Origin of the sequence: Brevibacterium renqingii, from assembly GCF_017808105.1 — a bacterium.
Taxonomy (GTDB): domain Bacteria; phylum Actinomycetota; class Actinomycetes; order Actinomycetales; family Brevibacteriaceae; genus Brevibacterium; species Brevibacterium renqingii.
This window is the reverse complement of the sequence record NZ_JADBHF010000010.1, coordinates 1-57247: the sequence shown is the minus strand read 5'-3', so window position 1 is coordinate 57247 and position 57247 is coordinate 1. Positions and strand designations below refer to the sequence as shown.

The window sequence follows — 57247 nt, the reverse complement described above, 5'->3', positions numbered from 1 at the left end:
CTATCTCAGCCTCAACCGGGCCGCCGGCACGCTCTCCGGCGGCGAGGCCCAGCGCATCCGCCTGGCCACCCAGATCGGTTCGGGACTCGTCGGGGTCCTCTACGTTCTCGACGAACCCTCGATCGGTCTGCACCAGCGCGACAACCGCCGGCTCATCGAGACCCTCAACAAGCTCAAGGACCTCGGCAACACCCTCATCGTCGTCGAACACGACGAAGACACCATCGAATCCGCCGACTGGATCGTCGACATCGGTCCGGGAGCCGGCGAACACGGGGGAGAGGTCGTCTACTCCGGTCCCGTGCCCGGACTCAAGGATGCCGAGGGGTCGATCACCGGCGACTACCTGTCCGGTCGTCGCGAGATCCAGATCCCCGCCGCCCGCCGACCCGTGGACAAGGACCGGATGGTCACCGTGGAGAAGGCGGTGGAGAACAACCTGCGCAACGTCACCGTGTCCTTCCCCCTCGGAGTGCTCACCGCCGTCACCGGGGTCTCCGGGTCGGGCAAGTCCACCCTGGTCAACGAGATCCTGTACACCCAGATGGCCAATGTCCTCAACGGGGCCTCACGGGTGCCGGGACGCCACAAGCGGGTGACCGGTCTGGAGAACCTCGACAAGGTCGTCCACGTCGATCAGTCGCCGATCGGTCGCACTCCCCGTTCGAATCCGGCCACGTATACGGGAGTCTTCGATCATGTGCGCCGGCTGTTCGCGGAGACCGAGTCGGCGAAGGTCCGCGGCTATCTGCCCGGACGGTTCTCCTTCAACGTCAAGGGCGGGCGCTGCGAGAACTGCAGCGGCGACGGCACGATCAAGATCGAGATGAACTTCCTGCCCGATGTCTACGTCCCCTGCGAGGTCTGCCAGGGAGCCCGGTACAACCGGGAGACCCTCGAAGTGACCTTCAAGGGAAAGAACATCGCCGAAGTCCTCGACATGCCCATCGAGGAGGCCAATGACTTCTTCGCCGCGATCCCCGCGATCTCGAGGCACCTGAAGACCCTCGTCGAAGTCGGGCTCGGCTACGTCCGCCTCGGCCAGCCGGCGACGACTCTCTCCGGCGGTGAGGCACAGCGGGTGAAACTCGCTGCCGAACTGCAGAAGCGCTCCCGTGGACGCACCGTCTACGTGCTCGACGAACCGACGACGGGTCTGCACTTCGAGGACATCTCGAAGCTGCTCATGGTCCTCCAGGGTCTCGTCGACAAGGGCAACACGGTCATCGTCATCGAGCACAACCTCGATGTCATCGGCAACGCCGATCACGTCATCGACCTCGGTCCCGAGGGCGGACGCGGCGGCGGGCAGGTCATCGCCCAAGGCACACCGGAGGAAGTCGCCGAGGTGTCTGCATCGCACACCGGTCGATTCCTCAAACCGATGCTCGACGCCTGATCCGAATGCCCGAACCCTCCAGCTACCGTCCGGCCACAGGGACGATCCCCACCTCGGCCGGGGTCTACAAGTTCCGCGACCCCGACCGACGGGTCATCTATGTCGGGAAGGCGAAGAACCTCCGGAATCGGCTGAACTCGTACTTCTCCAATCCCGCCCAGCTGCATCCGCGGACCTCGACGATGGTCCACACCGCGAATTCCGTGGAATGGACCGTCGTCGACACCGAGGTCGAAGCGCTCCAGCTCGAGTGGACGTGGATCAACGAATACAATCCGCGGTTCAACGTCATGTTCCGCGACGACAAGTCCTACCCCTACCTCGCGATCACCATGAATGAGGAGGTCCCGCGGGCCTACATCACCCGCGGGAAGCGTCGCAAGGGGATCAAGTACTTCGGTCCCTTCGCACAGGTATGGGCGATCAAGGACACGCTCGACCTGCTGCTCAGAGCCTTCCCGATGCGCACCTGTACTCCCGGCGTCTACCGTCGCGCCGAACGCAGCGGTCGGCCCTGCCTGCTCGGCTACATCGACAAATGCGCCGCGCCCTGCGTCGGACAGATCGGCAAGGACGAACACCGGGAGCTCGCCCGCAGCATCACCGACTTCATGTCCGGCAACACCGGTCGGTTCATCAGCTACCGCCAGAAGGAGATGGCGGCGGCCGCGGCCGAGCTCGACTATGAACGCGCTGCGCGGCTGCGCGATGAGATCACGGCCCTGCAGAAGGTCCTCGACAAATCCGCGGTCGTTCTGTCGGTGAGCGCTGACTGCGATGTCTTCGCCCTCGTGACCGAAGAGCTCGAAGCCTCCGTGCAGGTCTTCCACGTCCGGCAGGGACGCATCCGCGGCCAACGCGGATGGATCATCGAACGCTCCGACGACCACACCCCGGCCGAACTCACGACCGACTACCTGCGCCAGGCATACTCCGGCGTCGACGCCGAGGCGATCCCGAAGGAGATCCTCGTCGACACGCTTCCGGCCGATCTCGAGTCCCTGGAGAGCTGGCTGAGCGAACAGCGCGGTTCGCGAGTGACGGTGCGCGTACCCGAGCGGGGGGAGAAGAGAGCGGCCTTGGAGACCGTTGCGAAGAACGCCAAGGAAGCGCTCGTCCAGCACAAGCTCAAACGCTCCTCAGACCTGACCACCCGCAGCCAGGCGCTGAAGGAGATCCAGGAGCACCTCGGACTGCCCGAGGCCCCGCTGCGGATCGAATGCATCGACATCTCCCACACCCAGGGCTCGAACGTCGTCGCCTCCCTCGTCGTGTTCGAGGACGGAATGGCCAAGAAGCGCGACTACCGGCACTTCGCCATTCACGGGGAAGCGGCAGCCGACGACACGGCGTCGATGTACGACGTGGTGTCCCGCCGCTTCAGCCGCTACCTCGAACAGATGGGCGCCGACGAACCCGATGAGCGCTTCGGCTACCGGCCCAGCCTCCTCGTCGTCGACGGCGCCGGACCCCAGGTCTCTGCCGCCACCAAGGCCCTGCTCGACCTCGGGATCGTCGACATCTCCGTGGTCGGCTTGGCGAAGAGACTTGAGGAGATCTGGGTTCCCGAAGATCCCTTCCCGGTCATCCTGCCGCGCAACTCCGAGGGCCTCTTCCTCATGCAGCGGCTGCGAGATGAGGCCCACCGCTTCGCCATCACCTACCATCGCTCCAAACGGGCGAAGGCGATGACGAGTTCCGTCCTCGACGACATCTCCGGGCTGGGGGAGGCCAAGCGCACCGCTCTGCTGCGGCACTTCGGCTCCGTGAAGAAGGTCCGCGCCGCCACTGCCGAGGAGATCTGCGAGGTCAAGGGAATCGGTCCCTCCCTCGCTGCGAAGATCGTCGAGGCGATGGCCGACTGAGCGGTTCGGATCTGGCTTAGAGTAGTGCCCAGAGACGCAGTGCCACGCACCGATCGGGCACAGACAGAGGAGGACGTGTGAGTACACAGGCCATAGCGGACGGTTCCGACCACCCCATCGAGGTCGTGCTCGTCACCGGCATGTCCGGAGCTGGCCGGACAACCGTGGCCAATGTGCTCGAGGACATGGACTGGTACGTCGTGGACAACCTGCCGCCGCAGATGATGCGGCCGTTGGTCGAGCTCGTCGCCCGCGCCGACGGCGCCCTGCCGAAGATCGCCATCGTCATCGACGCGAAGGGGCGAACGAAGTACACGGAGCTGCAGGAGACGATCGGGGACTTCCTCGACCAGGGACTGTCTCTGCGCATCCTCTACCTCGAAGCCTCCGACGAGGTCCTCGTCCGCCGGTTCGAGTCGACCAGACGACCCCATCCGCTGCAGGGCGAGGGCACTCTCCTCGACGGCATCGAGGCAGAGAAGGCCCAACTCGAGACGCTCAAACACCGAGCCGATATGATCGTCGACACCTCGGATCTCAACGTCCACCAGCTCTCGGCCGAGATCCGCAAACGCTTCAGCGACGACGACACACCGCCCCTGCGGCTGACTGTGATGAGCTTCGGCTTCAAATACGGTCTGCCCAAGGACGCCGACCACATCGCCGATGTCCGCTTCCTGCCCAACCCGTACTGGATTCCGCACCTGCGCGGACACAACGGTCTCGACTCCGATGTCGCGAGCTTCGTCCTCGAACAGAACGGCGCCGAGGAATTCATCTCGCGTTATGCGGCGACGCTGTCGACCGTGGCCGAAGGGTATCTGCACGAGGGGCGCGGCTATGCGATGATCGGCATCGGCTGCACCGGCGGCAAACACCGTTCGGTGGCGATCAGCGAACGCGTGGGCAAGCTCCTGTCGGCGCAGACGGGCATCCCCGTGACCGTGCGCCACCGTGATCTGGGAAGAGAATGATATGGAGACCGAAGATCTTCCCGTCATCACACCGGGTGCCCAGAATGAGGGTCCGAACATCGTCTCCTTCGGCGGCGGACACGGCCTGTACGCCGCATTGCGGGCGTTCCGCCTGCTCACCGAGGAACTCACAGCCGTCGTCACCGTCGCCGATGACGGCGGATCCTCCGGCCGCCTGCGCGACGAGCTCGGCGGGCTGCCTCCCGGAGACCTGCGGATGGCGCTGGCCGCTCTGTGCGACGACGGGACCTGGGGACAGACCTGGCGAGATGTCATCCAGCACCGCTTCGAGTCCGAGGGCGAGCTCTCCGGACATGCGGTGGGCAATCTGCTCATTGCGGCCCTGTGGCAGATCCACGGTGACCATGTGGCCGGACTCGACTGGATGGCTCGGCTGCTGCGCGCCCACGGCCGCGTGCTGCCCATGTCCTCGGTGCCGCTGACGATCGAAGCCGATGTGAAGTTCCCCGGCTCGTTCCAGGTCGTGCGCGGACAGTCCGTGCTCGCCTCCACCCGCGGGCACGTCGAGACCGTGCGGCTCGATCCGGCCGATCCGCCCGCTCGCTTCGAAACCGTCGAGGCGGTGCAGGAGGCCGATGTCCTCAACCTCGGTCCCGGTTCCTGGTACACCTCGGTGATGCCGCATCTGCTCGTGCCCTCGCTCGCCGAGGCGATCGTCGCCTCGAAGGCGGTGAAATCACTCACGCTCAACCTCAGCTCGACCGACGGCGAGACCAGGGATCTCAGCCTCGGCGAGCACCTCGTCTCCCTGCACCGCCACGCCCCGTCCCTGACCTTGGACTACGTCCTCGTCGACGAGGCGGCCACGGAGCTCGAGCCGGATCTGGCACAGCGGGCGCGGGACATGTTCGATGCCAAACTCTGGCAGCGACCGCTGCGCTCCCGCAGGCAGGGTCAGCATGACAGCCTCAAACTCGCGGCATGCTACCGTGACATGTTGTTGGACGCCGGGATCGGTGTCGCCGAGCAGTGGTAGGACATCAGGTGCAGGAGGACGAGCAATGGCACTGACCGCTCAGGTCAAGGACGAGTTGGCGCGAGTGAAGATCACTCGCACCTCCGCGCGCAAGGCCGAAGTGTCGTCGATCTTCCGGTTCTCCTCGGCGCTGCATCTGGTCAACGGCTCGATCGTGCTCGAAGCCGAACTCGACACCGCGCAGGCGGCGAAGCGCCTCCGGGCCGAGATCAAGGACCTCTATGGCCAGCACGCCGATATCGTCGTCATCAATGCCGCCGGGATCCGCCGCTCCAACCGCTACCTGCTGCGCGTGACCCGCGACGGCGGCGCGCTGGCCCGGCAGACCGGCCTCGTCGACAACCGAGGACGGCCCGTGCGGGGTCTGCCCTCGGCCATCGTCAACGGCTCCGTGGCTGACGCCGAGGCCGCCTGGAGAGGTGCCTTCCTCGCTCACGGCTCCCTGACCGAACCCGGACGCTCCTCCGCCCTCGAAGTCACCTGCCCCGGCCCCGAGGCGGGCCTGGCCCTCGTCGGAGCCGCCCGTCGCCTGGGACTGAGTGCGAAGGCCCGCGAGGTCCGCGGGGTCGACCGCGTGGTCATCCGCGACGGCGATGACATCGCTGCACTGCTCACCCGGATGGGCTCCCACAGTGCGGTGCTGGTCTGGGAGGAGCGCCGGATGCGGCGCGAGGTCCGCGCCACGGCCAACCGGCTGGCGAACTTCGACGATGCGAACCTGCGCCGGTCGGCGCGTGCCGCTGTGGCCGCAGGTGCCCGCGTCGAACGGGCCCTGGAGATCCTCGGCGACGACGTCCCCGAACATCTGCGATATGCCGGTCAGCTGCGCGTCACCCACAAACAGGCCTCGCTCGAGGAGCTCGGCCAGCTCGCGGACCCGCCGATGACCAAGGACGCGGTGGCCGGGCGGATCCGCCGGTTGCTGTCGACGGCGGACAAACATGCTGAGGAACTGGGAATTCCCGGCACAGAAGCCAGCCTGACCCCGGAAATGCTCGAGGATCGCTAAGATCGAGGCATGAGACGAATCGCCATCAACGGCTTCGGCCGCATCGGCCGCGCCCTGTTCCGCCTGTCCCTCGAACCCGGCAGCGACTTCGACGTCGTCGCCATCAACGACCTCACTGACACCACCACTCTGGCCCATCTGCTCACGCACGACTCCGTGTGGCCGCGCTTCGACCACGAGGTCGAGACCACTGAGGACTCCCTGTCCGTCGACGGTCGTACGGTGACCGTATTCAGCCAGGCCGATCCCGGGAGCATCGACTGGTCCTCCCACGACGTAGAACTCGTCGTCGAGTCCACCGGCCGGTTCACCCGCCGCGATCAGGCCGAGGCCCACCTCGGCGGATCCGTGAAGACGGTCCTTCTCTCGGCCCCGGGCAAGGACGTCGACGCGACCTTCGTCATGGGCGTCAACGAAGCCGATTACGATCCGGACCGGCACACCGTGGTCTCGAACGCCTCGTGCACGACGAACTGCATGGCCACAATCGTCAAGGCCATGGACGACGGCCTCGGCGTCGAATCCGGGCTGCTCAACACCGTCCACGCCTATACCGGTGACCAGATGCTCGTCGACGGTCCGCACCGCGACCTGCGCCGTGCCCGTGCCGCGGCCGTCAACATCGTGCCGACCACGACCGGAGCCGCACGCACCGTCGGCAAGGTCATGCCGCACCTGGCCGGCAAGCTCGACGGGCTCGCCGTCCGCGTGCCCGTGCCGGCGGGCTCGATCATCGACTTCACGTTCACGCCCAGCCGTGAGACGAGCCTCGAGGAAGTCAACGACATCCTGGCCCGGGCTTCCGAGGACTCGCCGTATCTCGACTATTCCGACGATGAGCTCGTCTCGACCGACATCGTGGGCACAACGGCCTCGGCGATCGTCGATTCGAAGCTGACGATGGTCCTCGGCGATCAGGTCAAGGTCGTGGCCTGGTATGACAACGAATGGGGTTACACGAACCGCCTCAAAGACATGGTCAGCTTCATTCTCGGGGAAAGGAACTCATGAGGACATTCGACGACGCGGGGATCTTCGCCGGGCATACGGTGCTCGTCCGCAGCGATCTCAATGTGCCGATGGACGAGGGCACGATCACCGATCGCGGCCGCATCGACGCGTCGGCGCGAACGATCCGGCAGCTCGCGGAGGCGGGAGCCAAGGTCATCGTCATGTCTCACCTCGGGCGTCCGAAGGGGGAGCCGGATCCCCAGTTCTCCCTGCTGCCGATCGCGGCGGAACTCGGCGAGGCCATCGGCCGTGAGGTGTTCTTCGCCGCCGACACCGTCGGGGAGGAAGCGCAGTCCAAGGCCGCCGCGCTCGAGCCAGGCCAGGTGCTGCTGCTCGAGAACCTGCGCTTCAACCCCGGGGAGACGTCGAAAGACGAGGACGAACGTCGGGCCTTCGCCGAGCAGCTGGCCGCACTCGCCGACGATTTCGTCTCCGACGGCTTCGGCGTGGTCCATCGCAGGCAGGCCTCGGTGTATGAGATCGCCGGCCTTCTGCCGCACTTTGCCGGTTCGCTCGTGCGCTCCGAGGTCGAGGTCAGCGACCGACTGCTCAACGACCCCGCGTCGCCTTTCACTGTGGTTCTGGGCGGATCCAAGGTCTCGGACAAGCTCGGTGTCATCGACAACCTCATCGAGCGGGCGGACAATCTGCTCATCGGCGGCGGCATGGTATTCACCTTCCTCGCCGCACGCGGCCACAGCATCGGTGCGAGCCTCGTAGAGACCGAGCGGATCGACGACGTCAGGGGCTACCTCGAACGCGCGGAGGCCGGAGGAGCCAAGATCGTGCTGCCGACCGATATCGTCATGGCGGCCTCCTTCGCCGCCGATGCCGACAACTGGGTTCGCGAGGTCTCGGAACTCGAATCCACTCCCGCCGGCGCAGAAGGGATCGGCCTCGACATCGGGCCCGAGTCCGCGAGGGCCTACGCGAAGATCATCGAGGACTCGACGACCGTGTTCTGGAACGGCCCCATGGGCGTCTTCGAATTCCCGGCCTTCGCTTCCGGCACCAAGGCCGTCGCCGCGGCTCTGACGGACACGGCGGACACCACCGGGCGAGAGCGCCTGACCGTCGTCGGCGGCGGAGACTCGGCCGCGGCCGTGCGCAGCCTCGGCTTCTCCGACGACGACTTCGGCCATATCTCCACGGGCGGAGGCGCCAGCCTCGAATACCTCGAAGGCAAGACGCTGCCCGGACTCGAAGCACTCGCGTGAGGAAGAGGACAACCATGAGCGATCGCACCCTGCTGCTGGCAGGCAACTGGAAGATGAACCACGACCACCTCGAGGCGATCTCCAGCGTCCAGAAACTGGCCTGGGCACTGGAGGACGCGAAGCTCGACGAGAGCAGCTGCGAGGTCGTCGTCATCCCGCCGTTCACCGATATCCGCTCCGTGCAGACCCTCGTCCAGGGGGACAAACTGTGGCTGAAGTACGGCGCTCAGGACGTCTCGCAGCACGCGCCCGGCGCACACACCGGTGAGGTCGCCGCGCCTTTCCTGGCCCGACTCGGCTGCACCTATGTCGTCATCGGGCACAGCGAGCGGCGGGCCGACAACCACGAGACGAACGAGGTCGTGGCGGCGAAGATCCGTGCCGCGCTCTCAGCCGAGCTGACCCCGATCGTCTGTGTGGGAGAATCACTGCAGCAGCGGCAGGAGAAGACGCACATCGACTTCACTCTGCGCCAGCTCGAGGAGTCCCTGGCCGGATTCGCGGCGGACGAGCTCGAGGGCCTCGTCATCGCCTATGAACCCGTGTGGGCGATCGGCACCGGTGAGACCGCCACCGCGGCGGATGCGGCCGAGATGGCCACAGCCATCCGCGCGCGGATCGAGGAGACCTACGGAAGCGGATTGGCAGGGTCCACCCGCATCCTCTACGGAGGTTCGGTCAAAGCCGACAATGTGTCCGAGATCGTATCCTCCGCAGACGTCGACGGGGCTCTGGTCGGCGGTGCGAGCCTCAGCGGCCCGGACTTCGCCGCTTTGTGCAAGGCCGCGGTCGCCAAGTAGACTGACAGACGAATCACTCGACGAAACATAGGTTGAATCCGACGTGGAAATCCTCAACATCATCCTCATCGCTCTGCTCGTGATTACGAGCATCTTCCTCACCCTGCTGATCCTCATGCACAAGGGCAAGGGCGGTGGCATGTCCGACATGTTCGGCGGCGGAATGTCCTCTTCTCTGGGGTCGTCGGGAGTCGCCGAGCGCAACCTCAACCGTTTCACAACGCTGATGGCGATCGTGTGGGCGGCCTGCATCATCCTGCTCGGCATCCTCACTCGTTTCAACGCCTGACGCCGGGCGCCGAGGCGATTCCGCCTCGAGAGCACAAGGACCCCGACCGATAGGTCGGGGTCCTTCTCGTATGTGGGGTCGAGGCGCCTCGGCAGGGACAGTCAGTCGATGCCGAAATGGTGGCGGGGACTGACTGCAGCGATCGCTTCCCGCATCTGCTCGAGCCCGCGTGCGCGATCGAGCAGATGCACTCGCAGAACGGGTCGGCCCTTGGACTGCAGTGCGGCCGCGTCACCGGCAGCCTGCGCCCGCTGCAGCTGGGCGAAGCTGTAGCCGAGCCCGGGCACGAGGATGTCCGTGCGAGCTTCGCCCGTGATCTGGAGGAACACGCCGTTCGGGCGTCCCCCCTTGTGATACTGGCCGGTCGAGTGCAGATAGCGGGGCCCGAAGCCGAACGTGGTCTGGACACCCGCATGAGCGGACACCAGCGGACGCAGCCCGGCTGCATCGGCATCGGCGAGACGATCGAGATATGCCTGGACCGCGACGTACCCGTATTCGTCGACCTGCCCGAACAGCTCCTGCAGAGCGGCGACGAGATCCGTGGCCTCTCCGACGGTCTCGATGACGTCGATGGAACCTTCCCGGAAGACGGGTTCGGCCGACTGCGCCGTGACCGGCTGGTCGAGCAGCTGCCTCGCCTGCGCCTTCGCCTCTTCGACGTCCGGTTGGTCGAAGGGATTCACGCCGATGCTGTAGCCGGCGAACGCCGTCGCATGCTCCCAGAACAGGAACAGTTCGCCGAGGTCGCCCGTGACGGTGGCCTCGAAACCGGACGGGGCACCGAGCTCCGCGTCTTCATCGGCGGAGCCGAGCAGGCACAGAAGCGCATCGGCGCGCGCATCGGAGAAGCCGACGTCGGTGGGGGAGTCCACGACGACGGGGAGGATGCCCTGCTCGTCCTTGCCCAGGGATTCGGCGATGAGCTGTTCGATCCATGCCGCGAGTCCGCGCGGACTCGGATCGGCCTCGGCGAGGACGAGCTTCTCCGTCGCCCGCGCATGAGCGATGCTCAACCACGTGCCGAAGCGAAGCGCCGGATTGTCGAGGCTGTCCGCGGCGAAGAGTTCTGCCGCAGCGGCGGCGTCGGCGACGACTGCGCGGACATCGGCGCCGGCGAGACCAGCGGGGACGAGCCCGAAGGCCGACAGTGCGCTGTAGCGTCCGCCGACGGTCTCATCAGCGTGGAAGACAGCGAGGAACCCCTCATCGGCAGCCAGCCTGTCGAGTTCGGTGCCGGGATCGGTGATGGCGACCATCCGGGAGGCCGGATCGATTCCCACGGATTCGAATGCCGCGGCGAAGCTGCGACGGATCGCATCGGTTTCCACGGTCGTTCCCGACTTCGACGCGACGATGAGCACCGTGTTCGACAGATCGGTCCCGACCGCCTCGACGATCTGGTCCGGGTCCGTCGAATCGACGACTTCGAGCTGCACTCCGGCGGTCGCGGCCATCACCTCGGGTGCCAGCGAGGAACCGCCCATACCGGCGAGGCTGATGGTCCGCAGACCGCGTTCGACGAGTTCGACTCGCAGGGCTTCGATCCGGGTGAGCAGTTCCTCGGCCCGGTGCGGCAGCTCCACCCAGCCCATACGCTGGTGGGCACCTTCGGCACCGGAGAACAGTTCGGGGTCCTGCCGACTCAGGCGCGAGGCCAGACGAGAGTCGACGAGACGCGCTGCCTCGGCGTCGAACTCGGCGCTGACCGGAACTTCGAGTGAGAGTCTCATGATCGGTCCAGTGCCGTTCGGATCGTCTCCTGCAGTTCGGTCCAGCTGACGTCGAACTTCTCCAGACCCTGCTCTTCGAGCACAGTCATCACCTCCGCATAGTCGATGCCGAGTCGAGCCAGGGCGTCGAAGACCTCATCGGCGGCCCGGTAGTCCTCGGCAGTGATCTCCCGCGTGACCTCACCGTGGTCGGCGAAGGCCTGCAGGGTGGGTTCGGGCATCGTGTTCACGGTGTTCGGAGCCACGAGCTCCGAGACGTACATCGTGTCCGCGTAGTCGGGATTCTTCACCCCTGTCGAGGCCCACAGCAGACGCTGCGGGCGAGCTCCTGCGAGTTCGAGGACCTTGAACCGCTCCGAGGCGAACAGCTGGGAGTGGATCTCATGGGCGAGCACGCAGTTCGCGATCCCGGCACGCCCCTTGAGGTCGGCGGCCGCCGGGTCGTCGAGCGCATCGAGGCGCGCATCGATCTCGGTGTCGACACGGGAGACGAAGATCGAGGCCACCGACCGGATCGTCGCGAGGTCGTGACCGGCCGCTCGGGCCTTCTCCAGCCCCTGGAGGAACGCTTCGACCACGTGACGGTATCGGGTGAGGGAGAACACGAGGGTGACGTTGACGCTGATCCCGGCGGCGATGGTCTCCGCGATCGCCCGCAGTCCCGCCTCGGTGGCGGGGATCTTGATCATCGCATTCGGTTCGCCGACCCGCTCCCACAGGGCCTTCGCCGATTCCACGGTGGCTTCGGCGTCATGGGCCAGCGGGGGAGCGACCTCGATCGACACGCGCCCGTCGTCGCCGTCGGTGGCGTCGAAGACGGGACGGAAGACACGCGCGGCTTCGGCGACGTCGGCGGTGGTCAGAGCCTCGATGGCGGCGTCCACATCGGCGCCTTCGCGGCCGAGCTCAGCGACCGCGGAATCGTAGTCCGAGGCCGCGGAGATCGCATTCGCGAAGATCGTCGGATTCGTCGTCACACCGGTGACCGAGGACTCGTCGATGAGCCGGGCGAGATCCCCGGACTCGAGACGGGTCCGGGACAGGTCGTCGAGCCAGATGGAGACACCGGCGCGACTCAGCCGATTCAAACGCTCACTCATGCTTCCGCCTTCGCTGCCGTGATGGACTCTTCGGCGGCGTCGACGACGGCCGCCGGGGTGATGCCGAACTTCTCATACAGCGTCGCATAGTCCGCCGAGGCTCCGAAATGTTCGATGGACACGGCACGCCCGGCATCGCCGAGGTACCTGTGCCAGCTCATCGCCGAGGCCGCCTCGATGCTCACCCGCGCCTTGAGGGAGCGCGGCAGAACCGTGTTCCGGTATTCCTCGGGCTGAGCGTCGAACCATTCCTGGCAGGGCATGGAGATCACGCGTGCCGCGGTTCCCGACGCCTGCAGGGTGCGTGCGGCTTCGAGAGCGATGGCGACCTCGGACCCGCTGGCGATGATCGCGACTTCGGGGTGGTCGCCGGTGTCGGTGAGCACATAGCCGCCGCGGGCCGCCTCGGAGGCCGGCGCGTATTCGTCCCGGTCGAGGACGGGCACGGCCTGGCGAGTGAGGACGAGGCCGCTCGGGCCGTCCGTGCGGTCGAGGATCTTCCGCCACACGACCGCCGTCTCGTTCGCATCGGCCGGGCGGACGACGTCGAGTCCGGGGATAGCGCGCAGGGCGGAGAGGTGTTCGATCGGCTGGTGCGTCGGACCGTCCTCGCCGAGGCCGATGGAGTCGTGCGTCCAGACGAATACGTTCGGGATCTGCTGCAGGGCCGCCAGCCGGACGGCAGGACGCTGGTAGTCGCTGAAGACGAGGAACGTGCCGTTGTAGGGCCGTGTGCCTCCGTGGAGCGCGATGCCGTTGCCGATGAGTCCGGCGGAGAACTCGCGGACGCCGAAGTGGATGTTGCGACCGTACTCGTGGCCGGAGAAAGCCTCGGTCGAACGGTGCGCGGGCAGGAAGCTCGGCTCACCCTTGATCAGCGTGTTGTTCGAGCCGGCGAGATCGGCCGAACCTCCCCACAGCTCCGGCATCGTCTCCGCGATCGCGTTGAGCACCTGCCCGGAGGCCGCGCGCGTGGCGATGCCCTTCTCACTGGCGTCGAAGACCGGGAAGGCCGCATCGAGACCAGCCGGCAGCTCGCGCTTGGCCAGGCGATCGAAGAGCGCCGCGTTGTCCGGATTGGCGCTGCGCCAGGCGGCGAAGGAATCGTCCCACTTCAGGTGGGCCTCGCGGCCGCGGTCGAGGGCCTTGCGGGTGTGGGCGAGCACCTCGTCATCGACGGCGAAGCTCGCGTCCGGATCGAAGCCGAGGAGCTCCTTGGTCGCGCGGATCTCGTCGTCACCGAGTGCGGCACCGTGCGAGCCGCCGGTGTTCTGGGCGTTCGGAGCAGGCCAGGCGATGATCGTCGACAGGCGGATGAACGACGGCCGGGAATCCGCACGCGCCGCCTCGACAGCGGCGTGGAAGGCCTGGATGTCCTCGCTGTAGCCGTCTCCGGCGGTGAAGTCGACATGCTGAACGTGCCAGCCGTAGGCGGCGTAGCGGGCGGCGGTGTCCTCGCCGAAGGCGATGGCGGTGTCATCCTCGATGGAGATCCGGTTGTCGTCCCAGATCACCAGCAGGTTCGACAGCTCCTGGGTGCCGGCCAGCGATGAAGCCTCACCGGACACACCTTCCTCGAGGTCCCCATCGGAGGCGAGGACGATGACGGAGTGATCGAACGGGGAGGCCCCGGGAGCCGCCTCGGGATCGAAGAGACCGCGTTCACGGCGAGCCGCCATGGCCATGCCCACAGCTGAGGCGAGGCCGGAGCCCAACGGGCCGGTGGTGATCTCGACGCCGGCGGTGTGGCCGACTTCGGGATGGCCCGGAGTCAGGGATCCCCAGGTGCGCAGCGCCTTGAGATCATCGAGTTCGAGTCCGAATCCGGCCAGGTAGAGCTGGATGTACTGGGTGAGCGAACTGTGACCGCAGGAGAGGACGAAACGATCACGGCCGACCCAGGTCGGGTCGGCCGGGTCGTGGGTGAGTCCGTGCTGATAGAGGTAGTGGGCGATGGGAGCCAGGCTCATCGCGGTGCCCGGGTGACCGTTCCCCGTCTTCTGGACCGCATCGGCGGCGAGGAGGCGGGCGGTGTCGACTGCGCGGTTGTCGAGTTCAGTCCAGGACAGGGAATTCATGTCTTCGAGCGATCCTTCGTTCGGCTGAGAGCGTGCAATCAAACTCTACCGCGCCGGGCGCCTGATTCGCTGAGCGTCATCACAGGCTGATCAGAGCAGCTGCGGGACTTTCCGGCTACCGACGGGTAGAGTGTGGTCGCGCGCACAGTCTCGGACCGCGCAGGAGCGGGTCCTGATGCGAAGGCGACTTGCGCGAGACGACGACCGCGAGCGTGAAGGGAAAACGGTGAGCGAAGGAGCGAAACCGGTCAGCGATGCCGCTGCCGTCCGCGGCGCGGACGAGCAGCCGAAGTGGGGAGCGGCCAAGAGGCCGGACCTCGCCGAGGCGGCCGCTCTGACATTCGGCGCACGCCGATTCGTCTCCCGGATCGGTCTGGGCATCCCCTTCCTGTTCATCCTCACCACGATCGCGGTCTCCTCCTCGCTGGGGCAGCCTCTGCGCGGCGGCTGGGACACCGGCGAGCTGGTCCTCTGGGCACTGGGGACGCTGCTCCTGCTGACTCCCTTCATCGCTGCGTTCGTCGTCATGCTCACCGCCCGTCGCGGCGGATTGGTCTGGACGACGGCGCTGATCTATGCCGTGGTCACCGGTCTGCTCGGAGTCGGCGTCGACGTCACAGTCCTCGGCACAGATGCCTCGAGCGCCTCGCTGACACTCGTCTCCGCACTCATCGTGCAAGTCGTCCTCCTCGCCCCCGTCTGTGCCGCAGTGGCCTTCCTCGTCCACATCGTCCGCGAATCCGCTCGCCGTTGACTGCCGAGGGGAGACGCTCGGCGACGGCCTCATCGGCTTCGCAACATGAGCCCGCGCGACTGGCAAAAAATTCGACAGCAGGTAGAATCGGGGCCGTGAGCAAACTTCGTCAGCACCGGGAAGAGCAGAGCGAACGTCCTCTGCAGAGGGTCATCGACGAGCGGGATCTCTCCGCCCGACCGCGATCGATCATCAGCGCCTATATCGCGCTGACGAAGCCGCGCGTCATCGAGCTGCTCCTGGTCACCACCGCGCCCGTGATGTTCCTGGCCGCACACGGCATGCCGAACATCTGGCTTGTCATCAATACGCTCATCGGCGGTGCCGCCGCTGCGGCCTCGGCCTCTGTCTTCAACTGCTACGTCGATCGCGACATCGATGCGAAGATGGAGCGGACGAAGGACCGCCCTCTCGTCACGGGTGAGATCAGCCCTCGTGCCGCACTGATCTTCGCGATCGTGCTCGGCCTCGGCTCGATCTTCTGGCTCGGAGGATTCACGAACTGGGTCACGGCCGGTCTCACCGCCTGTGCGATCCTGCTCTACGCCGTCTTCTACACCCTCATCCTCAAGCGCCGCACCTCGCAGAACATCGTATGGGGCGGAGCGGCCGGCTGCATGCCGGTGCTCATCGGCTGGTCTGCTGTGACCGGGGGAGTGGCCTGGGAGCCGGTGCTGCTCTTCCTCGTCGTGTTCTTCTGGACACCCCCGCACTACTGGCCGCTGGCGATCAAGTACAAGGCCGACTACGACGCGGCCGACGTGCCCATGCTGCCTTCGAAGGTTCCGCCGACCTCCGTCGGTCGGCAGATGATCCTCTACACGTGGGCGATGATCGCCTGTTCTCTGGCGCTCATTCCCGTCGCCCCGATGGGTCCGGTCTACACGATCGTGGCCGTCGGCGCCGGAGCCTGGTTCCTGTTCTCGTGCTACTCACTGGTCTCAAGGGCCAAGAAGGGCAAGGACGGCACATCGCTGCGGGCCATGAAGGTCTTCCACGGTTCGATCACGTACCTCTCGCTGCTCTTCCTCGCCGTGGCCGTCGACCCCTTCGTCGAAACGCTCATCCCCGGCATCTGGTGACAACCCGGGGCTGCCCCTGAGCTGTCTGCGCACCTGCGTTCCCGCAGCGTGTGAATCGAGGCCGGTTCCGGTCGAACCGCACAGCGGTATCGACAGGAACCGGCCTCGACTCGTATCACCATCGCGAACCTGGGAACCTCCACTGCGGACTCAGGCTTCCCGCCGCTGATTCCGGCAGCTCGACCGCGAACTCAGACAGTTCCCCCGCGGACTCCTGAGGATCCAGGTCGTATCCCGCCGTTCCCACCGCGGGCGTCAGGGCCGGTCGAGGGCCGATGAAGTCCGTGCCGTTCGAGATCAGAAGGCCCCGACGTGTGCTCCCGGGTGCGATGAGGCAGCCCCGGTCCGTGGCATCAGGGCTGCTTCTCCGCGTGATGGAGACGTGGGTGTGATGATCAGGAGATGGACGTGACGCGAGCTCAGGCGACCGCAGTCAGGGAGCGTCCGCTCTCGGCGTCCGTGCTCCTCGGGTAGGCGCTGTCGAGGACGGCGACGCTTGCCGCGATGGTCGCGGAGAGGCCGACCATATGGAGGGCGACGAGCAGTTCGGGGACTCCGAGGAAGTACTGCACATATCCGATGAGTCCCTGCGCGATCTCCACGCCGAGGAGCACACCCAGCGGGGCGACCATCGCCGACTGGCCCTTGCGCTTCGCGATCACCAGGGAAGCGACGGTCGCGATGACGAGCAGCCAGACGGGGAAGGCGTGGGCACGGGTGATCCAGATGTTGTCGAGGCCGTTGCGGGTCGACATCGTCGAACCCGAGTGCGGGCCGGCGCCGGTGGTGAGCACGCCGAAGATGACGACGACGGCCGTCAGAGCGAGGATGATCCAGCCCAGCGCCGGCAGAGGGGCGGATGCCTTGGTCGTGAGTCTGACACCGCTGTCGTAAGTGCGGCGGACGAAGTACGTGGCGACGCCGACGGCGATCGCGGAGGGGACGAAGTGTCCGGCGACCACCCAGGGATTGAGCTTCGTCCACACGGTGATGCCGCCGACGACGGCCTGGACGGGCACGATGGCGAGCAGGCCGATGTTGAGCCAGAACAGATCGGGACGCTTCTTCCGATGCCTCCACAGCATGAGGGCGATGCCGACGCCGAGGATGGCCAGGACCACCGCGATGAGCCGGTTGCCGAACTCGATGTAGCTGTGGATGCCCATCTCACGAGTGGCCACGAGCGAATCCGGGGTGCATTTGGGCCAATCCGAGCAGCCCAGCCCGGAACCCGTGAGTCGGACGATGCCGCCGCTCAGGATGATTCCGCCCTGGGCGATGAGCATGGCCCAGGCGGCGATGCGGATCTTCTTCGTGACCACTTCACTCCTCATTCGAAACGGAACCACCTGCGCGCTGCAAGCGTTCCCACCAGCCCCCATACGAGGAGGACGATGACTGCCTTGATATCGATTCCGCCGTCTCCGATGGCGGCGCGCATGACGTCGCCGAGCGCTCCGGACGGCAGATAGCCCACGACCGTTCCCCATTCTCCCGGATGTGCGACGACGAGACCACCGACTCCGGCCATGAGAACCCAGATGAGGTTCGTCGCCGCCAGGGTCGCCTCGGCGCGGACCGTTCCGGCCATGAGCAGTCCGAGCGAGAGCAGGGACGCGGTGCCCAATACGGTGGCGAGGACGAGTCCGAGGACATCGATCGGACCGCGGAAGCCGAGCCCGAAGGCCACGGCGAAGACCAGTGCGAACTGGATGAGCACGACCATGATGACGGCCCCGAGCTTGCCGAGGATGAGCCCGTTCGTGCCCAACGGGGTCGTGGCCAGCTGCCGCAGCACCCCGTAGCGGCGGTCGAAGGCGGTGGCGATCGCCTGCCCGGTGAAGGCGCTCGAGGCCAGACTCAGGCTGAGCGCTCCCGGTACGGCGATGATCAGCGGATCGGTCGTGGAGTCGATGATGTCGAGACCCGCCAGCAGCGGAGTCTTCGCGAGGAAGACCAGCAGGCCGAGGGGGAAGACGAGGGAGAGCAGGAGCTGCTCGCCGTTGCGGAGCACGGAGACGGTCTCGAACTTCGTCTGGGAGGCGATTCGCCGCATTCTCATCGCAGCGGCCTCCCGGTCAGTTCGAAGAACACCCCGGCCAGGGACTGCGCGTGCATGTCCATGTCCGTGATCTGCAGTCCCGCCTCGGCGATCGCGGCACACACGGCCGCGATCTGGGCCGTGTTCGGTGCCTCCTCGACGACGACGGCCGATCCGCGCGCCGAGGCGGGGGCGATGTCGTTGATCCGCGAGACCAGTTCCGGCGGGGCCGGTCGGTCGAGCCTGATGTCGAGGGTGCGGGAATCCGCCGAGGCGTTGCGCAGCTCCTCGGGGGCGCCCTGGGCGATGATGCGGCCGCGGTCGATGACGACGACCTCATCGGAGAGCTCTTCGGCCTCGGCGAGGTCATGGGTGGTGAGGACGACCGCGACTCCGCGATCGGCGAGGTCGCGGACGAACGTGTGGACGACCTCCCGCGCCTGCGGGTCGAGGCCCGCGCTCGGCTCGTCGAGGAAGACCAGGCGCGGCCGGCCGATGAGTGCGGCGGCGAGGGCCACCCGCTGCTTCTGACCGCCGGAGAGCCGGCGCATGGTGCGGCCGGAGAATTCGTGGAGGCCCAGCGGTTCGGCCAGCTCTGCTATCGGCAGAGGATCCTCGTAGAGCGAGGAGAGGTGCCGCAACACCTGGAGAGGCTTCGCGCTCATCGGCAGCCCGCCGTCCTGAAGCATCACACCGGCCAGCTGTGAGGTCGTGGCATGCTCGCGGACCGGATCGTGTCCGAAGATCTCGACCGTGCCGGCGTCGGGGCGGCGCGTGCCCACAGCCAGGGAGATCGTCGTGGACTTGCCGGCTCCATTGGGCCCGAGGACGCCGAGGACGGAGCCGGAGCGCGCGGTGAGGTCGATTCCGTCGACGACGCGGTGGGCGCCGTAGGAGTACTGGAGACCGCGAATGGTCAGGGCCGAAGATGACACCCATCCATTCTACGACGCGTCGAAAGCACCGGTGGTTAGGCTCACCTAGTTTTACGAAACAAATTACGCAACAATAGTGTTGTGTTAGTCAAGGAGGTGGATTATGGCTGCAAACGACACGGAGGATCGCCGAACCCGGCAGAAGGTCTTCCAGTCGGTGCTCGACGAAGGTCCGATCACCGCTTCGTCATTGGCCAAAGCCCTCGACCTGACCCCGGCGGCGATCCGTCGTCACCTGGATGCGCTGGAGACCGAGGGCCTCATCGAGGTTCGAGAGCTCGCCGGCAAGCAGGCGGGCAGAGGACGACCGGCCAGACACTATGTGGTCACGGCGGCCGGACACGACTCGGTCAGCCATTCCTATGACGAGCTGGCCGTGAACATCCTCCGCTACATGGAGGACCGGCACGGCAAGTCAGCGGTCGAGGGATTCACCGAGGACCTCGTGGCTCGTCTGCGGGATCGACTCGGACCCGAACTCGACAAGCGCGGTGGAACCACCGTGGCATCGCGTTCCCGAGCGCTGGCGACCGCTCTGACACGGGAAGGGTACGCCGCCTCGGCGACACCTGTCGCGGCCGGGACCCCTCTCGAAGCGATGCAGCTGTGTCAGGGGCACTGTCCGATCCAGGCCGTGGCCGCGGAGTTCCCGGAGATCTGCGAAGCAGAGCTCGCGATGTTCTCCGACTACCTCCGCGTGGACGTCAGACGGCTGTCCTCGCTGGCACAGGGAGACCATGTGTGCACCACCCACATTCCGACATCGGAACTGACCAGACCACTCATCCACAGCAATGATCGACCTCAAGGAGGTTCACGATGACTGACACAGGCAATCGGATCATCGATGCGAATCCCGAGCTCAAAGACCTCGGGCAGTACGCATACGGTTGGCGTGACGAAGACGACAAGGGGCTGACCGCCGAGCGCGGCCTGAACGAGGACGTCGTCCGCAACATCTCGAAGCTCAAGGACGAACCGGAGTGGATGCTCAAGCGTCGGCTCAAGGCTCTGCGCCTCTACGACAAGAAGCCGCTGCCCAGCTGGGGCGCGGATCTGTCGACGCTGCCCTTCGACGACATCAAGTACTTCGTGCGCTCGACCGAGGGCCAGGCCCAGACATGGGAAGATCTGCCCGAGGACATCCGCAACACCTATGACCGTCTGGGCATCCCCGAGGCCGAGAAGCAGCGCCTCGTCGCCGGCGTCGCCGCCCAGTACGAGTCCGAGGTCGTCTACCACAAGATCAACGAGGAACTCGAGTCGCAGGGCGTCATCTTCCTCGACACGGATACCGGTCTGCGTGAGCACCCCGAGCTGTTCGAAGAGTACTTCGGTTCGGTCATCCCGGCCGGTGACAACAAGTTCGCTGCGCTCAACACCGCTGTGTGGTCCGGCGGATCCTTCATCTATGTGCCCAAGGGCGTTCATGTCGAGATCCCGCTGCAGGCCTACTTCCGCATCAACACGGAGAACATGGGCCAGTTCGAGCGCACGCTCATCATCGCCGACGAAGGCTCCCATGTGCACTACGTCGAGGGCTGCACCGCTCCGATCTACAACACCGACTCCCTGCACTCGGCCGTCGTCGAGATCATCGTGAAGAAGGACGCCCACGTCCGCTACACGACGATCCAGAACTGGTCGAACAACGTCTACAACCTCGTCACCCAGCGGGCCATCGCCGAGGAGGGCGCACAGATGGAGTGGGTCGATGGCAACATCGGCTCGAAGGTGACCATGAAGTACCCCGGCGTGTGGATGACCGGCGAGCACGCTCGCGGTGAGACCCTGGCCGTGGCCTTCGCGGGCGAGGGACAGCACCAGGACACCGGTGCGAAGATGGTCCACGCCGCACCGAACACGCATTCGTCGATCGTGTCGAAGTCCGTCGCCCGCAGCGGCGGCCGCGCCGGATACCGCGGTCTCGTGCACGTGCATCCGGGAGCCGAGGGCTCGTCGAACAACGTCCTCTGCGATGCTCTGCTCGTCGACAACATCTCCCGCTCGGACACATACCCCTACATCGACATCCGTGAAGACGATGTCACTCTCGGTCACGAGGCGACCGTATCGAAGGTCAGTGAGGACCAGCTGTTCTACCTCATGTCCCGCGGTATGGAGGAGACCGAGGCGATGGCGATGATCGTGCGCGGCTTCGTCGAGCCGATCGCGCGTGAGCTGCCGATGGAGTACGCGCTCGAACTCAACCGCCTCATCGAACTGCAGATGGAAGGTGCAGTGGGCTGATCCTCTCCGCCCACCACCGACCTGCCTGACAAGGAGTTTTCACGTGACAGATACCACCAACCCACTCGGAGTCTCGGAGCATTCGCACGGCGGGGACGTCCACGTTCCGCTGTCCAAGCGCGACGACCGCACCCGCAGCTTCGATCCTGCCGACTTCCCCGTTCCGACCGGACGCGAAGAGGAATGGCGCTTCTCGCCGGTGCGCAAGATCAGCGACTTCTTCGCCGATGAGGACACCGATGCACGACTGAAGATCGACTCCGATCTGCCCACAGGGCTCTCGGTCGAGGAGATCTCCCTCGAGGCCGCTCAGGAGCTCGGCATCCTCGAGCCGGAGGACCGGCCCTCGGTCGTGGCCGCCAAGCGCGCCCCCGTCGTCACCCACTACTCGGTGCCGGCGAACACGGAGCTGGAGAAGGCCGCGATCATCCATGCCGATGGTCAGGGCGACCAGATCACCCATGGCCACATCGTCGTCTCCGTCGGGGCCAACGCGAAGGCGACCATCGTCGTCGAGCATGAGGGACTGAGCCGCTATTCGGAGCTCGTCTCCCTCGTCGTCGGCGACGGCGCGGATGTCACCTTCGTGTCCCTGCAGCTGTGGGACGACGGTTCCCAGCACATGGGCCAGCACGACGCGATCGTGGGCAAGGATGCGAAGTTCAAGCACATCCACATCACCCTCGGCGGTGACATCGTGCGTCTGAACACGAATGTGCGCTATTCGGCGCCCGGCGGAGAGGCCGAACTGCTCGGTCTCTACTTCGCCGATGCCGGTCAGCACCTCGAGCACCGGACCTACATCGACCACAACTCTGCGAAGGCGACTTCGAACGTCCACTACAAGGGCGCTCTGCAGGGCAAGGACGCACGCAGCGTCTGGATCGGCGATGTGCTCATCCGTCCCGAGGCTCTGGGCATCGACACCTACGAACTCAACCGCAACCTCATCCTCACCGACGGGGCGCGGGCGGACTCGGTGCCGAACCTCGAGATCGAGACCGGCGACATCGAAGGCGCCGGGCATGCCTCCTCGACGGGACGCTTCGACGAGGAGCACCTGTTCTATCTCATGAGCCGCGGCATTCCCGAAGAGGTCGCCCGTCAGCTCGTGGTGCGCGGGTTCTTCAACGAGGTGATCCAGAAGATCCAGGTGCCCGAGATCGAGGATGTGCTCAACGAGCGCATCGAGGACGAACTGTCCCGGAGCGTTCTGTGACCATGATCGACGTGGCCGCCACCGATGAGGTGGGCCCCGGCGGAACCATGCGCATCGAAGTCGGCGAGTTCGAGATCTGCATCGCCCGCGACTCCGATGGCACGATCCATGCGATCGACGACCTGTGCACCCATGGTGAGGTGTCGCTGGCCGAAGGCGATGTCGAAGACTGCACGATCGAGTGCTGGCTGCATGGATCGCAGTTCGACCTCAACTCGGGCAAGCCGGTGAACCCGCCGGCCTTCGAGCCCGTTGCGGTCTACGACTGCAAGGAGATCGCCGGCCGCATCCTCGTCGACCCGAACACCATTCTCAACTGACCTCCCGAACGAAGAAAAAGGATGAATATGTCCACTCTCAAGATCGAAGACCTGCACGTCGGTGTCACCACCGAGACCGGCCTCAAGCCGATCCTCAACGGCATCAACCTCGAGATCAGCTCGAACGAGACCCATGCGATCATGGGCCCCAACGGCTCCGGCAAGTCGACTCTGGCCTACGCGCTGGCCGGTCACCCGAAGTACGAGGTGACCTCCGGGTCGGTCACCCTCGACGGTGAGGACGTGCTCGACATGTCCGTCGACGAGCGCGCCAAGGCCGGCCTGTTCCTGGCCATGCAGTACCCCGTCGAGGTTCCCGGCGTGACCGTGACGAACTTCCTCCGTTCGGCCAAGACCGCGATCGACGGAGAGGCACCGAAGCTGCGCAACTGGACGAAGGACCTCAAGCAGGCCATGGAGAACCTGCGCGTGGATCCCGCATTCGCCAGCCGCAATGTCAACGAAGGCTTCTCCGGCGGCGAGAAGAAGCGCCACGAGATCCTCCAGCTCGAGATGCTCAAGCCGAAGTTCGCCGTCCTCGACGAGACCGACTCCGGCCTTGACGTCGATGCCCTGCGGATCGTGTCCGAAGGCGTCAACCGCGTCAAGGGCGTCACCGATGTCGGCGTCATGCTCATCACCCACTACACCCGCATCCTCAACTACATCACGCCCGATCACGTCCACGTGATCATCAACGGCAAGGTGGCCGAGGAAGGCGGACCGGAACTGGCCGAACGTCTCGAGAACGAAGGCTACGATCGCTTCTTCGCTGCCGGCGTCTGATGTTCGCACGTCTGAGGGGCGACTTCCCGATCCTCGATGCGAGGGTCGGGCAGTCGCCGCTGTCGTATCTCGACTCCGGCGCGACTTCGCAGAAGCCGCAGTGTGTCATCGACACATTCATCGAGTACTTCCAGCAGCGCAATGCGGCCGTCCATCGGGGCGCACATTCTCTGGCAGTCGATGCCACCGAAGCCTTCGAGAACGGGCGCATCGCCGTCGCGGAGCTCGTCGGAGGCGCCCCCGAACAGGTGTGCTGGACGAAGAACGCCACGGAGGCTCTCAACATCGTCGCCATGGGCATCGATCGGGCCAGCCGGGGGTTCGGGGGACAGGCGGCCGAACGCTTCGTCCTGGGTCCCGAGGACTCGATCGTGGTCACCGAGATGGAGCATCACGCGAACCTCGTGCCCTGGCAGCAGCTGGCGGCATCCACCGGTGCGCAGCTGCGTTGGCTGCCGGTCACCGAGACCGGTGAGCTCGACCTGAGCAGCCTCGAGACCATCGTCGACGACTCGACGAAGGTGCTGGCCTTCACGCATGTGTCGAACGTGCTCGGCACCATCAATCCCGTCGAGCGGCTCGTGGCCCGAGCCCGCGAGGTCGGGGCATACGTCGTCCTCGACGCCTGCCAGTCCGTGCCGCATATGCCGGTGGACTTCACCGACCTCGACGTCGACTTCGCCGCGTTCTCCGCTCACAAAGCGCTCGGTCCCACGGGCCTGGGTGTGCTGTGGGGCCGGACCGAACTGCTCGACGCGCTGCCTCCGGTGCTCACCGGAGGGTCGATGATCACCACGGTGACCATGGAGGGAGCGCAGTTCATGCCGGCCCCGCAGCGCTTCGAAGCCGGCACGCAGCCGGTGGCCGAGGTCGCGGCCTTCGCCACCGCTATCGGCTATCTCGCCGAGGTGGGGCTCGAGCAGATCTTCGACCACGAGCGCGAGCTCGCCGGCATCCTGCTCGACGGCATCGCCGAGATCCCCGGCATCCGGGTGCTCGGAACGGCGGAGAACCGGATCGGGACCGTGGCCTTCGACGTCGACGGCGTCCATGCCCACGACGTCGGACAGTACCTCGACGGGCAGGGGGTCGCCGTGCGCGTCGGCCACCACTGCGCCCAGCCGCTGCACCGCAGATTCGGAGTCACCGCCTCGACCCGGGCGAGCACCTACCTGTACAACAACGCCGAGGACTGTCAGCGGTTCCTGACCGCACTGGCAGAGGTCCGTCCCTTCTTTCGGGTCCAGTGAGAGAGGGAGTGCAGCGATGAGCACACCGATGGAGCAGCTCTACCAACAGGTCATCCTCGACCAGTCGCGAGCACGGATCGGCAACACCGATCTGCTCCGCGACTCCGCCCAGGCACCGCACGGCAGTTCGCATCAGGTGAATCCCACCTGCGGTGATGAGATCGAACTCGAGACCGAGCTGCTCGATGACGATCATCTCGCCGTACGCTGGACAGGCGACGGCTGTTCGATCTCGATGGCCTCGGCCTCGGTGCTCTCCGAGCTGGCCGCGGAGAACTCGGTCGCTGAGATGCTGCAGATCGAATCGGCTTTCCACGAACTCATGCATTCTCGTGGGACAATGGAGGCGGATGAGGGCATTCTCGGGGACGCCGCGGCGTTCACGGGGGTGTCGAAGTTCCCGGCCAGGATCAAATGCGCTCTCCTGTCCTGGATGGCGTTCAAGGACGCACTCAACCAAGCACAAGCAGCTCGTGAGGAGAAACACCATGCCTGAAGTCATAGACGCACCGCAGAATGCGAGCGTCGACGAAGTGCGCGAAGCGATGATGGACGTCGTCGATCCCGAGCTCGGTGTCAACATCGTCGATCTCGGTCTCGTCTACGGAATCTCGGTCGAGGACGACGGCACCGCCGTGATCGAGATGACGCTGACCTCGGCGGCCTGCCCGCTGACTGACGTCATCGAGGACCAGACGGCACAGTCCCTCGAGGGGATCGTGCCCGCCTACCGCATCAACTGGGTCTGGATGCCGCCATGGGGCCCGGAGAAGATCACCGAGGACGGCCGCGAACAGATGCGGGCGCTCGGCTTCAACATCTGAGCAGTCCGCTGCGAGAGTCGCAAGCGAGACGTCCCACCAGGGCCAACACCGACACCGTCGCCGAGGCGGGGCACCCGATCCGGGTCCCCGCCTCGGCGTGCGTCGTGCGACCGTGAGCAGTCGGCCAGATCGTGTCCCGGACGGTCGGGGTCGCAGACATCACCGCCCCGGAGCGGCGGTCAGGGCGATGGACGTGAAAGAATGGAATCCGACTTTCCAAGGAGAACCATTGACGATCATCGCTGCCGCGGACGGCTCCGCGCTCGGAAACCCGGGCCCGGCCGGGTGGGCCTGGTACATCGACGAGGGCTGCTGGCACGCCGGCGGCTGGAAGAACGCGACGAACAACCGCGGCGAGCTCATGGCCGTTCTCGACCTGCTGCAGTCGACCGCGGACAGCGGTGAGGACCTCAAGGTCTTCTGCGACTCGCAGTACGTGATCAACGCCCTGACCAAATGGATGCCCGGCTGGAAGCGGAAGGGCTGGAAGAAGGCCGACGGGAAAGAGGTGCTCAATCGGGACCTTCTCGAACTCCTAGACTCCGCGCTCACAGGCCGCGAGGTCGAATTCGAGTGGGTCAAGGGGCACAGCAACCACGCGATGAACGAGGCGGCCGACGAACGTGCCAGGGCCGCAGCCACGGCTTATCAGAAGGGCACGGAGGTCCCCGAAGGTCCCGGATATGTCCCCGCGGGGGCACCGACGTCACGGTCGGCGCCCGCCACGGACACGATGTCCACGGAGGACCCAGCGCCGGTGTCGACAACGGCATCCGCCCCGGCGGGGGAGACCACGACCGTCATCTCCTGTCGCGTATCCGCAGCCGTCGCAGACGAACTCGTCGCACGGGCGAAGGCCCGCGGCATCCACCCCCAAGAATTCCTGGCCGAACTCATCGGCCGCAGTTTGGAGACAGAATGATTCAGGCCTCCGGCCTCGAAGTCGCCGTCGGCGCCCGCACCCTCATGTCCGAGGTGTCCTTCCGCGTGGACAAGGGAGACCGTGTCGGTCTCGTCGGCCGCAACGGTGCAGGCAAGACCACCCTGACCAAGGTCATCATGGGCAGACATCCGTCCGCCGCCGGCTCCGTTTCGGTCTCCGGAACCGTCGGCTACCTGCCGCAGGACCCCCGCAGCGGAGACCTCGAGGCCACCGGACTCGAACGCATCCTTTCGGCCCGCGAACTCGACGTGCTCGTCAAACGCCTGCGCAAGGCCGAACGGCAGATGGCCTCGCCGGATGAGAAGGTGGCGACGAAGGCCATCGACCGCTACCCGCGCATCGAAGCAGAGTTCATCGCCGCCGGCGGCTACGCGGCCGAATCCGAGGCCTTCGCGATCGCGGCGAACCTCGGTCTCGACGAAGCGCTGATCAACCAGGAGATCGGAACGCTCTCAGGAGGTCAGCGACGCCGAGTCGAACTCGCCCGGATCCTGTTCTCGGCTCCGGACACAATGATCCTCGATGAGCCGACGAACCACCTCGACGCCGAGTCCGTGCTGTGGCTGCGCGACCACCTCAAGACCTATTCGGGAGGGCTGGTCATCATCAGCCACGACCTCGACCTCATCGACGAGGTGGTCAACAAGGTATTCTTCCTCGACGCCACGAGGCAGACCATCGACATCTACTCGATGGGCTACCGGCTCTATCTCAAACAGCGTGAGGACGATGAGAGGCGCCGCCGTCGGGAGCGGGCGAACGCGGAGAAGAAGGCCGCGGCACTCAATGCCCAGGCCGACAAGATGATGGCGAAGGCGACGAAGACCGTTGCCGCCCAGCAGATGGCCAAACGCGCCGAACGGCTGCTGGCCGGCCTCGAGGACGAACGCACCACCGAGAAGGTCGCGAACCTCAGATTCCCTGCCCCCGCTGACTGCGGGCGCGTTCCGCTGACAGCCGAGGGACTGTCCCGCAGCTTCGGATCGACCGAGGTGTTCACCGGCGTCGATCTCGCCGTCGACAAGGGCACGCGTGTCGTCGTGCTCGGCTACAACGGTGCCGGAAAGACGACGCTGCTGCGTCTTCTGGCAGACCTCGACGAACCGGATTCGGGGAAGGTCGTGCCCGGTCACGGGCTCAAGCTCGGCTACTATGCGCAGGAGCACGAGACCCTCGACCTCGAGCGCACGGTGCTGGAGAACATGACCCGCAGCTCCCCGCATCTCGACGACACCGCAGTGCGCAATGTGCTCGGTTCGTTCCTCTTCAGCGGCGACGATGTGCACAAACCCGCTGGAGTGCTCTCCGGCGGAGAGAAGACGCGTCTGGCGCTGGCCACTCTTGTGGTCTCGAGCGCAAATGTGCTGCTGCTCGACGAGCCGACGAACAACCTCGATCCTGCCTCTCGTGAGGAGATCCTCTCAGCGATCCGCCGCTACGAGGGCGCGATCGTGCTCGTCACCCACGACGAGGGGGCTGTGTCCGCCCTCGACCCGGATCGGGTGCTGCTTCTGCCCGACGGAGATGAGGATCTGTGGAACGACAGCTACCTCGATCTGGTCACCCTGGCCTGAGACGCGGCGGGCCGGCTCATTTCGACCGGAAGCGCTCCTCGAGCATGGCGTCCTCCTCGGCCTCGGCCTGCCCGTGGACACCGGGGGAGCTGAAGCGGTTTCGACCGTAGCGGCTGCCCGGCTGACTGACTTTCGCCCCGGCGTCGAGCGCAGCTTTGTCGATGACGACGAATTCGTTGTCGCTGCCTCCGCGCGCGCCCGCCTCGGCGGCGGCCTTGCGTTCCCGGCGGGCCGAGATCGTGACGGCGATGATGATCATGATCCCGAAGGCGAACCACTGGAGCATATAGGACAGATGGTTGCCCGGATCGAGATCCGGCATCGGCAAGGCGGTCAGCCCCTCCTCCGCGGGGCCGTCGCCCGATTCGGCCGAGGTCTCCGCATACACGTGGGAATAGGAGTCCTCCATGCCGGGGATGCGGGCCGGGTCGATGGCCTTGATCATTCCCCGGGGATTGTCATCCTCGGAACCGTCCTGGGCCGGTCGCAGGTGTGCGATCACGGTCTGCTCCCCGCGGGGAGCCGGGGGAACCGAGTCCTCTTCGGCAGTGAAGCCCCTGACCACGGCGATCGTCGACCCATCCTTCAGCTCGAAGGGGGTCACCACGTAGAATCCCGGTCTGTCGTTCACGGTGCGGTTGCGGGCGAGCACCGTGTCCGCATCGGAGAACTGCCCGGTCAGCGACACCTGCGTCCACTCATCGGTGGTGGCGAGGGTGGAATCGGTGCTCGAGAGCACCGTGTCGATGGCGACGGGGTCGGCTGAGTAGTTCGCGGTGATCGTGTCGATCTCCTGCTCCCGCTGTTCCCTGCGGTCCTTCTGCCACAGGGCGAGGAACACGCAGGCGATGACGACGACGATCGCCATGGCGATGTACTTGAGCCAGCGTGCGCTGAGGAGGAAGGAATAGCGACTCAACCGGCGTCCTCCGGAATGTCGTCGATGGATACGTCACCGATGTAGAAATCGCGGAGGGTCAGGAAGCTGCTCAGATGCTCGAGATGTTCATCGCAGGCCAGCCAGGTCTTCTTGCGTTCAGGAGTGTGCAGGCGGGGGTTGTTCCACAGGATCGCCCGGGTCGCGGGCGCCCGGCATCCCTTGGCCGAACACTGAAGCTCCTCGCTCACGTGCCTTCACCCCTGTTCCTGTCGTCGTCTTCCGTGCCGCCGTCATCCTTCGTGCCGTCGTCGGTCTCCGTCGCATCGACGGCTTCTCCGGAGATCGTGTCCCCTTGGACAGTCTCGCCGCGGGCCGGCGGCAGCTCCGCCAGCGGAGCCTCGTCGATCAGCGCAGTCTGGTCGTCGCGCGTGCGTTCACGACCGGCATTGGCGAAGATCACGGCCGGATAGGGCAGCACCACGGCTCCGGCGACGCAGATCCACATGAGCACATGCAGATCGGCCCTGAAAGTGACATAGGCGGCGACGAAGCAGACCGTCCTGATGCCCATGGTGATCGAATACTTGATGATCCGAGACCTCATATCATCATCAAGGGCGGTGTCTGCCGTTGTGATCTGCTGCGAGTGCCTGACCATATCCTTCTTCGATCGATGACTGCCAAACATGATACTCGTCCTTTGTGAGAGTCATATCCATTGACCGGGGGACAGGATAGGTTTGTCCACGATAGATTTGCACACACAGTCGATCAACAGGAGTCATCAGTGTCAGAACCACGCACCGTCCTCGTCACCGGCGGCAACCGCGGCATCGGCCGCACCATCGCCGAGGAGTTCCTCGCGCAGGGAGACAGGGTGGCCGTCACCTCCCGCAACGGGCAGGCCCCTGAGGGCGCTCTGGCCGTCGCCGCCGATGTCACCGACACCGAATCCATCGATCGGGCCTTCTCCGAGATCGAGGAGAAGCTCGGACCCGTCGAGGTGGTCGTGGCCAACGCCGGCATCACCGCCGACAATCTGCTCATGCGGATGAACGACGACGAATTCGAATCCGTGGTCGACACGAACCTCACGGGAGCGTTCCGGACCGTCAAACGTGCCATCACCGGAATGATCCGTGCCAAGCGGGGCCGCATCGTCCTCATCTCCTCGGTGTCGGGGCTCTACGGCGTGCCGGGACAGGCGAACTACTCGGCGTCGAAGGCCGGTCTCGTCGGCCTCGCCCGCTCGATCACGCGGGAGCTCGGTTCCCGCGGGATCACCGCCAATGTCGTGGCCCCGGGCTTCATCCGCACCGATATGACCGACGAGCTCAGCGAGAAGCAGCGCTCGGAGTACCTTTCCACGATCCCGGCCAAGCGCTTCGCCGAGGCCGAGGAGGTCGCCAAGGTCGTCCGCTGGGTGGCCTCCGACGAAGCCGCATACATCTCCGGCGCCGTCCTCCCCGTCGACGGCGGCCTGGGCATGGGCCACTGAGGCCGGACCCACCAGTCCGATCGGCACCGGCCGAAATCTCCTGCGATGCGGCCGAGGCTGTCCATTGCCCGTAGACTTCACCCCAGAGACGCCGCCTTCCGCGGCGCCGACAGATCACCATCCCTGAAGAAAGGACCACCATGGGAATCCTCGACGGAAAGCGCATTCTCGTCACCGGCGTGCTCACAGAGGCATCGATCGCCTTCGCCGCCGCCCGCATCGCACAGGAGCAGGGAGCCGAGGTCATCCTCTCGAGCTTCGGCCGTCAGATGAAGATCACTCAGGTGATCGCCGAGCGTTTGCCGCAGACTCCGAAGGTCATCGAGCTCGACGCCACGAACGAAGAGGATCTCGCGGCCCTGCACGAACGCCTCGAGGGCAATATCGACGGCATCGTCCACGCGATCGCCTTCGCCCCGAAGGACGCTCTCGGCGGCGTCTTCCTCGACACCCCGTGGGAGTCGGTCTCCGGCGCGATCCACGTCTCCGCCTACTCGCTCAAGGCGATCGCCGTGGCCGCCAAGCCCGTGCTCAACAAGGGCGCCGGAATCGTCGGCCTGACCTTCGATGCGACGATCTCCTGGCCCGTCTACGACTGGATGGGTGTGGCCAAGGCCGCCTTCGAGTCCACCGCCCGCTACCTCGCCAAGTATGTCGGCGAAGACGGTGTGCGCGTCAACCTCGTCTCGGCCGGTCCGCTCAAGACGACCGCAGCCACCTCGATCCCCGGCTTCGGCACCCTCGAGGACATGTGGGGCGACCGGGCGCCGCTGGGCTGGGACCAGACGGACACCACTCCCGCCGGCAAGGCGATCGTCGCCCTGCTCTCGGACTGGTTCCCCGCCACCACCGGCGAAATGGTCCACGTCGACGGCGGCTTCCACTCCACCGGAGCCTGAGACTCCCATGCCTGTGCTCATCCTCGCCCGCCACGCCAAGGCGGAGGCGGAAGGTCCCACCGACTTCGAACGGTCCTTGGATTCCAAAGGTCTGGCCCAGGCCGTCGAAGCCGGCGCCGAGATCGCCGAACGGTGGCCGCCCGATGTCGCCATCGCATCGGCGGCCCGCCGGACGGTCCAGACCGGGCAGGCCGTCGTCGAAGCGGTCAACCGGGCCCACGGCGGGTCCCTCGACGATCCGGGCAGCCTCGCGCTGCGCGAGGACGCCTCGCTCTACGCCGGAGCGATCGACGACTGGCTGGATGCGATCAATTCGATCCCGGCGGACTCGCAGTGTGCCTATATCGTCGGCCACCAGCCGGCCGTCTCCGAGGTGATCGGCCATCTCAATCCGGCCGGCGGGGTTCCGGCCGCGTTCCGTCCCTCCTCGATCGCGGTCTTCGACCTCGAGAGCTGGGACCTGGAGCCCGGGGAGTATCCGGCACCGCAGATCCGGGTCTTCCACGGAGTCTGAGCTGCGCACTCCCGCGAGGTGTGCTGCCCGATGAGTGAGGCCCTCCGAACCGAACGGTTCGGAGGGCCTCAGTCGTCTCCGGTCGCTTCCGAGGGCCGCGGTCGTCTCCGATGCGGTTCACGGAATCATGCGCCGGCCGTGGACCGGGCGTCTTCGCGGACGGCGATGAGGTCGAGCACCTTGCGCAGATCCCGGGTGGTCACCGAGGCATCGGCGGCTTCGACGAGGGCGGGTTTCGCGCAGAATGCGACCCCGAGCCCGGCCGCGCGGATCATGCCGATGTCATTGGCTCCGTCGCCAACGGCCACGGTCGCCTCCCGCGCATAGCCGCCCGCGGTCACGAGGTCCGCGAAGATCTCCGCCTTCGCGCTCGGGTCGATGACCCGTCCGGCCGTGCGCCCGGTGAGAGTCCCGTTCTCGACCTCGAGATGATTGGCGAAGACGTCGGTGATGCCCAGCCGTGCGGCCACGGGAGCGATGATCGGGGCGAAGCCTCCGGAGACGAGCGCCACCTGCCCTCCGCCTGTCTGCACCGCAGCGACGAGCTCGGCTGCCCCCGGGGTGAGGGTGATCTGCGATCGCACATCGTCGAGCACGGTCTCCGGCAGCCCCGCCAGCAGCGCCACCCGTTCGGCCAGGGACGCTGCGAAGTCGAGCTGACCGGCCATCGCGCGCTCGGTGATGGCGGCGACCTGGTCTCCGAGGCCGGCGTGGGCGGCGATGAGGTCGATGACCTCCTCATTGATGAACGTCGAGTCGACGTCCATGACAAGCAGCTGGACGGGAATCTGGGCGGTCGAAGTCTCATTCACCCCTTCATCGTAGCCACTGCCATGATGTAGTCCGCGGCGGCGGGGTGCAGCTGAGACAGCAGGGCGCCGAACTGCGGCGGGGAGACGGTCGCCGGGGCGAGCACGGTGCGCATCCGGTGGTGGATGTCGAGTGCGGCGTAGATCGCTCGGGAATCGGCCTCGGTGGGGATGAGGCGAGAGATCGGATGTGACGTCGACAGCTCCTCCTGCCAATCCCGCCACGGTCCTTGCCGCCATTCCTCCGGCACCTCGAGGGATTCGATGAGACCGAGTCCCTCCATCACGAGCAGCCGCAGCCGGCGCAGGGCCTCGGCGGAGGTGCCCACGGTGACCGGACGGTAGAGAGTCGGCCGGCAGGCGATGATCTCGACGTTCGCCTCGGCGCCGATGAGCGCGACTGCAGCCTGCTCGGATCCGCGATGGAGGACGACCGGGGCGCTGTGCCGACCGACTTTCGTGCGCGCGGCCCGGTCGACCGGGGGAGTGGTGTGCGGCAGTGAGGGGTGGTGCAGCGCGAGGCGGGCGTGGGTGATCCCGGCAGCGGCCGCGGCGGCTGCGAACATCAGCAGGCCGGTCGGAGAGGCGGTGGCGAACACCTCGTCGGAGACGATGAGAGGAACATCACGGTCGTCGTCGAGGAACGCGGCACTGACCTCGTCAGGGGCGAGGGTCGAGCGCAGGCGGTGGTTGATCGCCAGGGTCAGCAGAAGTGAGTCGGTCGTCTGGTCCATGTCGAACCAGAATAGACCGCCCGCCTGCGATAGAGTCTGAGGATATGAGTGATGTCCTGACTTTGGATTCCGTGTCCGTGCGCCGGGGGGCCGATTTCCTCCTCGAAGATTTCTCGCTGACCGTCGCCGAGGGCGAGCACTGGGCGGTGCTCGGACCCAATGGTGCGGGCAAGACCACCCTGCTCGAGCTCGCCGCCGGACGCATGCACCCGACGACGGGCACGGTCGGCATTCTCGAAGAGCGTCTGGGGCGTGTCGATGTGTTCGAACTGCGTCCGCGCATCGGCTACGCATCGACTGCGCTGGCCAGCCGCATTCCGAACTCCGAGGCGGTGCTGGACACCGTGCTCACCGCCGCCTACGGAGTCACAGGACGGTGGGTCGAGGAGTACGAGCAGGACGACATCGACCGTGCGCACGACCTGCTGTCCGCGTTCAACATCACACATCTTGCCGAGCGCACCTTCGGCACTCTGTCCGAGGGCGAACGCAAACGAGTCCAGATCGCCCGCGCGCTCATGACCGACCCGGAGCTGCTGCTGCTCGACGAGCCGGCCTCGGGCCTCGACCTCGGCGGCCGTGAGGAGCTGCTGGGCGCTCTGTCGGAGATCCTGTCCTCGAAATGGGCACCGGCGACCATCATGGTCACCCACCACGTCGAAGAGATCCCGGCGGGGATCACACATGTGCTTCTGCTCTCGGAGGGCACGGATCTGGCTGCCGGTCCGATCGAGGAGACGCTCACCGCGGACAATCTCGCCGCAACCTTCGGCGTCGACGTCAAGCTCACCCGCGACGGTCAGCGCTACCACGCTCGTTCCGCGCGCTGAGCATGGAGCTGTGGCAGAGTCTCAGCCTCGAACCGTGGCAGATCGCGCTGATCGTCCTCGCCGGCATCGCCGCCGGCGGCATCAACGCCGTCGTCGGATCGGGCACACTCATCACCTTCCCTGCGCTCGTGGCCTTCGGGGTCGCGCCCGTCGTGTCGACGATGAGCAACGCGGTGGGCCTCATCCCGGGCAACATCGCTTCGTCGTTCGGTTACCGTGAGGAGCTGCGCGGCCAGTGGAAGCGGATCCTCGGGTTCGTCCCGGCCTCCCTGCTGGGATCCCTGACCGGCGCGTACCTGCTGCTGCACCTGCCCGAGGACGCCTTCGAGACGATCGTGCCGGTCCTCCTCGTCGTGGCCCTGGTCATGGTCGTCGGCCAGCCCTACCTGTCGCGGTATCTCAAAGAACGTTCCCTGCGGCGAGCCCACAGGGCCGGCATCGAGCACACCACGGCCTCCGTCGGCGACCGCCTGTCGACCGGCCGGTACCTGGCCGTCCTGCTCGTCGTCTTCCTCACCGCGATCTACGGCGGCTACTTCGCTGCAGCCCAGGGCATCATCCTCATCGCCCTGCTCGGTCTTCTGCTGCCCGACGATCTGCAGCGGCTGAACGGCCTGAAGAACGTCCTCGTCCTCGTCGTCAACACGGTCTCGGCGAGCACCTACATCATCGTCGGCCACGACCGGATCAACTGGGTCGCAGTGGTCTGCATCGCGGTCGGCTCCCTCATCGGCGGCTACTTCGGAGCCCGGATCGGCCGGAGGTTCTCGCCGGTGCTGCTGCGCTCGGTCATCGTCGTCCTCGGCATCGTCGCGATCTGGAGGATCCTCACGCTGTGAACACACCGGCCAAGGCGCCGCTGACCCGGCAGCAGGTCATCGACCGGGCGGGCGAACTCGGGATCGCCGCCGAACGGCTGCGGTTCTTCGATGAGGATGCGCTGACCGGCGAAGCAGCGGCAGCCGGCCGCACGAGCGCATCCGAACTCTCCGATTACACGCAGCTGACCGACGTCGGGCTGCGCAGCGTACGCGAACCCGCCGAGGGACTGTTCATCGCCGAATCCTCGAAGATCATCCGCCGGGCCCATGCCGCCGGAATGGTGCCGCGGTCCTACCTGACCAGTCCGAAGTGGCTGTTCGACCTCGCCGACGTCATCGCCGGCAACGATGTCCCGATCCACATCGGCACGGACTCGGCGGTCGAATCGCTCACCGGCTTCCACCTGCACCGAGGAGCGCTGGCAGCCATGCACCGGCCGCAGCTTCCCGATCCCGCTTCGTTGGTGGAGACAGCCCGACGCATCGTCGTCATCGAGGACATCGTCGACCACACGAACGTGGGCGCGATCTTCCGTTCGGCAGCGGCCTTCGGCGTCGACGCCGTCCTCGTCACCCCGCGCTGCGCCGACCCGCTCTACCGACGTTCGATCAGAGTCTCCATGGGCACGGTGTTCCAGGTTCCCTGGGCTCGGATCGAATCTTGGCCGGCCGACATCCGCACGCTGCAGGAAAGCGGCTTCCACGTGGCCGCCCTGGCTCTGGACGATGACTCCGTAGCGCTGCGGGATTTCGCGGCGACCGCACCCGAACGCACCGCAGTCGTCTTCGGAACCGAGGGCGAGGGCCTGCGCAGGTCGACGATTCGAGCCTGCGATTCGACCGTGATGATTCCCATGAGCGGGGGAGTCGACTCCCTCAACGTCGCTGCCGCCTCGGCGGTGGCCTGCTTCGCGCTGCAGAAGGACTGACCTCGTCTCGGGTCCGATAGGCACCGGGAATGCGCACGACGAGACGAACCGCCGCAACAGAGAGGATTCCAGTGGACAGAAGCACCCTTGCCCGAGCCCTTGAAGCCGGACGCATCACCGGAGAGGTCGCGACCCCGCGAGAGAACAACCTCTCCCACATCCACCGCTTCCTCCACCAGGAACGGCAGTTCGACTTCGGCGTCGAGCTGACCCGCGAATGGGACTATGACGCCGTGTTCGCGCTCATGGTCGACCGCGCCGGACTGCGTCCCGACCCCGAATTCGTCGAAGGCGTCGACACGATCTCCACCGACCGGTGCATCACGGCGCTGGAGAAGCTCGCCGAGGCGGTCGGTCGGGTGAGTCGGGACGGCGGTCGGATCCTCTTCGCCACCGGCCATCCGGCAGGACTGCTTCCCGTCCACATGGCGATCGCAGCAGCCGCGAAGTCCGCAGGCGCCGTTGTCGACACCTGCGACCACCTCATCCCCGTGCCCGAGGTCGGCGGCGACGTCCGCCAGATCGACGATGTGTGGACCTGGCACCTCCACGGAGGCAGCCCGCACACGCACCTGGCCGAACCGATGCATGCCCTCCTCGACGATATCGCCGCGCGCGGCGGATCGGCCCCGGATCTCGTCGTCGCCGACCACGGGTGGGCCGGCGCGGCTGCGAGCAGAGGACTGCGCACCATCGGATATGCGGACTGCAACGACCCGGCCCTGTTCGTCGCGGAAGCACAGGGCCAGATCGAGGTCACCGTCCCCCTGGACGACGACGTGGTGCCGAACCTCTACGCACCGCTCATCGCCTTCGTCATCGACCGGGCGGGCCTGATCTGAGCGGATCGGTCGATCGCTCTCGGTGCCTCGGGACTCAGACGATCTCGTTGGCCAGACCGTCGACGACCTCCGCGCCGGGCAGGGACGCGAGTGCTGCACCGGACAGCAGCAGCTTCGAACCGCGGATCCCGGATCCGATGATGAGCTCCTTCGCCTCGGCGACGCGGGAGTCGATGAGCACCCGATAGCTGCCGGGCAGTCCGATCGGACCGATGCCGCCGTACTCCATCCCGGATTCGGCGACCGCCCGCTCGAGCGGGAGGAACGAGGCCTTGCGGACGTCGAGGAGCTTCTTGACCCGTCTGTTGACATCGGCGCGGGTGTTCGCGAGCACCATGCACGCCGCGATGCGCTCCTCACCGGCCCGGGAACCGGCCACGAGGACGCAGTTCGCCGAGGTGGCGGGACTCAGATCGGTGGCGTCGAGCAGGGCGGCGGTGTCGGCGATCTCGGGATCGATGGCGAAGACCTCGACGTCGCCGGTGATCGTCGGCAGCGCCTCGGCGGTCGCAGCGGCCAGGAGTTCCGAGGCCGCTGCCGCCGGGTGGAGAGTGAACTGGGTGGAGATGCGTTCCTTCGTGGTCATGGCCACAGTGTAGGAGATGAGCGTCGAATCGCTTTGTCCCCTCCCATCGGTTAGACTTGACTGTCGCTTCGTGTCCGGTTCCTACGGTGCGGGGCGTGTCCAGCAGACGAATTCGGGCACTGGCGGATGGGCCGACCCATACCAGGCGCCTGAGAGGATTCAGCAGAGGTAAGAAAATGAAGAAGGACATCCACCCGGAATACGGACCGATCGTGTTCAACGATCTCGCTTCCGGAACCAAGTTCCTCACCCGCTCCACCGCCAAGAGCGACAAGACGATCGAGTGGGAAGACGGCAACACCTACCCCGTGATCGACGTTGAGATCTCGAGCGCTTCGCACCCGTTCTACACCGGCAAGCAGCGCATCCTCGACTCCGCCGGCCGCGTGGAGAAGTTCAAGGACCGCTACAAGAGCTTCGGCAAGCGCTGAGTCCGCATCGGCTCCGGCCGAGAGGAAAGCGTTCCTTCGGACGCTCTCAGCACTGCGCGAACTGCCCCGCACACCATCCGGTGTGCGGGGCAGTCTGTTTCTCGGACGTCCCCGCGGGGACGTCGGAGGATCTCAGTCGACGGTGACCGAGACCTCGGACGAGGGCTGTGTGCGAGCCGCCGGGTGAAGCAGCGAGGCGACTCCGGTGGCGTTGTCGAGGCAATTGGCGATTCCGTGGGCGACCTTCTCCTTCGCAGCGATCACAGCCTCACGGATGTTCAGGCCCGTGGCGATTCCCGCCGCGATCGAGGACGCGAACGAGCATCCTGCCCCGTTGACGAGCTTGTCGTTGACCTTGCGCGAACGCAGCGTCGTGACGGTCTCACCGTCGAAGAGGATGTCGACGGCGTCCTCACCGGCCAGGCGGGCACCGCCCTTGACGACGACGTTCTCCGCGCCCTGGGCGTGGATGATCCTCGCGGCTTCGATCATGCCCTCGACGGAATCGATGGGATCGAGATCGGCCAGCGTGGCGGCCTCTTCGAGGTTCGGGGTGATGACGGTGGCCAAGGGCACGAGATTGTCGACGAAGAGGTCCTTGAGATCGACCATGGTGCCCACGCCCTTGCACACGAGCACCGGATCGAAGACATAGGGCAGCTCGTTGGTCCGCAGCTCCTCGGCGAGGACCAGCGCGGAGTCGACGGATCCGAGCATGCCGGACTTGATTGTGTCGAAGGTGTGCACGGCCAGCGTCGATTCGAGCTGACGATTGACGACTTCGGGGTCGATGAACTCGACGACGTGGGCGAAGCGATCATTCGGGTCGAAGGTGACGATGCAGGTGACGACGGCGGTGCCGAAGGCACCGTACTCCTCGAACATCTTGAGATCGGCTTCCAGCCCCGCGCCTCCCGAGACGTCGGAGCCGGCAACGGTGAGCACTTTGGCGGTCATAGCGGTCCTTTCGTAAAGCTGTCGCGAAGAAGTCTACGCGGGTTCAGGTCCCTGCGTATCCCTGCTGCCGCCAGGCCTCGTAGATGGCGATCGATGCCGAGTTCGCGAGATTGAGCGAGCGGCGGGCCGGCAGCATGGGGATGCGCACCGACATGTCGACGTGTTCGTCCTCGATGACCGAGTCGGGCAGACCGGTCGATTCCCGACCGAACAGGAGGACGTCCCCGTCGCGGTAGTCCACCTCGGCGAAGGAACCTGTCGTATGCGTGCTGAAGGCGATCACCCGACGGTCTCCGAGGTGGTCCCACAGGGCCGCCAGCGACTCGTGGACCGTGACATGGGCGAGGTCATGGTAGTCGAGTCCGGCTCTGCGCAGCTTCGCATCGGAGAGGTCGAAACCGAGCGGTTCGACGAGGTGGAGGTGAGCCCCCGTGACCGCGGCGAGCCGAATGGCGTTGCCGGTGTTGCCGGGGATCTCGGGGGTGTGGAAGACGATGTCGATGTTCATAGCCCTCTCATCTTCTCACCCCTCGCCGTGATCTCCTGTCGCCGCGGTCGTCGCCGGCGCTGGCGGCCCGGGCGACGGGGACGAGCCCACCGTCACCGGCTGGTCTTACGCACGAGGAGATAGCCCTGTCGGCTAGCCTCGGGATATCGGCCGCGGCGATCCGGCTCGCGTTCGAGTCGGGTGACCGGGAGGAGGCCGTGCGGTTCGAGGGCGGAGGCCACCTGTTCGATCGAGCGCCGGTGGAAGTCGAGGTCGATCGCGGTCCCGGCCAGATCCGAATGATGGTCCACTCGGTCGCCGAGCTGGAAGGCGAGCTGGAACCATCCGCCCGGGCGGAGGACACGTGCCGCCTCGGCGAAGACGACGGGGAGTCCGTCATCGGGGACATGGATGATCGAGTACCACGCCACAAGACCGCCGAAGGATGCGTCCGCATGGGGGAGGGCGGACATCGTTCCGAGGTCGAAGTCGAGGTTCGGGTAGAGGCCCTGGGCGAGCTCGATCATCGCGGGGGAGAGGTCGAGACCGCTCGGGGTCAGCCCGAGGGCGGCGAGGAACGAGGTGATGCGCCCGGGGCCGCAGCCGATGTCGAGGACCTCGGCCGACCCGGTGGCGAGCACGAGTTCGGAGAACGCTCCGAGCACGGCCCGATCATGAGGTTTGGCGGTGAGTTCGTCGGCGACCCAGTCCGTATACGCCTCCGCGATCGCGTCATAGGAATCGCGAGTGGGCCGCTCGCGGGCAGTGCCGATGCTGTCAGTTCTGCTGCTGTCAGTGCTCCCGTCGGTCATGACCTCACCCTACCGGTGCGCGTCGGCCCGAACCGCAGCGCTGTGGCTTCTTCGCAGCTCTCCGGCGGGCTCATCTGGAAAACGAAGAAGAATCGAATCTCAACAGATGAAGATTCCTGGAGACTGCTGTCGATCCGATTCTCGTGTCAGTGCCGAGTTCTACAGTGATGGCACGGTCAGCGGTCATGGAGTCTGCCGGACCGGAAAGGCCGAGGGGCCACGGGAGGGGAAGCCATGCAGGACGAGAAAACGGTCGAGGCGGCGGAGCCCGATGCTGTGCAGCACGGGAACATCGAGCAGCTGAGCATCGACCCGCAGGACTACGGAGGCGCTGAGGTCGAAGCCGATCTCAGCCGACTCAGCTGTGCGGAGATCGTCACCGACATCCGCCGCAACACCTCGTGCATCGCCTTCTGCCACGCTCGGGTCATCGCCCTCATCGACGAGGTGGAGCGACGGGAGCTGTGGGCGGAGTGGGTCGGGGTGAGGACCCTGCCCGAATGGGTGATGCATGTGGCCTCGGTGAGCATGCACACGGCACGCGAATACGTCAGGGTGATGATGGCGCTGCGGGCGATGCCGAAAGTGCAGAAGAGTCTGGCCGCCGGCGAGGTCAGCTTCTCCAAGGTGCGGGAAGTGACCCGGCTGGGCGAGCGGATCGGCGACGACGAGGCGCTGCGCTTGGCCACCATCGCCACGGGCAGCCAGATCAGCCGGATCTCCCGGGACTATCAACAGCTGGCTGCCGCGATCGAGCCCGGACCGCTGCCGGTCCGCCTGCCGCAGGACAGCGTCACCATGCGCCAGGTCGCGCCCGGCCGGACCCGCATCACGATCGATCTCGAGGAGGACGAGGCCGCGGAGCTCTTCACGATGCTCGATGCCGCCCGTCACCTTCTCGAACGCCGCGCGGAGGAGGAATCCGCAGAGCAGCGGACCTCCGATGCAGGGAACGGCACCGACGACCCGGATGGCGAGGAAGAAGCACCCCATGAGCCGATCTCCCAGGTGATGTGCCTGATGGAGCTCGTCCGCGCCTTCCCTCGCTCCGCACCCGCCGGTGCGATGGACGCCGACCGCGCCAGGATGCTCATCCACGCCTCCGCCGAGGTGGTCACCCGCGCAGGTGCCGCTTTGGAGGCCAGCACGACCCTGGAGGCCGGCGCCGAAGCCAGTATCGAGGCCGGCGCCGACGTCCCCGCGGGGACGCTTTCCTCCGCCGGCGTCCTCGCAGGGGCGAAGGAGAGAAGAGCGGATACGACCTGCAGGATCGAGGGGTTCGGCGGCATCACCGCCGCGACTGCGGAGCGGCTGAGCTGTGAGGCATTGATCAGCGGAGCGATCAAAGGCGGCGATGGCGACGTCCTCATGCTCGGACGCGCGAAGCGTCTGGTGAGCAGGCGCCAGAGGCTGGCCTTGAGTGTGCGCGATGTCTGCTGCCAGTTCCCCGGATGCCGAGTCCGTCGGCGATGCGACGCCCACCATATCCGGCCCTGGTCCCAGGGCGGGACGACGGATATGGACAATCTCATCCTGCTCTGCCGACGCCACCACACCGTGGTGCACAAGTACCAGCTGCGCATCGAACGCACCGGGGCCGACTTCGCCGGAGCGATGCGCGGCCCCGCGGCTTTCGCCTTCTACCTGCCCGAGGGCTCACAGCTGCTGCCGCTGGAGAGCCGTGTGAGGGGACGTGCGATGTTCGACACCGCGGTCCAGGTCGCGGAGGTCGAGGAGGCCACCGGCGATGCGGATCCGGGCACCGTCGGCGGCGGTTATGGCTTTGACCTGGGGCTCTGCATCGCTTGGATGTTCGAGGCCGAATGGCGACACGCCCGGGAGAGCAATGCGGTCGCCTGAATCTTGCCAATTTAGAACACCAGTTCGATAATGGATGTCATGTCAGCCGCACCAGTCGTCGAACAGCTCAGCCGGGAGACAGGGATCTCCACGGCCACGGCCCTGTTCGACAGGATCCCGCCCCATCCGGTGAATCCTGTGCTCTCTCCGCTGTTCCGTCGCGGTGGCCTGCCTCGGGGAGAGCTCGTCACCGTCACCGGGGAACTCTCTGTCAGCTGCGCACTGGCGACGCTCGCCGCTGCGACCCGGGAGCAGAAGTGGTGTGCCGGCATCGGGCTCGGCGAACCGGCGGTCTCCTCCATCGCCGATCTGGGTGTCGACCTCGATCATTTCGTCAACCTGGCCACCCCCGGCGAGGACTGGCTGCGCGTGGCGTCGATCCTCATCGAATCCTTCGACATCATCCTCGTCGATCCGGGGTTCTCGCCGAGTGCTTCGGAGCGTGCTCGGCTCCTGGCCAAGGTCCGCGAACGGCGGATGAGCGTCATCGGTCTTCGGCCCATGCCCGGCAGCACGGAGCAGATCGAGATCACGGACACGCGATGGTCGGGCACCGAACGCGGTCGAGGCCGTCTGCAGTCCTGCCTCGTCCGTGCCCGCTCGCAGACGGGGATCCACCGTTTCCTGCTGCCCGGCCCGACCGGAACTCCCGTCGCAGTCCCCGCGGGGACGTCGGAAGCTCCCGCAGCGGTCTCCGAGGCGGCTTCTGAGCCGACCTCTGCCGCCGGCTCCGAGGACCCGAGGTGGACGACGATCACGCATCTGCGGCAGGTGATCGATCATGTCGGGTGAGGCTCAGCGCACTCTCGTCCTCACGGTGCCCGACTGGCCGGCCGTGGCCGCAGCGGCCGAACACGAGATCGGCCCGGGCCGCCCGGTCGCGGTGCTCCACGGAGGAAAGGTCATCGCCGCCAATGCCCCCGCCCGCGCCTCCGGCGTCGCCGTCGGCAACAACAAGCGAGCCGTCGGGTTCCGCTGCCCGGAGGCCCGTGTCGTGGTCTGGGACGAAGACGTGGACAATCGGCACTTCAGCGCCGGAGTCGGAGCTCTCGAGGACCTCGTCGCTCGATTCACCCTGCTCAGCCCGGGCACGCTGGCGATTCCGCTCGACTCACTCCGACACGGCTACCCTGACGAGTCCAGCGCCGTCGAGGCCCTGGTCTCCGCGCTCGTGGACGAGACCGGGTGGGAATTCTTCCCCGGCATCGCCGACACCGTCTTCGCCGCGGTGCTGGCCTCCGGGCAGGCTCGCCGGGTCGAGCCCGGACGGACCGTGGACTTCCTGGCCGAGCAGCCGATCACGACCCTGGAATATGCCGGGGCCGGGGCGACCGCGCTGATCGAGGTCTTCCTGCAGCTGGGCCTGCGCCGCCTCGGCGACCTGGCCCGGCTGGAGGCCAAGGACGTGAACTCACGGTTCGGTGCCTTCGGTCGGCATGTGCACGAGCTGGCCTCCGGCGTGGAGGGCAGACCCCTGGCCGATCAGGTCCGCGGGGAGCCCCTCGATGCCGAACTCGACCTCGACGCACCGACGACCCGCAGCGACACCCTCGGCTTCCTCGCCCGTCAGCTCGGCGCCGAGCTGCTGACCAAGGTGCGCAGGCAGGGGATGGTCTGCACCCAGATCACGATCGAACTGGACGCAGCGGCCGGACAGTCCTCGTCCCGGACCTGGCGGATCGAGGACATGCAGGAGAACGCGATCGCGGATCGGCTGCGGTGGCAGGCCGAGGGCTGGCTGGCCGGAGCGAGCACCGGAGCGGGCACCGGCCCGACTACCGGGTCAGGGCCCCGGCGCGGGGGCACGGACCCGCAGGCTCTCGACTTCGGTGACGAGCCGGCTCCCGACGCAGAGGACTTCTCCGCGGACGGCATCATCGCGCTGCGTCTCATCGCGGCGGAGCTGACCACTCCGATCGGAGCCACGAAGAGCCTGTTCGAGGAGAACACCGGTCAGATCACCCATACCCTCGAACGCCTGCAGGGTCTGTTCGGCCCGGATGCGGTGCTCGTGCCGGGCATCCAGGGCGGGTGGGACCCGGCCGAGACGAACCTGTGGACCCCATGGCAGCAGGCGGCCGTCCCCGAACGCAGTCCCGGAGCCCCCTGGCCCGGTGCCCTGCACGCGCCCCGACCGACCATCGTCGAGCACTCGGCCGTCGATGTGCTCGCCGCGGACGGTTCGCCGGTGCAGGCGCGCCCCTCGGGTCTGGAGGCCGCACCGACGACGATCAGATTCCCCACCGGGGAGACCGCGGCCATCACCGACTACTCCGGTTCCTGGCCCATCGAATCCGGGTGGTGGGATCCCGAACGGACCGTCTACCGAACCCGGCTGCAGGTGGTGACCGATGCGGGGCGGGCCCTCCTGCTGAGCAAGGAACGCGGCCAGTGGTACCTCACCGGTCGCTACCGCTGAACCGGGTCAACGAGACACAGGCAGGAGAGAGGAGGCACCGATGGGTTTCTCGAACCCGCGCACTCCCTGGTCGAAGCTGGCCCGCAGACTCGAAGGCAAGGACACTCCGGACGCACACGGGGCGGACGCTCCCGTCGACAAGCATGCGGACGGTTCCGACGCCCCTGCGTTCTCCCGTCCCGACCGCTACCAGGTCTCGGTCGGCCCCCGCGGCCCCGACGGACGCGACCGATATGCAAAGACACTCGGCGAAGGTCCGAAGCGCGGCCCGCTGCTGCGCACCGCGAGCGTGGAATGGGCGGAGCTGCACGTGCATTCCCAGTTCAGCTTCCTCGACGGAGCCTCCGATCCCGAGGAGCTCGTGACCGCCGGCGCCGCCGCCGGGCTGACTTCCTTGGCGCTGACCGACCACAACGGTCTCTACGGTGCGGTCCGATTCGCTCACGCCGCCGCCGAGGTGGGGCTGCCCACCGTCTTCGGCGCCGAACTGTCCGTGGGGCTGAGGGAGAGGATTCCCGGACAGACCGACCCCGAGGCCACGCATCTGCTCGTCCTCGCCCGCAGCGTCGACGGCTACCACCGGCTCTCGCAGGCCATCACCGAAGCGAACCTGCGCGGTGAGAAGAACCGTCCCGTGTTCGACCTCGAGGAGCTGGCGGCGATGGACGGGGACTGGACGATCCTCACCGGCTGCCGCAAGGGTCCGCTGCGGCGAGCCCTCGGCGATGCCGACGGCGGCCTGGGCGCCCTGCGCGAACTCATGACGCTCTTCGGCCCCGACCGTCTGGCCGTCGAACTCAGCCGGGACGGGACCCCGGACGATGATGAGAGGCTGCGCCACCTCGGCGATCTGGCCGAACGGACGCATCTGCCGATCGTGGCCAGCAATGCAGTCCACTTCGCCACTCGTGCTCAGTGGAGATCTGCCCAGGTGAGAGCCTCGGTGCGGTCGCGTCTCTCGCTCGATGAACTGACCGGGTGGCTGCCGGCGACGGCGAACGCTCGGATCCACACGGGGGAGGAGATGGCCGCGCGGTTCCCTCGGCAGGCCCTCGAGAATGCGGTGCGCATCGGTCGGGAGGCCTCCTTCGTCCTGGGTACGGCCCGTCCGGACCTGCCGCGGGCCCCGATGCCCGACGACCGGGAGGCGGAGGAGTATCTGCGCGGTCTCATCGACGAGCGCGGCCGCTGTCGCTACGGGTCCAGGGCAGCCAACCCGCGGGCCTGGGCACAGCTGGACCGGGAGACGGACATGATCGCTCAGCTGGGCTTCTGCGGGTACTTCCTCATCGTCTTCGACATCACGGAGTTCTGCCGCCTCTCGAGCATCTTCTGCCAGGGCAGAGGTTCCGCGGCGAACTCCGCGGTCTGCTTCGTCCTCGGCATCACCGCCGTCGACGCGGTCAAGCACGGGCTGCTCTTCGACCGATTCCTGTCTCCGGACCGCAAGGGGTATCCGGACATCGACATCGACATCGAATCCGGTCGCCGCGAGGAGGTCATCCAATACGTCTATGACCACTTCGGTCGTGAGCGCGCCGCCCAGGTGGCCAATGTCATCACCTACCGGGCGAAGTCCGCGATCCGGGACGCCGCGTTCAGCCTCGGCTATGCCCCGGGGCAGCAGGATGCGTTCTCGAAGGCGAGCAGCCGGTGGTCGAGCCTGCCCGATGCAGAGGACTCGCCGGTCCCCGCTCCCGTGCTCAGCATCGCCGGCGACCTGCTCGGCTCTCCCCGGCATCTGGGCATCCACTCCGGCGGAATGATCCTCGCCGACCGCCCCATCGGCGAGGTGGTCCCGATCGAGAGGGCGACGATGGGCCACCGGACCGTCGTGCAGTGGGACAAGGACGACTGTGCGGCCATGGACCTCGTGAAGTTCGATCTGCTGGGTCTGGGGATGCTCACCGCGCTGCATGAGATGGTCGACCTCGTCCACCGTCACACAGGAGAGCTCATCGACCGGGCGGAGATCGACGACGAGGACCCCCGCGTCTACGAGATGCTGCAGAAGGCCGATGCCGTCGGAGTCTTCCAGGTCGAGTCCCGTGCCCAGCTGGCGACTCTGCCGCGGCTGCGGCCGGAGATCTTCTATGATCTGGCCGTTCAGGTCGCCCTCATCCGGCCCGGTCCCATCCAGGGCGGGTCCGTCCACCCCTACATCCGCAGGAGGCAGGGGATCGACGAGGTCGAATACCTCCACCCGCTGCTGAAGAAGTCCCTGTCCAAGACCTACGGGGTGCCGCTGTTCCAGGAGCAGCTGATGCAGATGGCCATCGACGTCGGCGGCTTCAGCGGAGCCGACGCCGATCAGCTGCGTCAGGCCATGGGCTCACGACGGTCGGAGAAGCGGATGGCCGAACTGGCCGAGAAGTTCCGCGTCGGAGCCGTGGAGCGCGGGGTGGCCGAGGACACCGCCGAGTCGATCTTCGCCACCATCGCGGCCTTCGCGAACTACGGGTTCCCCGAATCGCACGCCATCAGCTTCGCCAATCTCGTCTATCAGTCCGCCTGGTTCAAATACCACCACCATGCGGCCTTCACCGCCGGTCTGCTGCGCAGCCAGCCGATGGGCTTCTACTCCCCGCAGTCGCTCATCGCCGATGCCCGCCGGCACGGGGTGCCGATCCTGCCGGTCGACATCCGCCGTTCGCAGGCTGCGACCGATCTCGAATGGCTCGGCTCCGACCAGCCCGGCGCCTCGACGCCGCAGCTGGGGATCCGCTTGGGCCTGGATTCGGTCGCACACGTCGGTTCCTTCGCCGAGGTGATCGTCCGTGAACGCGAGACCGCCCCCTTCGCCTCGGTGGCGGATCTGGCGGAGCGGACCGGCATCGGCAGACAGGCTCTGGAGAGCCTGGCCACGGCCGGAGCGCTGGCCGGATTCGACCTCGACCGCCGGCAGGCTCTGTGGCTGGCCGGGGGAGTCGCCGGAGCCCACCCCGGCCTGCTGCCGGGGACGGCGACGGTGGATTCGGCGCCGAGCCTGCCGGCCATGGATGCCTTCGACACGACCCTGGCCGAGCTGTTCTCCACGGGGATCACCGTCGACGGCTACCCGACGGAGATGCTGCGCGAACAGCTGATCGCACGAGGCTGCTCCTCGACCGCGGATGCGGCGAAGGCCGCGGACGGGACCCGGATGACCGTGGCCGCGATCGTCACCCACAGGCAGCGACCGGCCACGGCCTCGGGAATCACCTTCATCAACCTCGAGGACGAATTCGGGATGCTCAACGTCGTGGCCACCGCCGGGCTGATGAAACGCTTCCGCACGGTCGCGACTTCCCGCAACGTCCTCGCCGTCACCGGTCTGATCCAGCGTGGGGGAGAGGTCGTCAGCCTCTATGCGCACAAGCTCATCCCGCTCGAGGTGCAGCTGCCGACGAAGGCCAGGAACTTCCGCTGACGGATCCGGTTGTGACGAAAGATGACAGACGATGACATCAACATGACACACAGGCGGGCTCGCGGGGAGGAAGTCGATGACAGTGGACACAGCACACCCACTGCAACCGCCGGCGCCCCCGTCGCACTCACAGAGGAGCTATCATGAGCCAGTCATTCGACACCCGCCAGATCCATGCGGGGCAGACCCCCGATCCGGCCACCGGTTCGCGAGCGCTGCCGATCCATCAGACCACCTCGTTCGTCTTCGACAGCAATGAGACCGCGGCCAACCGCTTCGCCCTGTCCGAGCTCGGTCCGATCTACACGCGCATCACGAATCCGACGACCGAGGTCGTGGAGAACCGCATCGCCGATCTCGAGGGCGGCGTGCACGCAGTCCTCACCGCTTCGGGACAGTCCGCGGCCTTCCTGGCGATCACCAACATCGCCGGTGCCGGCGATCACATCGTGGCCAGCTCCAGCCTCTACGGCGGCACTCAGAACCTGTTCAACGTGACCCTGCGCAAGCTCGGCATCGAGACCACCTTCGTCGACGTCTCGGATCTCGACGAATGGAAGAGCGCCGTTCAGGACAATACGAAGCTCTTCTTCGCCGAGGTCGTCTCGAACCCCCGCTCCGATGTCCTCGACATCGCCGCGGTCGCCGATATCGCCCACGCCGCCGGCGTCCCCCTGTTCACCGACAACACTCTGGCCACCCCGTACCTCGTGCGGCCCATCGAGCACGGCGCCGATGTCGTCGTCCACTCGGCCACGAAGTACCTCGGAGGCCACGGCACCTCGATCGCCGGAATTCTCGTCGACAGCGGAAACTTCGACTACGGTGCCCAGCCCGAGAAGTACCCCGGCTTCAACGAACCCGATGAGTCCTACAACGGCCTCGTCTACGCCCGGGACCTCGGCGCCGACGGTCCCTTCGGAGCGAATGTGTCCTTCGGCCTCAAGGCCCGCGTTCAGGGTCTGCGCGATCTCGGCCCCGCGGCCAGCCCATTCAATGCCTTCCTCATCGCCCAGGGGCTGGAGACGCTGAGCCTGCGCATCGCCCGCCATGTCGAGAACGCAGAGAAGGTCGCCGCCTACCTGGACGACCATTCTCAGGTCACCCGCGTAGCCTATGCGGGACTGGCCTCGAGCCCGTGGAACGAGGTGGCGAAGAAGTATCTGCCCAATGGTGTCGGCTCCGTCCTGGCCTTCGACATCGCCGGCGGCTACGACGCGGCCGTGGCCTTCGTCGACTCCCTCGAGTTGCATTCGCACGTCGCCAATATCGGCGATGTCCGCTCACTTGTCATCCACCCGGCCTCGACCACCCACTCGCAGCTGGACGAGCAGGCGCAGGAAGACGCCGGCGTCAACCCCGCCCTGGTGCGTCTGTCCGTGGGGCTCGAAGGCATCGACGACATCATCGGCGACCTCGACAAGGGCTTCGCGGCGGCAGCGGCGAAGGCGTCGACCGCGGCCTGAGATGACCACCCAGAGCACCTCCGTCGAGCGGATTCTGGGCTTCGGCACAGACTCCGGGCATACGTTCGGCACCGTTGAGATCGCCTATGAGACCTTCGGCACGCTCAACGCGGATCGCTCCAACGCGATCCTCATCGAACATGCCCTGACCGGCGACACCGAGGTCACCGAATGGTGGTCGGGTGTCGTCGGGCCCGGCGAAGCCGTGGACACGGACGAGTACTACGTGGTGTGCGCGAATTCGCTCGGCGGCTGCTCGGGCACGACCGGTCCGCAGTCGATCTACGACGACGGACTCGCCTACGGCTCCCGCTTCCCGGCCGTGTCGATCAGGGATATGGCCAGGCTCGAGCACAATCTTGCGCAGATCCTCGGCATCGACTCCTGGGCGGCGGTGATCGGCGGCTCGATGGGCGGGGCCAGGGCGTTGGAGTTCGCCCTGTTGGACAGCCGGAAGGTGCGCAAGTGCGCGATCCTGGCCGCACCGGCCTTCTGCGAGGCCGACCAGATCGCCTGGGCGATGATGCAGGAGCGCGCGATCGAACTCGACGCCGACTACTATTCGGGCGACTATTCGGCCGTGGGTCGATTCCCGTCCCAAGGGCTCGGTCTGGCCCGCCAGATCGCACACCTGACCTACCGCAACGACGCCGAACTCAATGAGCGCTTCTCCCGTCGCCTGCGCGCCGAGGACTACTACGAGGTGACCTCGTACCTCGACCATCAGGCGAAGAAGCTGACCGCCCGGTTCGATCCGCACAGCTACATCGTGCTCACCCGGGCGCTGCGCGACCACGATGTGCGCCGCGGTCGTTCCACCGACCTGCGCACGGCGCTGGCGGATGCCTGCACGGACAATCTCGTCGTCTCCGTGTCCTCGGACCGGCTGTTCCCACCGCAGCAGGTGGGCATCCTCGCCGAGGCCCTGCCCGGCAAGGTCAGCCACGAGGTCATCGAATCAGCCGTCGGCCACGACGGATTCCTCACCGAGACCGAGAAGGTCTCCGCGGCACTGCGGGACTTCCTCGCCGCATGAGGAGGCCCGCCACACGCGCAGAGCCCCCACAGCCGAGTGGCTGTGGGGGCTCTGCGCGTGTCCTGCTGTGGGTTCCTACTTCGATCCGGCCTTCGCCGCCTGCTTCTCGGCCTTGCGCAGCTGCTTCTCGTCGACGGGGAAGTTCTGCTTGGCCCGGGCTCGGCGGTAGTAGTCGGCCGCCTCGTTCTGACGCTGCGCCTCGATGCCGGTGGCGATCGTGGCCCGACGGTGCTCATCCCCGTAGCCGAAGGCCTCGACGAGGTCGAGAGCGTTCGCGGCGAGTTTCGCGCACAGGCGGTTGAGGGTCTCGTTGATCTGCCGCGCCCGCGACATCGGCAGGCGACCGTACATGAGATGCCAGGCCATGTGCTTCTCGATGAGACCGAGGCCGTAGGTGTCGCGCAGGCGGCGGAAGACCTTCGCCTGGTCGGCGTCGGTCTGCTCCCGCATCTTCTCGTCGAGGGCCTTCCACTTCTCCAGCTCCACATAGGCACGCGCCATCTCGATGAGTTCGTGCTGGTGGGTGTTGAACAGATCCGCAGCCTTGTCCGCGGGCATCTTCGTCGCCGGGCGCAGCGCCTGGGCGACGCCCGAGACCATGACGTCGAGGCGGGTCTCGAGCAGCGTGCGCTGCAGGCGACCCGAACGGATCCGCTTCTCACCGAGGTTCGGGGTGAAGGCGTCCGAGATCGCCCGACCGGCATTGGCCAGGCCGGTCCGGTAGAGCGTGTGCTCGGCGGCCTGCGTGCCGATGAAACGCGCGGCACCGCCGACGTCGAGGTGAGCGAACTCCTTCGCATAGTCACCGAGGAGGCGCTTGGCCACGAGCTGCAGAAGCACCGTGTTGTCGCCCTCGAAGGTGACATAGACGTCGAGGTCGGCACGCAGGCCGACCAGCCGGTTCTCGGCCATGAATCCGGCACCGCCGCAGGCCTCGCGGCATTCCTGGATCACGTCGAGGGCCATCCATGTCGAATCGGCCTTGAATGCCGCGGCCCGGGTCTCGAGCAGGGCGCGGTTCTCCTCGGAGTCATCAGCTGCGGAGAAGACCTCCTCGAACGAGGTCAGCAGCTTCTCGTGGGCGAATGCCGAGGCGTAGACGGCGGCCAGGGCCGGCATGAGACGGCGCTGATGCTGTCCGTAGTCGAGCAGCGTGGTCTCGGCGAAGTCGTCACCGGCGGTGAACTGCTTGCGCTCGAGGCCGTAGCGCACGGCGATGTCGAGCGCGATCTTCGAGGCGACCACGGAGGCGCCGTCGAGGGACACGCGTCCCTGCACGAGGGTGCCGAGCATGGTGAAGAAACGGCGTCCGGGCGACTCGATGGGGGAGGAGTAGGTGCCGTCGGCGGACACGTCGCCGTAGCGGTTGAGCAGATTGCTCCGGGGGACACGCACAGAGTCGAAGGCGATGCGGCCGTTGTCGACGCCCTTGAGACCGCCCTTGTATCCGTCGTCCTCGATCGTGATCCCCGGCTGCGGGTCGCCGGCCTCGTCGCGGACCGGAACGAAGAACGCATGCACCCCGTGGTTGACCCCGGCGGTGATGAGCTGAGCGAAGACCACCGCGGCGCGGGCGTCCCGGGCGGCATTGCCGATGTACTCCTTCGTCGCAGCTCGGAAGGGTGTGTCGATGACGAATTCCTCGGCCGCAGGATCAAAGGTGGCTGTCGTGGCCACCGAGGCGACATCCGAACCGTGCCCGATCTCGGTCATGGCGAAGGAGCCCAGGAGGCGCCCCTCCTGGGCGTCGAGCAGCCACTTCTCGTGCTGCTCGGCATCGCCGAGGTGGAGGATCGCGCCGCCGAAGAGTCCGAACTGCACGCCGGCCTTGATCTGCAGGCTGGGATTGGCCGTCACGGTCTCCTCGAACCCGGCGACGTTCGTCGCATGTTCGTTCCGCCCGCCCATCTCCGGGGGCAGTCCCGTCAGCGGCAGACGGGTCTCGGCCATCATGCCCACACCGGTGAGGGTCTTCGCCCGCGCGGTCTCGAGGTCATCGGCCGGATCGTCATGGGTCGTCGGGTCCAGGGCCAGGCTCCGACCTTGGCGGCGGGCTTCGGCCCACCGTCCGTCGAGAACGTCGTTGATGGCCTGTGGGTTCAGAGACAGCTTCATTCTTCTTCTCCTCGTTGTGCGGGCAGGGATGCCCAGAGCCAGTGGCTGATGGTGGTGGCGAACTCTTCGGGACGGTCGGGCCGGGACAGCCAGGTCTCGGTGGCTGCGCGGACGAATCCGATGGCACCGGCCGACCACAGCTGGGCCCGTTCGCCGCTGAGGTCGAGGCGTTCGGCCAGCAGTCCGGCGATCGAATTGAAGAAGCCGCCGGTCTCCTCGGGGGCGAAGCGGTTGACCGCCGTGTCGCAGAAGCGGTAGACGTTCGGGGACTCCCCGGCGAGCCTGACGAAGGCGCGGATCATCGCCGCCAGGGACTCCCGGGAGTCGGCGGACGGATCCGTGCCCGCCGATGCGGCCGCGGCATCGTCGAGGGAACGGACGATGACACCCATCGCCCATTCGCCCATGGCCGCCTGCAGTCCGGCCCGGTCCGTGAAGTACCGGTAGAGCACGGACTTCGTCGTGCCCGAGTGCTCGGAGATCTGGTCCATCGACAGTTCGTCGCCGTATTCGTCGACGACGGATCGGACCGCACGCAGCAGTTCGCGACGACGCTCATCGCGGTGCTTCTGCCACCTCGTCGAGCGCCCGTCTGTGATCGATTTCATGGAACAGACGGTATCAGGTACTGTCGGTATCAGCTAAATCCAACACTCGGAGGTGCACATGTCCACTCCCCAGCAACGCGCCGTCATACTCGGCGGCAACCGCATACCCTTCGCACGCTCGAACAAGCAGTACGCGAAGGCCACGAACCTCGATATGCTCACCTCGGCGATCGACGGGCTCGTGGCCCGCTTCGGTCTGGCCGGAGAGAACATCGGCGAGGTCGCAGGAGGCGCGGTCCTCAAGCATTCGAAGGACTTCAATCTCACCCGCGAGGCCGTGCTCGGCTCCGCCCTGGCCCCGACGACGCCGGCCTTCGACCTCGGTCAGGCCTGCGCCACGGGACTCGAAGCCGTGGTCAGCCTCAACAACAAGATCAACGCCGGCCAGATCGAATCCGGCATCGCCTCCGGCGTCGACTCGGCCTCCGATGCGCCGATCGTCATCAACGACTCGATGCGCGAGATCCTGCTCGAGCTCACTCGGGCCAAGACCGTGGTGGCCAGAGCGAAGATCGCCGCTCAGATCCGGCCCGCCTACCTCGCCCCGCAGGCGCCCTCGACGGGGGAGCCCCGCACGGGTCTGAGCATGGGGGAGCACCAGGCGATCACCACCGCCGAGTGGAACATCAGCCGGCAGGCCCAGGACGAACTCGCCCTGGCCTCCCACCGGAACCTCGCCGCGGCCTGGGATTCCGGCTTCTTCGACGACCTCACCACCGCCTACCTCGGCGTCAGCCGGGACACGAACCTGCGTGCGGATTCGACCATGGAGTCTCTGGCCAAACTCAGCCCCGTCTTCGGCAGGAAGCTCGAGACCGAGGCGACCATGACCGCCGGCAATTCGACCCCGCTGACGGACGGCGCCTCGTCGGTGCTGCTCGGCAGCGAGGACTGGGCGGCCGAACACGGCTACACCCCCTTGGCCCGCCTCGTCGACGCCGAAGCCGCGGCCGTGGACTTCGTCGACGGAGCCGAGGGCCTGCTCATGGCTCCCGCCTACGCCGTGCCGCGGCTGCTGGCACGCAACGGCCTGACCTTCGCCGACTTCGACGTGTTCGAGATCCACGAGGCCTTCGCCTCCACCGTGCTGTCGCATATGGCTGCCTGGGAATCCGAGGAGTTCTGCAGGGAGAAGGCCGGACTCGACCACGCTCTGGGCACCATCGACCGCGACAAGCTCAACCCGCTGGGCTCGAGCCTCGCCGCAGGTCACCCCTTCGCCGCCACCGGCGGGCGCATCATCGCGACCACGGCGAAACACCTGAAGACCACTGGTAAGAAGAGGTCGCTGGTCTCGATCTGCGCCGCAGGCGGCCAGGGACTCACCGCGATCGTGGAGGCAGCATGAAAGACACCTATCTCTCCCTCGTCAACGGACCGCTGAAGCAGGTGGCGAAGACCCTCGGACTGCCGCAGCCGGTCGAACTCAACCGCTTCGGCTCCACCCCGGAGGACTACCTCAACAAGCCGGTCCTCGTGCTCGGCACCGGGGCCGGCGCCCAGGGGCTGGCCGACCTGCTCCTCGAAAACGGCCTCGAGGTGCGACGGAACGCGCAGACAGGCGAGAAGCTGCGGGCGATCATCGCCGTCCTCGACGAAGCGCAGTCACCGACCGAGCTCTCACCCATCGTCCTCGAAGTCGGTGCGGCCCTGCGATCGCTGGCCGCCTGCGGACGCGTGGTCACGATCTCCGCTGCGCCGGACGCGGGCAGCCAGAGCCCGGAACAGGCCGCCGCCACCCGGGGCATCACCGGCTTCACCCGGTCCCTGGCTCACGAGATGCGCGCCGGCGGCACGGCCAACGGCATCCTGCTCGACGGCGTCGACCTCACCGCCCCGTCGGTCGCCTCGGCCCTGTGGTTCCTGCTCTCGGGCAAATCCGCCTACGTGTCCGGGCAGTTCCTCACCGTGTCCTCGGACGCGGGCGAGCGACTGAGCCTGGACGCGTTCATGTCCACCGGCGGCGAGGGCCCGCTGGCCGGGCGCAGCGCAGTGGTCACCGGCGCGGCCCGGGGCATCGGTGCGGCGATCGCCCGCAACCTCGCCCGCGACGGAGCACACGTCATCGGTGTCGATATGCCCCAGGCCGGTCAGGCTCTGGCTTCGGTGATGAACGAGATCGGCGGAAAGTCCGTCCAGCTCGACATCACCGCCGCCGATTCGGCGGAGAAGATCGCCGAGGCGGTCGGGGCCCCCGTGGACATCCTCGTCCACAATGCCGGCATCACCCGCGACAAGATGCTCGCGAACATGGATGCCGCGAGGTGGGAATCGGTGATCGCGGTGAACATCGCCGCTCAGACGACGATCAACACACACCTGGCCGAGGCGGGTCTCTTCGCCGACGGCGCCCAAGTGGTGTCGCTGGCCTCGACGTCGGGAATCGCCGGCAACCGGGGGCAGACGAACTACGCGACCTCGAAGGCCGGCGTCATCGGGCTCACGGCCGCCTCGGCGGAATCGTTCTCCACACGCGGCGGGTCGATCAACGCCGTCGCACCCGGCTTCATCGAAACGGACATGACTGCGAAGATGCCCGCGCTGACCCGGCAGGTCGCCCGGCGGCTGTCGAGCCTGCAGCAGGGCGGTCACCCGGTCGACGTCGCCGAGGCCATCGGCTTCCTCGCATCAAGCGGTGCTCGCGGCATCAACGGCGAGACCCTGCGCGTGTGCGGGCAGAACATGGTGGGTGCATGATGGCGGATTCGATGCTTCCGATCTATGCCCGCGCACTGCTCAAGACCCTGCCTGTCGGGCCGCGGACGAGCCCGGACCTGCCGGATCGATCCATCGACCGCAGTGTCCCGCTCGAACCGGTCGCCTACGCCGGATTCGCCCATGTCGTGGGACAGACCCTGGACGACATCGTCCATCCCGGGTACCTGCACATCCTCGGCTTCCCGCTGAGCATGCAGCTGCTGGCCGACCCCGAGGTGCCGCTGCCGATGATGGGCATGGTCCACATCCACAATCGCGTCGACATGCTCGGTCCCGCCCGCCTCGGCGAGGTCGTGGACTTCCATCTCGAGCTCGCCGGCCCCTTCGAGCACACGAAGGGCACGACGGTCGAGATCCGCGTCGAGGCGAGGGTCGAGGGCAGACCGGTGATGAACGAGGTCTCCACCTATCTGGCCAAGGGCAGGAAGCTGCCGGGGGCCGAGGCGAAGGCGCAGACTCCCCACGCGGAGTTCGCCGCGCCCCGTCCGAGCGCACTGTGGCGACTGGATCCGATCATCGGACAGCGCTATGCGCGGGTCTCCGGCGACTACAACCCGATCCACCACAACGGCCTGGCCGCCAAGGGCTTCGGGTTCCCGCGGCAGATCGCGCACGGAATGTACAGTGCCTCCCGGGCGCTGTCGGCGATGGATCCCCGTCTGGAGACCTATCGCTGGGACGTGTCGTTCGCCAAACCGATCCTGCTGCCCGCGACGGTCGGCTACGCGCTGACCGAAGGGCGGCGTCACGAGGCCGCGCGATCGGCCGTCTTCGACCTCCGAACAGGCAAGCCGCACGTGCTCTCGCAGGTGGCACACCTCGGAGAATGATCCGATAAGTGGAGTGCGTCACAAATGCCGATTTCGATTTTGCGACACCGAAGCTCGCATGTAGAGTTATCTCTGTTGCCAGCGCGAGTGGCGGAATTGGTAGACGCGCTAGCTTGAGGTGCTAGTGCCCAACTTATCGGGCGTGGGGGTTCAAGTCCCCCTTCGCGCACAACGAGGAGATGGCCTCCGGATTCGATCCGGAGGCCATTTTCGTGTCCCACGGGGAAACGGGGGTTATAGGCCAAAATGTGTGTACAGGATAGCCTGCTTGCCCAGTAGCCAGTAGGGCAAGACCGGGTTGAACATG

General features: G+C 66.6%; 55 protein-coding genes and 1 tRNA gene (1 of these 56 cut by a window edge). 39 read left to right on the top strand and 17 right to left on the bottom strand.

Features of this window, described 5'->3' with window-relative positions; all coding sequences use genetic code 11:
- The 9 genes from uvrA to secG all read left to right on the top strand — a co-directional run.
- Nucleotides 1–1399 carry the 3' portion of an excinuclease ABC subunit UvrA gene (uvrA, locus tag IHE57_RS11550; RefSeq protein WP_209373225.1) on the top strand. Its footprint begins 1472 nt before the window's first position, so 1399 of the gene's 2871 nt are visible here — the last part of the coding sequence; the start codon falls outside the window, past its left edge; its stop codon occupies nt 1397–1399.
- A 5-nt stretch (nt 1400–1404) separates the two neighbouring features.
- Nucleotides 1405–3264 (top strand): excinuclease ABC subunit UvrC, encoded by a 1860-nt coding sequence (gene uvrC / locus IHE57_RS11545; protein ID WP_209373119.1) that lies wholly within the window; start codon nt 1405–1407, stop codon nt 3262–3264.
- Between the two features lie 77 nt (nt 3265–3341).
- Nucleotides 3342–4238 (top strand): RNase adapter RapZ, encoded by an 897-nt coding sequence (gene rapZ, locus IHE57_RS11540; protein ID WP_209324848.1) that lies wholly within the window; start codon nt 3342–3344, stop codon nt 4236–4238.
- A gap of 1 nt (nt 4239) precedes the next feature.
- On the top strand, nt 4240–5235 hold the full coding sequence (locus IHE57_RS11535; protein WP_209324849.1) for a gluconeogenesis factor YvcK family protein: 996 nt from the start codon (nt 4240–4242) through the stop codon (nt 5233–5235).
- Nucleotides 5236–5260: 25 nt separating this feature from the next.
- Complete coding sequence (whiA, locus tag IHE57_RS11530; protein ID WP_209373117.1) at nt 5261–6244, top strand: DNA-binding protein WhiA; 984 nt, start codon at nt 5261–5263, stop codon at nt 6242–6244.
- A gap of 9 nt (nt 6245–6253) precedes the next feature.
- Entirely contained in the window at nt 6254–7255 is a 1002-nt protein-coding gene (gene gap / locus IHE57_RS11525) for a type I glyceraldehyde-3-phosphate dehydrogenase (RefSeq protein ID WP_209373115.1), read from the top strand.
- A complete protein-coding gene (locus tag IHE57_RS11520; protein ID WP_209324852.1) occupies nt 7252–8472 on the top strand; it encodes a phosphoglycerate kinase in 1221 nt (406 codons plus the stop codon). The genes gap and IHE57_RS11520 overlap by 4 nt, the downstream gene beginning before the upstream one ends.
- 14 nt (nt 8473–8486) lie before the next feature.
- Nucleotides 8487–9272 carry a triose-phosphate isomerase gene (tpiA, locus tag IHE57_RS11515; RefSeq protein ID WP_209324853.1) on the top strand — a complete coding sequence of 262 codons (786 nt, stop codon included), beginning with the start codon at nt 8487–8489 and terminating at the stop codon, nt 9270–9272.
- 43 nt (nt 9273–9315) lie between these two features.
- On the top strand, nt 9316–9561 hold the full coding sequence (secG, locus tag IHE57_RS11510) for a preprotein translocase subunit SecG (RefSeq protein ID WP_209324854.1): 246 nt from the start codon (nt 9316–9318) through the stop codon (nt 9559–9561).
- 101 nt (nt 9562–9662) lie between these two features.
- Here secG and IHE57_RS11505 read toward each other — a convergent pair whose 3' ends face one another.
- The 3 genes from IHE57_RS11505 to tkt are packed head-to-tail and all read right to left on the bottom strand — an operon-like array spanning nt 9663 to nt 14472.
- Nucleotides 9663–11294, bottom strand: coding sequence for a phosphoglucose isomerase-related protein (locus IHE57_RS11505; protein ID WP_209373113.1), 1632 nt, complete (start codon nt 11292–11294; stop codon nt 9663–9665).
- Nucleotides 11291–12394 (bottom strand): transaldolase, encoded by a 1104-nt coding sequence (gene tal / locus IHE57_RS11500; RefSeq protein ID WP_209373111.1) that lies wholly within the window; start codon nt 12392–12394, stop codon nt 11291–11293. Before tal ends, IHE57_RS11505 begins: the two co-directional genes overlap by 4 nt.
- Entirely contained in the window at nt 12391–14472 is a 2082-nt protein-coding gene (tkt, locus tag IHE57_RS11495) for a transketolase (RefSeq protein ID WP_209373109.1), read from the bottom strand. The genes tal and tkt overlap by 4 nt, the downstream gene beginning before the upstream one ends.
- A 226-nt stretch (nt 14473–14698) precedes the next feature.
- Here tkt and IHE57_RS11490 point away from each other — a divergent pair, with 226 nt between their 5' ends.
- Both IHE57_RS11490 and IHE57_RS11485 read left to right on the top strand, forming a co-directional pair.
- Nucleotides 14699–15226, top strand: coding sequence for a hypothetical protein (locus IHE57_RS11490; RefSeq protein ID WP_209373107.1), 528 nt, complete (start codon nt 14699–14701; stop codon nt 15224–15226).
- Between the two features lie 95 nt (nt 15227–15321).
- Entirely contained in the window at nt 15322–16308 is a 987-nt protein-coding gene (locus tag IHE57_RS11485; protein WP_209324859.1) for a heme o synthase, read from the top strand.
- 419 nt (nt 16309–16727) lie between these two features.
- On the opposite strand, the gene IHE57_RS11480 is transcribed toward IHE57_RS11485, so the two are convergent.
- Genes IHE57_RS11480 through IHE57_RS11470 form a run of 3 tightly spaced genes read right to left on the bottom strand, consistent with a single transcriptional unit; the run spans nt 16728 to nt 19284 of the window.
- Nucleotides 16728–17630 (bottom strand): COX15/CtaA family protein, encoded by a 903-nt coding sequence (locus IHE57_RS11480; protein ID WP_209373105.1) that lies wholly within the window; start codon nt 17628–17630, stop codon nt 16728–16730.
- Nucleotides 17631–17638: 8 nt separating this feature from the next.
- Nucleotides 17639–18370 carry an ABC transporter permease gene (locus IHE57_RS11475; RefSeq protein ID WP_209373103.1) on the bottom strand — a complete coding sequence of 244 codons (732 nt, stop codon included), beginning with the start codon at nt 18368–18370 and terminating at the stop codon, nt 17639–17641.
- A complete protein-coding gene (locus tag IHE57_RS11470; protein ID WP_209373102.1) occupies nt 18367–19284 on the bottom strand; it encodes an ABC transporter ATP-binding protein in 918 nt (305 codons plus the stop codon). Before IHE57_RS11470 ends, IHE57_RS11475 begins: the two co-directional genes overlap by 4 nt.
- Nucleotides 19285–19387: 103 nt before the next feature.
- Between IHE57_RS11470 and IHE57_RS11465 the strand changes: the two genes are divergently transcribed.
- The 10 genes from IHE57_RS11465 to IHE57_RS11420 all read left to right on the top strand — a co-directional run bounded on the left by IHE57_RS11465 (nt 19388) and on the right by IHE57_RS11420 (nt 28450).
- A complete protein-coding gene (locus tag IHE57_RS11465) occupies nt 19388–20107 on the top strand; it encodes a helix-turn-helix transcriptional regulator (protein ID WP_209373100.1) in 720 nt (239 codons plus the stop codon).
- Nucleotides 20104–21534 carry a Fe-S cluster assembly protein SufB gene (gene sufB / locus IHE57_RS11460; protein ID WP_209324864.1) on the top strand — a complete coding sequence of 477 codons (1431 nt, stop codon included), beginning with the start codon at nt 20104–20106 and terminating at the stop codon, nt 21532–21534. The genes IHE57_RS11465 and sufB overlap by 4 nt, the downstream gene beginning before the upstream one ends.
- A 43-nt stretch (nt 21535–21577) precedes the next feature.
- Nucleotides 21578–22753, top strand: a complete 1176-nt coding sequence (gene sufD, locus IHE57_RS11455) for a Fe-S cluster assembly protein SufD (protein WP_209373098.1) — start codon at nt 21578–21580, stop codon at nt 22751–22753.
- Nucleotides 22750–23073 (top strand): non-heme iron oxygenase ferredoxin subunit, encoded by a 324-nt coding sequence (locus IHE57_RS11450; RefSeq protein WP_209324866.1) that lies wholly within the window; start codon nt 22750–22752, stop codon nt 23071–23073. Before sufD ends, IHE57_RS11450 begins: the two co-directional genes overlap by 4 nt.
- Nucleotides 23074–23100: 27 nt before the next feature.
- Nucleotides 23101–23859: a Fe-S cluster assembly ATPase SufC gene (sufC, locus tag IHE57_RS11445; RefSeq protein ID WP_209324867.1), complete on the top strand. Its 759-nt coding sequence runs from the start codon at nt 23101–23103 to the stop codon at nt 23857–23859.
- Nucleotides 23859–25109: a SufS family cysteine desulfurase gene (locus IHE57_RS11440; RefSeq protein WP_209373096.1), complete on the top strand. Its 1251-nt coding sequence runs from the start codon at nt 23859–23861 to the stop codon at nt 25107–25109. The genes sufC and IHE57_RS11440 overlap by 1 nt, the downstream gene beginning before the upstream one ends.
- 16 nt (nt 25110–25125) lie before the next feature.
- Entirely contained in the window at nt 25126–25605 is a 480-nt protein-coding gene (sufU, locus tag IHE57_RS11435; RefSeq protein WP_209324869.1) for a Fe-S cluster assembly sulfur transfer protein SufU, read from the top strand.
- Nucleotides 25598–25933, top strand: coding sequence for a metal-sulfur cluster assembly factor (locus IHE57_RS11430; RefSeq protein WP_209324870.1), 336 nt, complete (start codon nt 25598–25600; stop codon nt 25931–25933). Before sufU ends, IHE57_RS11430 begins: the two co-directional genes overlap by 8 nt.
- Before the next feature lie 229 nt (nt 25934–26162).
- Nucleotides 26163–26855 (top strand): ribonuclease H family protein, encoded by a 693-nt coding sequence (locus IHE57_RS16840; RefSeq protein WP_209373094.1) that lies wholly within the window; start codon nt 26163–26165, stop codon nt 26853–26855.
- Nucleotides 26852–28450 (top strand): ABC-F family ATP-binding cassette domain-containing protein, encoded by a 1599-nt coding sequence (locus IHE57_RS11420; RefSeq protein ID WP_209324872.1) that lies wholly within the window; start codon nt 26852–26854, stop codon nt 28448–28450. The genes IHE57_RS16840 and IHE57_RS11420 overlap by 4 nt, the downstream gene beginning before the upstream one ends.
- A 16-nt stretch (nt 28451–28466) precedes the next feature.
- Here the strand turns inward: IHE57_RS11420 and IHE57_RS11415 are convergent, their stop codons facing one another.
- From IHE57_RS11415 to IHE57_RS11405, 3 genes are read right to left on the bottom strand one after another with little or no spacing between them, the layout of a single operon-like run.
- The gene (locus IHE57_RS11415) at nt 28467–29369 is read right to left on the bottom strand and encodes an SURF1 family cytochrome oxidase biogenesis protein (protein WP_209324873.1); all 903 of its coding nucleotides are present in this window, start codon (nt 29367–29369) and stop codon (nt 28467–28469) included.
- Entirely contained in the window at nt 29366–29578 is a 213-nt protein-coding gene (locus IHE57_RS11410; protein ID WP_209324874.1) for a hypothetical protein, read from the bottom strand. The genes IHE57_RS11415 and IHE57_RS11410 overlap by 4 nt, the downstream gene beginning before the upstream one ends.
- The gene (locus tag IHE57_RS11405; RefSeq protein WP_209324937.1) at nt 29575–29988 is read right to left on the bottom strand and encodes a DUF3099 domain-containing protein; all 414 of its coding nucleotides are present in this window, start codon (nt 29986–29988) and stop codon (nt 29575–29577) included. The genes IHE57_RS11410 and IHE57_RS11405 overlap by 4 nt, the downstream gene beginning before the upstream one ends.
- Nucleotides 29989–30117: 129 nt before the next feature.
- Between IHE57_RS11405 and IHE57_RS11400 the strand changes: the two genes are divergently transcribed.
- From IHE57_RS11400 to IHE57_RS11390, 3 genes are all read left to right on the top strand, one after another.
- Nucleotides 30118–30828 carry a beta-ketoacyl-ACP reductase gene (locus IHE57_RS11400; RefSeq protein ID WP_209324875.1) on the top strand — a complete coding sequence of 237 codons (711 nt, stop codon included), beginning with the start codon at nt 30118–30120 and terminating at the stop codon, nt 30826–30828.
- 140 nt (nt 30829–30968) lie between these two features.
- On the top strand, nt 30969–31727 hold the full coding sequence (fabI, locus tag IHE57_RS11395; protein ID WP_209373092.1) for an enoyl-ACP reductase FabI: 759 nt from the start codon (nt 30969–30971) through the stop codon (nt 31725–31727).
- Nucleotides 31728–31734: 7 nt separating this feature from the next.
- Nucleotides 31735–32241, top strand: a complete 507-nt coding sequence (locus tag IHE57_RS11390; RefSeq protein ID WP_209324877.1) for a SixA phosphatase family protein — start codon at nt 31735–31737, stop codon at nt 32239–32241.
- Between the two features lie 125 nt (nt 32242–32366).
- Here IHE57_RS11390 and serB read toward each other — a convergent pair whose 3' ends face one another.
- Together serB and IHE57_RS11380 are read right to left on the bottom strand one after the other, a co-directional pair.
- Nucleotides 32367–33053, bottom strand: coding sequence for a phosphoserine phosphatase SerB (gene serB, locus IHE57_RS11385; protein ID WP_209373090.1), 687 nt, complete (start codon nt 33051–33053; stop codon nt 32367–32369).
- On the bottom strand, nt 33050–33784 hold the full coding sequence (locus IHE57_RS11380; RefSeq protein WP_209324879.1) for a hypothetical protein: 735 nt from the start codon (nt 33782–33784) through the stop codon (nt 33050–33052). Before IHE57_RS11380 ends, serB begins: the two co-directional genes overlap by 4 nt.
- A gap of 44 nt (nt 33785–33828) precedes the next feature.
- Here IHE57_RS11380 and IHE57_RS11375 point away from each other — a divergent pair, with 44 nt between their 5' ends.
- From IHE57_RS11375 to IHE57_RS11360, 4 genes are all read left to right on the top strand, one after another.
- Entirely contained in the window at nt 33829–34614 is a 786-nt protein-coding gene (locus tag IHE57_RS11375) for an ABC transporter ATP-binding protein (RefSeq protein ID WP_209324880.1), read from the top strand.
- A 2-nt stretch (nt 34615–34616) separates the two neighbouring features.
- Entirely contained in the window at nt 34617–35453 is an 837-nt protein-coding gene (locus tag IHE57_RS11370; RefSeq protein WP_209324881.1) for a sulfite exporter TauE/SafE family protein, read from the top strand.
- A complete protein-coding gene (locus IHE57_RS11365) occupies nt 35450–36364 on the top strand; it encodes a TrmH family RNA methyltransferase (protein WP_209373088.1) in 915 nt (304 codons plus the stop codon). The genes IHE57_RS11370 and IHE57_RS11365 overlap by 4 nt, the downstream gene beginning before the upstream one ends.
- A 71-nt stretch (nt 36365–36435) precedes the next feature.
- Complete coding sequence (locus IHE57_RS11360) at nt 36436–37206, top strand: phosphatase (RefSeq protein WP_343071854.1); 771 nt, start codon at nt 36436–36438, stop codon at nt 37204–37206.
- Between the two features lie 34 nt (nt 37207–37240).
- Here the strand turns inward: IHE57_RS11360 and IHE57_RS11355 are convergent, their stop codons facing one another.
- A complete protein-coding gene (locus tag IHE57_RS11355; RefSeq protein WP_209373086.1) occupies nt 37241–37792 on the bottom strand; it encodes a YbaK/EbsC family protein in 552 nt (183 codons plus the stop codon).
- A 176-nt stretch (nt 37793–37968) separates the two neighbouring features.
- On the opposite strand from IHE57_RS11355, the gene IHE57_RS11350 reads away from it, so the two are divergent.
- Nucleotides 37969–38223, top strand: a complete 255-nt coding sequence (locus IHE57_RS11350) for a type B 50S ribosomal protein L31 (protein ID WP_209324885.1) — start codon at nt 37969–37971, stop codon at nt 38221–38223.
- A gap of 132 nt (nt 38224–38355) precedes the next feature.
- Here the strand turns inward: IHE57_RS11350 and IHE57_RS11345 are convergent, their stop codons facing one another.
- The 3 genes from IHE57_RS11345 to IHE57_RS11335 form a co-directional block, all read right to left on the bottom strand.
- A complete protein-coding gene (locus IHE57_RS11345) occupies nt 38356–39180 on the bottom strand; it encodes a PfkB family carbohydrate kinase (RefSeq protein WP_209373084.1) in 825 nt (274 codons plus the stop codon).
- Nucleotides 39181–39223: 43 nt separating this feature from the next.
- Nucleotides 39224–39688 (bottom strand): tRNA (cytidine(34)-2'-O)-methyltransferase, encoded by a 465-nt coding sequence (locus tag IHE57_RS11340; protein WP_209324887.1) that lies wholly within the window; start codon nt 39686–39688, stop codon nt 39224–39226.
- Between the two features lie 92 nt (nt 39689–39780).
- Nucleotides 39781–40479, bottom strand: coding sequence for a class I SAM-dependent methyltransferase (locus IHE57_RS11335; RefSeq protein WP_209373082.1), 699 nt, complete (start codon nt 40477–40479; stop codon nt 39781–39783).
- Nucleotides 40480–40713: 234 nt separating this feature from the next.
- On the opposite strand from IHE57_RS11335, the gene IHE57_RS11330 reads away from it, so the two are divergent.
- The 6 genes from IHE57_RS11330 (at nt 40714) to metX (ending at nt 50669) form a co-directional block, all read left to right on the top strand.
- A complete protein-coding gene (locus IHE57_RS11330) occupies nt 40714–42339 on the top strand; it encodes an HNH endonuclease signature motif containing protein (protein WP_209373080.1) in 1626 nt (541 codons plus the stop codon).
- Between the two features lie 39 nt (nt 42340–42378).
- Nucleotides 42379–43131, top strand: a complete 753-nt coding sequence (gene imuA' / locus IHE57_RS11325; protein WP_253720195.1) for a DnaE2-dependent mutagenesis accessory factor ImuA' — start codon at nt 42379–42381, stop codon at nt 43129–43131.
- Nucleotides 43121–44758, top strand: a complete 1638-nt coding sequence (locus IHE57_RS11320; RefSeq protein ID WP_209373078.1) for a DNA polymerase Y family protein — start codon at nt 43121–43123, stop codon at nt 44756–44758. Before imuA' ends, IHE57_RS11320 begins: the two co-directional genes overlap by 11 nt.
- 40 nt (nt 44759–44798) lie before the next feature.
- Nucleotides 44799–48167, top strand: a complete 3369-nt coding sequence (locus IHE57_RS11315; protein WP_209373076.1) for an error-prone DNA polymerase — start codon at nt 44799–44801, stop codon at nt 48165–48167.
- A gap of 143 nt (nt 48168–48310) precedes the next feature.
- Nucleotides 48311–49633 carry an O-acetylhomoserine aminocarboxypropyltransferase/cysteine synthase family protein gene (locus tag IHE57_RS11310; protein WP_209373074.1) on the top strand — a complete coding sequence of 441 codons (1323 nt, stop codon included), beginning with the start codon at nt 48311–48313 and terminating at the stop codon, nt 49631–49633.
- A 1-nt stretch (nt 49634) separates the two neighbouring features.
- Entirely contained in the window at nt 49635–50669 is a 1035-nt protein-coding gene (metX, locus tag IHE57_RS11305; protein ID WP_209373072.1) for a homoserine O-acetyltransferase MetX, read from the top strand.
- Nucleotides 50670–50744: 75 nt separating this feature from the next.
- On the opposite strand, the gene IHE57_RS11300 is transcribed toward metX, so the two are convergent.
- Nucleotides 50745–52784 carry an acyl-CoA dehydrogenase family protein gene (locus IHE57_RS11300; protein ID WP_209373070.1) on the bottom strand — a complete coding sequence of 680 codons (2040 nt, stop codon included), beginning with the start codon at nt 52782–52784 and terminating at the stop codon, nt 50745–50747.
- On the bottom strand, nt 52781–53392 hold the full coding sequence (locus IHE57_RS11295) for a TetR/AcrR family transcriptional regulator (protein ID WP_209324895.1): 612 nt from the start codon (nt 53390–53392) through the stop codon (nt 52781–52783). The genes IHE57_RS11300 and IHE57_RS11295 overlap by 4 nt, the downstream gene beginning before the upstream one ends.
- A 58-nt stretch (nt 53393–53450) precedes the next feature.
- Here IHE57_RS11295 and IHE57_RS11290 point away from each other — a divergent pair, with 58 nt between their 5' ends.
- The 4 genes from IHE57_RS11290 to IHE57_RS11275 all read left to right on the top strand — a co-directional run bounded on the left by IHE57_RS11290 (nt 53451) and on the right by IHE57_RS11275 (nt 57109).
- Nucleotides 53451–54740, top strand: coding sequence for an acetyl-CoA C-acetyltransferase (locus tag IHE57_RS11290; protein WP_209373068.1), 1290 nt, complete (start codon nt 53451–53453; stop codon nt 54738–54740).
- Entirely contained in the window at nt 54737–56089 is a 1353-nt protein-coding gene (locus IHE57_RS11285) for a 3-oxoacyl-ACP reductase (protein ID WP_209373066.1), read from the top strand. The genes IHE57_RS11290 and IHE57_RS11285 overlap by 4 nt, the downstream gene beginning before the upstream one ends.
- Nucleotides 56086–56940, top strand: coding sequence for a MaoC family dehydratase (locus IHE57_RS11280; RefSeq protein ID WP_209373064.1), 855 nt, complete (start codon nt 56086–56088; stop codon nt 56938–56940). The genes IHE57_RS11285 and IHE57_RS11280 overlap by 4 nt, the downstream gene beginning before the upstream one ends.
- Before the next feature lie 81 nt (nt 56941–57021).
- Nucleotides 57022–57109 (top strand) — tRNA-Leu (locus IHE57_RS11275).
- Nucleotides 57110–57247 lie beyond the last annotated feature (138 nt).

Coding starts and splice junctions, on each gene's coding strand:
- uvrC (WP_209373119.1), top strand. CDS start 1,405: ATGCCCGAACCCTCCAGCTACCGTCCGGCCACAGGGACGATCCCCACC.
- IHE57_RS11535 (WP_209324849.1), top strand. CDS start 4,240: ATGGAGACCGAAGATCTTCCCGTCATCACACCGGGTGCCCAGAATGAG.
- whiA (WP_209373117.1), top strand. CDS start 5,261: ATGGCACTGACCGCTCAGGTCAAGGACGAGTTGGCGCGAGTGAAGATC.
- gap (WP_209373115.1), top strand. CDS start 6,254: ATGAGACGAATCGCCATCAACGGCTTCGGCCGCATCGGCCGCGCCCTG.
- IHE57_RS11520 (WP_209324852.1), top strand. CDS start 7,252: ATGAGGACATTCGACGACGCGGGGATCTTCGCCGGGCATACGGTGCTC.
- tpiA (WP_209324853.1), top strand. CDS start 8,487: ATGAGCGATCGCACCCTGCTGCTGGCAGGCAACTGGAAGATGAACCAC.
- IHE57_RS11505 (WP_209373113.1), bottom strand. CDS start 11,294: ATGAGACTCTCACTCGAAGTTCCGGTCAGCGCCGAGTTCGACGCCGAG.
- tal (WP_209373111.1), bottom strand. CDS start 12,394: ATGAGTGAGCGTTTGAATCGGCTGAGTCGCGCCGGTGTCTCCATCTGG.
- tkt (WP_209373109.1), bottom strand. CDS start 14,472: ATGAATTCCCTGTCCTGGACTGAACTCGACAACCGCGCAGTCGACACC.
- IHE57_RS11475 (WP_209373103.1), bottom strand. CDS start 18,370: ATGAGAATGCGGCGAATCGCCTCCCAGACGAAGTTCGAGACCGTCTCC.
- IHE57_RS11465 (WP_209373100.1), top strand. CDS start 19,388: ATGGCTGCAAACGACACGGAGGATCGCCGAACCCGGCAGAAGGTCTTC.
- sufB (WP_209324864.1), top strand. CDS start 20,104: ATGACTGACACAGGCAATCGGATCATCGATGCGAATCCCGAGCTCAAA.
- sufC (WP_209324867.1), top strand. CDS start 23,101: ATGTCCACTCTCAAGATCGAAGACCTGCACGTCGGTGTCACCACCGAG.
- IHE57_RS11440 (WP_209373096.1), top strand. CDS start 23,859: ATGTTCGCACGTCTGAGGGGCGACTTCCCGATCCTCGATGCGAGGGTC.
- sufU (WP_209324869.1), top strand. CDS start 25,126: ATGAGCACACCGATGGAGCAGCTCTACCAACAGGTCATCCTCGACCAG.
- IHE57_RS11430 (WP_209324870.1), top strand. CDS start 25,598: ATGCCTGAAGTCATAGACGCACCGCAGAATGCGAGCGTCGACGAAGTG.
- IHE57_RS11420 (WP_209324872.1), top strand. CDS start 26,852: ATGATTCAGGCCTCCGGCCTCGAAGTCGCCGTCGGCGCCCGCACCCTC.
- IHE57_RS11405 (WP_209324937.1), bottom strand. CDS start 29,988: ATGGTCAGGCACTCGCAGCAGATCACAACGGCAGACACCGCCCTTGAT.
- fabI (WP_209373092.1), top strand. CDS start 30,969: ATGGGAATCCTCGACGGAAAGCGCATTCTCGTCACCGGCGTGCTCACA.
- IHE57_RS11390 (WP_209324877.1), top strand. CDS start 31,735: ATGCCTGTGCTCATCCTCGCCCGCCACGCCAAGGCGGAGGCGGAAGGT.
- IHE57_RS11380 (WP_209324879.1), bottom strand. CDS start 33,784: ATGGACCAGACGACCGACTCACTTCTGCTGACCCTGGCGATCAACCAC.
- IHE57_RS11375 (WP_209324880.1), top strand. CDS start 33,829: ATGAGTGATGTCCTGACTTTGGATTCCGTGTCCGTGCGCCGGGGGGCC.
- IHE57_RS11370 (WP_209324881.1), top strand. CDS start 34,617: ATGGAGCTGTGGCAGAGTCTCAGCCTCGAACCGTGGCAGATCGCGCTG.
- IHE57_RS11355 (WP_209373086.1), bottom strand. CDS start 37,792: ATGACCACGAAGGAACGCATCTCCACCCAGTTCACTCTCCACCCGGCG.
- IHE57_RS11350 (WP_209324885.1), top strand. CDS start 37,969: ATGAAGAAGGACATCCACCCGGAATACGGACCGATCGTGTTCAACGAT.
- IHE57_RS11345 (WP_209373084.1), bottom strand. CDS start 39,180: ATGACCGCCAAAGTGCTCACCGTTGCCGGCTCCGACGTCTCGGGAGGC.
- IHE57_RS11340 (WP_209324887.1), bottom strand. CDS start 39,688: ATGAACATCGACATCGTCTTCCACACCCCCGAGATCCCCGGCAACACC.
- IHE57_RS11335 (WP_209373082.1), bottom strand. CDS start 40,479: ATGACCGACGGGAGCACTGACAGCAGCAGAACTGACAGCATCGGCACT.
- IHE57_RS11330 (WP_209373080.1), top strand. CDS start 40,714: ATGCAGGACGAGAAAACGGTCGAGGCGGCGGAGCCCGATGCTGTGCAG.
- imuA' (WP_253720195.1), top strand. CDS start 42,379: ATGTCAGCCGCACCAGTCGTCGAACAGCTCAGCCGGGAGACAGGGATC.
- IHE57_RS11320 (WP_209373078.1), top strand. CDS start 43,121: ATGTCGGGTGAGGCTCAGCGCACTCTCGTCCTCACGGTGCCCGACTGG.
- IHE57_RS11315 (WP_209373076.1), top strand. CDS start 44,799: ATGGGTTTCTCGAACCCGCGCACTCCCTGGTCGAAGCTGGCCCGCAGA.
- IHE57_RS11310 (WP_209373074.1), top strand. CDS start 48,311: ATGAGCCAGTCATTCGACACCCGCCAGATCCATGCGGGGCAGACCCCC.
- metX (WP_209373072.1), top strand. CDS start 49,635: ATGACCACCCAGAGCACCTCCGTCGAGCGGATTCTGGGCTTCGGCACA.
- IHE57_RS11300 (WP_209373070.1), bottom strand. CDS start 52,784: ATGAAGCTGTCTCTGAACCCACAGGCCATCAACGACGTTCTCGACGGA.
- IHE57_RS11295 (WP_209324895.1), bottom strand. CDS start 53,392: ATGAAATCGATCACAGACGGGCGCTCGACGAGGTGGCAGAAGCACCGC.
- IHE57_RS11290 (WP_209373068.1), top strand. CDS start 53,451: ATGTCCACTCCCCAGCAACGCGCCGTCATACTCGGCGGCAACCGCATA.
- IHE57_RS11285 (WP_209373066.1), top strand. CDS start 54,737: ATGAAAGACACCTATCTCTCCCTCGTCAACGGACCGCTGAAGCAGGTG.
- IHE57_RS11280 (WP_209373064.1), top strand. CDS start 56,086: ATGATGGCGGATTCGATGCTTCCGATCTATGCCCGCGCACTGCTCAAG.